This is a genomic window from Cloacibacterium rupense, from assembly GCF_014645495.1.
In the GTDB taxonomy this organism is placed as follows: Bacteria; Bacteroidota; Bacteroidia; order Flavobacteriales; family Weeksellaceae; genus Cloacibacterium; species Cloacibacterium rupense.
The window spans coordinates 57672-115342 of the sequence record NZ_BMLV01000007.1 but is presented as its reverse complement, the minus strand read 5'-3'; the positions used below and the strand labels follow the sequence as shown (position 1 = coordinate 115342).

Here is a 57671-nt window from a genome sequence, read left to right as displayed (position 1 = left end):
CAGGAGGTTCTGGATTTGATTTGAATGAAGATGATGATATGTGGATTATGCAGGGAGGTGTCTGGACAAATAGTACCTCTCATCATTCCACTTATTCAGGGAATGTATTGTATGGCTGGACTGAAAGTGGTTGGAATACTGCTCCAGGAGGAGCTTCTGAAACTCCAAAATGGTCAACCATTTTTCCTAATAGTAAATGCTTTACTACAGTTGCGCCTACAGGACCCGGTAAGGTGAAGTTCAATTTACAAGATTTTGTAACCAGTACTACCAATGACCAGTTAGATTGGATTGCTTTGATTAACCAAACTGCCAACTGGACTACTTTTAATGACAATACGTCAGGGACTAATGGTTACAATAATGCATCAAGTTATGATTATAGAGGAAACTCTGGTTGCCCGCAAATGACCATTGCAACGGATGTACATACCAAAGGGAAATGGAACGGAACCAATAATACCAATTGGTTTGATTGTTCGAATTGGGATACTTTAGTGGTACCAGACCAGAATACCAATGTTACTTTTAATAGTACGATTATAAATAATTCAACTATAGATGCTACCGCAGCAGATTCTGATTTGTATGGTGATATTGCCAAAGCATATAATTTAACTATTGATAAATCTCTTATTATTGAAGGAAGTTCTAATAATAAATTAGAAGTCTATGGGAATTTAACCATCAATACTGGTGGTGCTCTAGATATGGATGATGGTAGTGCTGCCACACAAGACGGACAGATTTATTTATACGGAAATTGGACAAACAATGCTGCAGAGGCCAACTTCTTACAAGGCCAAAGTACCGTTCACTTCCTTGGTTCTTCTCCTCAAATTATAAATGCTAATGACCATAACAAAGTGGAAGTTTTTGGAAATGTGGTCTTTGGGAATCATTTTGATACTTCTGTTTCTAATGATTTAATATTAGAAGGAAATCTAACCATTAACTCAGGGAAAATCATTGACATTAAAAGTGCAAATCATTATATAGACGTCTATGGAAATATTATCAATAATGGAATAGTGACGGTAGAAAATGATGCCAATCTTATTCAACGTTCTAATACATCCACTTACTCTGGGAACTCAATTACAGCTAAACGCAACGCCCTAATGAAGCGATTAGATTACACGTATTGGGGTTCACCGGTTATGGGGCAAAACCTTCGAGCATTTTCACCGGGCACCCACCCGAGCAGATACTACACGTATAATGAATCAACCGATGGTTTTACGTATATAGACCCTTATAGCAATAGCTTCAGTGCAGGTATTGGTTATGCCATCCGCGCTTACAATACGTATGATGCGAATACAAAAAGCCCGTTTTTAGGGAGCTTCTATGGCGTTCCTAATAATGGAACAGTATCTGTAAATCTATTGTACAGTGACCCTACCCGAGGTTACAACTTGGTTTCCAATCCCTATCCATCTAATCTAGACCTCGATAAACTCTATGCAGATAATATAACAGATATCACAGGCAGTTTCTATTTTTGGACGAACATCAATCCAAACCCACAGATGCAATACGAGAACTATCCTTTGCCAGGTTATTATAATAACTATGCCGTGTACAATCTATCAGGAGGTAATCCCGCAACAGGCCCCGCAAAATGTGAGTCAGGACCAGGCAATTGTACGGTAGATTCGCCGACACCAACCCATATCGTAAAACCAGGTCAAGGTTTTATAGTAAGAGCCAGTGGAGCTTCTAAAGTTTTAGACTTTAAGAATAGCCAAAGAGAAAGAGACCCTAACGGATATTTCTTTAACAATAGCCGTGTATCACAGAAAGGTAATGATAGGTTTTGGGTTCAACTCAAGACCCCGCTGGATTTGGTAAATACCATATTAGTAGCATACAAAAAAGGGTCAAGTCTAGAGTACGAAGAATCTTATGATGCCAAACTCTTGATGGTTACCCCAGATTCATTTTATAGCCAATTAGGAGAGAATAAAATGATGATTCAAGGTCGAGGATTGTTTAGTGAAACAGACAAAGTAGCGTTGGGATTTTCGGCATATAAGTCCGGTACCCATACCATCTCTATAGCAAAGAAAGAAGGATTGTTTGATAAGAACCAAGCGGTTTATCTGAAAGATAAAAAGATGAATACCATGGTGAACCTATTAGAAACCGAATACCGCTTCGAAGCGACTCCAGGTAATGATGCTGATAGATTCGAAATCGTGTACAGACCAGATTCAACGTTATCAACAGAAGACCATTCGCAGTCACAGTTGCAAGTTTACCAGACAGAAGGCTGGGTGGTGATAGAAAGTCCAGAAGGATTGAGCAGAGTTTGGGTAACTGATGCTACGGGAAAACAGCTTTATCAAAGTGAAGTCAATGGCAAAACGGCACGCATCCAAGCTAGTCATTACCCATCAGGACAGTACTACATCACCGTAGAAAAATCAAGTGGACAAAAACAGACGAAAAAGATTTTGAAGAAGTAGTGGGGCGTATTGAGAGATGGATGATAATTGATGATTGATAATTGATGATTGATTAATGATGGAAGATGAATGATTGGAGTGGTAGTGGTATAATGGGTTAGTGGTGAAGTGGTAAAATGTAAAGTTGTAAAGATGTAAAAATGTAAAGTTGTAAAGATGTATAATGTTTTGCGGTCAACAATTAGTCTCATCATTTATTGCCTGAAAGTCGAAAATCTGAATTTGAAAATTTAAGAAATATAAATATTAAAAGAAAATAAACCATGAAATTAAAGATTTTCTATATTTAGCATTATATTTGCAGATAAATCATCAATAAAAAAAGTAATTATAATCCAATGAGAAATATTTTTTTAGCTTTATTTCTTTTATCATCATACTTCTTGAATGCTCAACAAGAGGATGTTAATACATTTCAACAATCTGAAAATCAAGCCACAGGAACATCATCTAGTGCATTGAGCAGACAAGGAATTGAAAATCAAACAGAAGATGAATCTGGGCCTGGGAACCCTCCAGGAGATGATGAAATTCCAATTGATGATTATTTGCCAATATTAGCCATTGTAGGTACTGCTCTGGTGATTTATCAGTTCAAATCGAAAAAATCTTCCACTTTATAAATATTTATCCGAAAGAAAACTTTCGGATTTTTTGTAAATTGTTGGCCTCTTAATACGATTTAGATGCTACCCGAAAAAAAATCATTCACCTTTCAAGAAATGAAACAAAAATTGGTTAACTATTGTGTTTACCAAGACAGATGCCATACGGAAGTAGAACAAAAAATGAAAGAATTTTTACTCATCCCAGAAGCTAAGGATGAAATTTTATTATTCTTGATTAAAGAGAATTATTTAAATGAAGAACGTTTTGCCAAATCGTATGCTAGAGGAAAGTTCTACCTAAAAAAGTGGGGTAAAAACAAAATAAAACTCCATCTTTTACAAAAAGGAATTACAGAAAAATTAATTCTAAAATCCTTTCAAGAAATTGACCCAATAGATTATCAAAATACCATCGTAGACTTAATTAATAAATTGAAACCCACTTATAAAGGCTTGAAGCTTTATCAGAAAAACCAGAAAATGATTAAAGTTCTCCTCTCAAAAGGATATGAGTACGAAAGTATTTTAGAATGTCTAAATACCGAAGACTAACTCATCAATTACAACTTAGGGTTTAGCTTTGCACAATTCAGTTTTGCCTCATGTGAAATTTGAAATTTGAGATTCAATAGTCAGCTCTCATTATTCCACTTCGCCTTACCTCAGGTCCTTAATCGCTCAATCTGCAACCAATTCTTCATTTCCCCAAAAAAAATGGAATGAATTTTGAACATTGTTGAAAAAAAATGTTAAAAAAAACTTAATTATTTGCCGAAATAATTAAATTTGCCATGAGATTATATGTATAGAAATTATTTTAAACCATTAGCAGATAGATTGCTTGCTTTTATAGGAATAGTGGTGCTGAGTCCAATTTTAATTGGTGCAAGTATTGTTCTTTTTTTTAGCAATCGAGGAAAAGTCTTTTTTTTACAAGAAAGGCCAGGTAAAAATGGAAGAATTTTTAAAATCATCAAGTTCAGAACCATGAATGACGCTAGAGACCATCAGGGAATTCTCTTGTCTGATGAAGAGCGTACTACCACCATGGGCAAAATCATAAGAAGTTCTTCTATTGATGAATTACCTCAGTTGTTTAATGTGTTAATTGGCAATATGAGCCTTATAGGGCCAAGACCTTTACTCCCAGAATACTTAGAATTATATACCCCAAGACAACAAAAAAGACATCTAGTGAAACCTGGTATCACGGGTTGGGCACAAATCAATGGAAGAAATGCTGTTGAATGGGATAAAAAACTGGAATTTGATGTTTGGTATGTCGAAAATATCAATATCATACTTGACTTACAAATATTTTTCTTAACTTTCATCAAAGTATTTAAAATCGAAAATGTTCATGGAAAAGGAGTAGCCCATACTCCAAATATAGTTTTGGAAAATAATGAGTAGTCTTGTATTATATGGCGCCGGTGGTCATGCAAAAGTAATTTATGATATCATTCTTTCTAACAATTTATTGCTAGAATATCTTTTGGATGATAATCCCCCTTCTAGCTTTTTTCACCATTTAGAAGTTTTCAAGCCTGAGCATGATTTATTGAATCATAAAAAAGTGATTGTTGCAGTAGGAGATGCCAATGCCAGAGAAAAGATAGTTGCCAAAATTGAGAATCAATGTACTTTCGAAACATTGGTGCATCACAGTTCTTTTGTTTCTAGGTTCTCAGAATTGGGTGAAGGTACTGTGGTTATGCCACAGGTTTGCATCAATGCAGAAGTGAATATAGGGAAGCATTGCATCATCAATACTGCATGTGTGATAGAGCACGAATGCATCATTGAAGATTTTGTTCACCTTTCTCCTAGTGTTACCCTAGCTGGAAATATCACCATCAAAAAAAGAGCGCAAATAGGGATTGGTGCTAGAATAATTCCTGGTGTTACCATTGGTGAAGATGCGATTATTGGTGCTGGAACTGTAGTTATTAGAGATGTACCAGATGGAGCCACTGTTGTGGGAAATCCGGGTAAAATCATTAAAATCAAAGAGTAAATGTCTGATCAATCTAAAATATGGCTCTCATCCCCTCATATGAGTGGAAATGAAATGAAGTATGTACAACAAGCTTTCGATGGCAATTGGATTGCTCCATTGGGACCTAATGTAGATGGCTTTGAAAAAGATTTAGAAAAATTTTTAGGTCAAAATACCCACGTTGCAGCAGTCTCTTCGGGTACTGCCGCCATTCACCTTGCATTGGTGATGCTGGGGGTAGAAAAAGAAGATTTTGTCATTTGTCAGTCTCTTACTTTTTCGGCTTCGGCCAATCCTATCCTTTATGTAGGTGGTATTCCTATTTTCGTAGACAGCGAACCTGACACATGGAATATCTGCCCAAATGCCTTAGAAGATGCCATTAAATACTGCATTCAAAAAGGTAAAAAACCTAAAGCTATCATTACAGTGTGTCTTTACGGCATGCCATACAAAGTAGATGAAGTAAAGCAAGTAGCCGAAAAATATGGAGTGCCCATCATAGAAGATAGTGCCGAAGCATTGGGAAGTTCTTATAAAGGGCAAAAGTCAGGAACGTTTGGTGATATTTCAGTTCTGAGTTTTAACGGAAATAAAATCATTACTACATCTGGCGGTGGAGCATTGGTCTTGAAAGATGAAATTTATAAAAAGAAAGCAGTTTTCCTCTCTACTCAAGCTAAAGATGATGCGCCTCATTATCAGCATTCTATCATGGGGTACAACTATAGATTAAGTAACGTTTGTGCAGGAATTGGAAGAGGGCAGATGGAAGTTCTTGAGTTAAGAATACAACAAAGAAGAGAAAATCACACCTATTATAAAGAAATTTTTACTAAATTTGACAGCGCAAAATTGCTCACTGAGCCTAATGATGATTATTTTTCTAATCATTGGATCAATGCAGTAATTTTAAAACATGATGAAAAAACTGAAAGTTTAAGTGAAAAACTAAGAGACGCGTTTAAGCTAGAAAATATAGAATCAAGACCTCTATGGAAACCTATGCACCTACAGCCTCTTTTTGATAAAGCGCCGTATTTTGGTTCTAACTTTGCCGAAGATTTTTTCCATCATGGCTTATGTCTTCCTTCCGGTTCTAATCTCACTGAGAAAGACAAATCGAGAATAGAAAACGTAATAATTAATTTTTTTAAAAAAAACTAATAAAAACGCAAATAAATGTTTAGGGTAAACCGAGAAATGATTACCTCTGGAGATAATTATCTCAAGATTTCTAGTCTTAGATACTTGCCACGTTGGATGGTTTTATTGATGGATGTATCTATCCTTTTTATTTCTCTTTCTATTTCTTATTATATTCTTAGCAATATTACTACTTTACCTAGTGTACTTCCTGTTGTAGCTATGTATGCTATTGTGATTGGGATTACCGTAACTTTTATGTTGATTTTCAATACCTATTCTGGTATCATCAGGCATTCTTCCTTTGTAGATTTACAGAAAATATTTTGGTCTTTATTTTTAGCTATAGTGGTTATTCTTGGGGGTAAATATGCTATATTGTTGACCACCAAGATTAAAATATTCTACACGCCTCTTATCTTGTTGTATTTTGTAATTTCTTTTACTTTACTCTTGGTATTTAGAATTACCGTAAAACAAAGTTTTCTTTTTCTTAAAAAATTGAAGAAGTCTCAAGAAAAGAAAAGACTTTTAGTTCTTGGGATTTCTAATCATTCAGTAGCCATAGCAGGAGCGATTCTAGATAATGATAATTTACCTTATGAAATGAATGGTTTCTTAACCAAAAGAAATGATTCTAAATATGCTAGATTATTAGGCAAAAGAATCATTACGAGAGAGATGGTATTAAAAAAGACCAAAGAACAATTGGCTATCGATGGGGTGCTTTTACTCAGAGAATTGCTAGACAAAGACGAATTAGATGAGTGGGTGACTCTGCTTTTGGAAAAAGATATTGAAATTTTTCAAGCCCCAATTGTAGAAGAATTCAGCAACAATAGAATTGAAGCCAATATCCGAAACTTACAAATTGAAGACCTCTTAGAGAGAACTCCCATAAAAATTCAAAATGGCGAAATTATGAAAAGACATTTTGAAAAGGCAATATTGGTAACGGGTGGAGCTGGCTCTATAGGAAGTGAAATCGTAAGACAAGTAGCTCAGTTTAAACCTTCTCTTATTGTGGTTTTAGACCAAGCCGAAACTCCACTTTATGAAATTGAGATTGAGTTGAGAGAAAAGTTCCCAGATGTTAATTTCAAATTTATTTTAGCAGATATTTCTAACAATTTAAGACTAGAACCTATTTTTGAGAAATACAATTTCTCTATGGTCTATCACGCAGCTGCCTATAAGCATGTGCCTATGATAGAGCATAATCCTCATGAAGCGGTTTTGGTCAATGTTTTGGGAAGTAAAAATTTAGCGCTACTTGCTTCTAAATATAAGGTCAGTAGATTTGTAATGATATCTACCGACAAAGCGGTAAATCCTACCAATGTGATGGGCGCCTCTAAAAGGGTAGCCGAGCTTTTTGTGCAGTCTTTACAAGATATCGAAGGAAATACTACCAAATTTATTACCACCAGATTTGGTAATGTTTTAGGCTCTAATGGCTCAGTAATTCCTCATTTCAAAAGACAAATCCAAAATGGAGGACCAGTGACCATTACCCATCCAGATATTGTAAGATATTTTATGACCATTCCTGAGGCCTGTGAATTGGTTCTTCAGGCGGGCTCTATGGGGCAAGGGGGAGAAATTTATATGTTTGATATGGGAAAACCGATTAAGATTTTAGATTTAGCCCAAAAAATGATCAAACTTTCTGGTTTAGAAATCGATAAAGATATTAAAATTACCTTTACGGGTCTGAGACATGGAGAAAAACTCTATGAAGAGCTCTTAACTGATGGCTCCAAAACTTTGCCTACTCCTAATGAAAAAATTATGGTTTCTAAAGACCCTACTATGGAGTTTAATGAGATTAATACCCTTATTAAAAAAGTTATAAAAGCAGCCCTCAGAAGAGATAAAATAGAAGTCGTGATTTTTATGAAAAAAATAGTTCCCGAGTTCAAAAGCAATAATTCTATCTTTGAAAAGTTAGATAAATAATCATACTTAATTTTATATTTGTATCCATATTACATTCAATTTATATGTCAATGAAAAATTATATACCCCATTTTCTTATTATTTCTTTGTTTTTTGTTTTGTTTTCGTGTAAAACTCAACAAGATTTGAATTACATGAGAAATATTGAAGAAACGGCAATACAAGCAGCTACTCAAAACCAAAAAAACACCATTCAAGTGGGGGATCAGTTGGTCATTGTGATATCTGCTAAAGATATGGATGTGGTAAAACCATTTAACCAAAATTATTCTTCTTCAGAATTGGTGCAGCCCAATCTACCTGGAGGTAATACTGGAATGATGAGCACCCAGACCTCAGGCCCTATATACGTAGTAGATGATCATGGGGATATCGATTTTCCAGTGCTTGGTAAAATAAATACCATAGGAAAAACAACAACAGATGTTAAAGATATTTTAAGAGAAAAGCTATCTTATTATGTTATCAATCCATCCGTAAATATTAGACTTACCAATTTTAAAATTACTGTTTTGGGAGAAGTAAATAGGCAAGGGGATTATGTTATTCCCAATGGCAATGCAACTCTTTTTAATGCATTGGGATTGGCAGGTGACCTTACAATCTATGGTAAAAGAGATAATGTACTGGTGGTAAGAAACGAAGACGGAGTAATGACTAAACAAAGAATTGACCTTACTGATGCTAACTTTATCAATTCTCCTTATTATCACCTAAAACAAGGAGATGTAATATATGTTTCTTCTAATGAAACCAGACAAAAAACTTCTAGATTAGACCCTAATGCGGGTATTTATATTTCTGTTGCTTCTATAGTCGTTACAATTTTAGCATTAATTTTTAAAAATTAAAAATGAATAATAACAACAATCCAATCGAAGAAATCAATGTGAGTGAATTGATCAGACCCTATCTGAAACGATGGAAATGGTTTGTCGTAAGTGGTTTAATAGCGATAGTTGCTGCCTATTTTTTTCTTAAAACTCAAAACCCAATTTTTGAAACTTCTTCTACTGTACTCATCAAAGATTCTAAAAGATCTGGTGGAGGACAAGATTTTGAAATGCTAAGAGATTTATCAGGCCTTGGCAAAATGAATTCTGATGGGGTAGACAATGAAATAGAAGTCTTCAAATCTAAAAAATTAATAACCACTGTTATCAAAGATTTAGGATTAGAAACAGATATCCTTGTGCCTGGATTGTTTAGAGATACTGAGGTCTATGGAAGTTCATCTCCTATTGTTGTTAAAATTGTCAATGAAAAAAAGACTGACAAACCTGCGAAGCCTTTTCTCGTTCATATCAACGGGAATAACTTAAAATTGTCTTCAGATGAAATTCACCCTATCAATACACATTTCAATGAGTTGATTTCTTTGCCTAATGCCAATATTATTATTATAAAGAATAAAAATTATATCCCAAATCCTAAGATTAATATCAATGAACTTTTGATTAAAATTTCTTCTTTAGAAGATAAGACCAATAATTATCAAAATAGATTGAGCGCTTCTTTAGTCAACAAGGATGTAACGGTAATTAAATTGACTATGGAATATCCGAATGTGGATAAAGCCAAAAATATCATTAATCACTTGGTAGAAGTATACAATGCTGATGCCATTAATGACAAAAACCAAGAATCTAAAAAAACAGCTGAGTTTATAGAAGAAAGAATTGCTAATGTAGGGACCGATTTAGGGAATGTGGAAGCTAAAAAAGAACAATTTAAAAGAGCCAACCAAATTACAGATTTAGCTACTGAAGCTGAATTGGGATTGAAAACCTCTGCCGAAGCAAGAGCTAAACAACTAGAACTGGGTTCACAATTAGAATTGACAAACAGTTTAATCAGTTTTGTTGCTAAACAAGGAAACTACCAAGTTATTCCCAACAACATTGGCTTAGACAATCCTGGTGCAGTGGCTAATATAGCTTCTTACAATCAATTGATTTTAGAAAGAAACAGATTGCTAGAAAATGCTACCCCTCAAAACCCTTTGGTGGTAGACATCACCAAACAAATTAATAACTTGAGGCCTACTATTCTTCAAAATCTTCAAAAAAATAGAGAGGGACTACAATTAGCGGTTAGTAATTATACCAATGAACAGAATATAGTTTCTGGGAAGATTTCTAAAATACCATCCCAAGAAAAATTATTTAGAAGTATAGAAAGAGAACAACAAATTAAAGAAACTCTTTATCTTCTTTTGCTCCAAAAAAGAGAAGAAACACAAATTTCTTTGGCGGTTACTGCGCCCAAAGCTAGAATTATAGACAAAGCTTATAAAGGAAAACAAGTAGCTCCTAAAACTATAATTATTCTTTTAGTAGGATTTTTATTGGGACTTCTTTTACCATTTGCCATCATTTACTTCATTGAACTTTTTGATAATAAATTAAAATCTAAACACGATATCGAAAAATTGTCTCTTGGCAAGCCTGTAATAGGAGAAATTCCTCTTTTGGATAAAGGTGAAGATGATTTGGTGAAACAAAATGATAGATCTTCTCTTGCTGAAGCCTTTAGAATCTTAATCACCAATATGAATTTTATGGTGAAAAAGAAAAAAGGTAAAGTTGTCTTCGTAACTTCTACTGTTAAAGGGGAAGGTAAGACTTTTATAGCAGTCAACTTGGCTCTAACCCTCGCAAGTCCTTCGCGAAAAGTTTTACTGATAGGCGCAGACATTAGAAACCCTCAATTGCAGAGATACAATACGGAACGCAAAGGAGTGAAAGGATTGACAGAGTATCTGTATGAAGAAAAAATGGAAATTAATTCTATTGTTCATCAAAGCAATTTTAATGCTCATTTAGATGTTATCTATTCTGGTTCTATCCCTCCTAATCCTACCGACTTGTTATCTAATGGTAAGTTTGAAAGTCTCATTGAAACCTTTTCTCAAGAATATGATTATATTGTCTTAGATACCGCTCCATTAATGCTTGTCACAGACTCATTTTTAATATCGCATGTGGCAGACGTTACCCTTTATGTCACCCGCTCTAAGTATACTGAAAAATCACTCATCGATTTTGCGAATAAGGCGATTGATGCTCAGAAAATAAAAAATGTTGCTTTTGTTTTAAACGATGTAGACAAAGATTATTTCGGGTATGGTAATAAATATGGGTACGGTTATGGTGTGGACAATAGAAATTTTTTCCAAAAATTAATGGATAGATTTTTATAATTAAAACTTAAAAATTATGGCAAAAGTAGCTTTAATAATAGGGATTCAGGTCAAGACAGATAACTTCTATTAGAAAAGAATATATGAGCCAAGGAATTAAAAGAAGAGCATCTTCTTTCAATAATCAGAGGATTGATCACTTATATTCGGATTAGCATAAAAAACATGTGAATTTTAAATTGCATTATTGTGATGTTATAGATTTGATAGGTGATAAAAAAGAGATAAAAAATACATAAATATTGGTTGAAATAACCATTAAAGATTTATCTATTCTTATCTAAAAAATTATAAATTATAAAGGCACTATTTCTTTCGACTCTTCAAAACCTGATGTGATGATGAAAAAGTCAATAGATTCTTCTAAATTAAATAATCTTGGATGGAAACATTCTATGAAAATTTAAGAAGGTGTAAAAAAAATTTTTGAATGGTATGTCAATGAATAAATTCATACAATATAAGAGTAAGATTTTTTTTTTGGATAAGACACTAAGAAAAAATTTTTCATATTTGTTTATATTACAAATTGCCAATTATGTTATCCCATTGATTATAATTCCATATCTAGGAAATGTTTTAGGGGCTGAAAATTTTGGTAAAATAGTTTTTGCTCAGGCATTTGTCGGGTATTTTTTATTATTTACTGATTTTGGATTTAATGTTTCGGCTACAAAGGATATTGCAGATTGTTTAGGGGATAAACATAAAATTAGTGAATTTTTCTGGAATACCTTTATCGCTAAGGGTTTATTAATGTTTATAAGCCTTCTTTTTTTTGTAGTAATTCTTCTTTTTTTTGATAGATTTAAGGAAGACAAAATTTTATTTTTAATAAGTTTTATAAATGTTTTTTCATCTTTACTTTTTCCAGTTTGGTTATTTCAAGGTATGGAAAAGATGAAATTAATTACAATTATAAATACACTCCCCAAAATATTGATGATTTTTTTTATTTTTTATTTTGTAAAAGATGCATCTGATTATAGAATAGCGTTGTTAATTCAAGTTTTAGTAAATCTTTCTTCTGCAATACTCAGCTTATTTTTTGTTTTTTTTCAAAAACTTGTTTATTTAAATACTCCAACAGTCAAGGGAGTCTACAATCAAATAATTAAAAGTAGTCATATATTTTTATCAAGCCTATCTAGTAATTTATATACGACTACTAATACTGTAATCTTGGGGCTGGTTATCAATAATAATGCTGTCGGAATTTATTCTGCAGCAGACAAGTTAGTAAGAGCAATAGTAGGTTTGTTGTCATCTATTACTCAAGTGATTTTTCCTAGAATTAATATTTATTATCATGAATCTAAACAAAAATGTGTTAATTTCATAAAAAAAATTATCATAATAGTTGCTGTAATTTCAGTAATTTTAGGTTTAGGTATTTATTCTTTTTCAGAATTTATTATGAAAATAATGTTTAAGAATGGAGATTTTACTCAATCTGCTGCAGTTCTTCGTTATTGTTCAGCTTTACCCTTTTTTGCGGTTATTAATGGTCTAATTGCTGTCAATATCTTTATAACTTTTGGTTTAAAAAAAGAACTTTTAAAAATTGTTTTTATGGGATGTATTTTTAGTTTAATATTAATATATCCGCTTGTTTTCTTTTTTAAAGAAATTGGTCCCGCAATATGTTCTACTATCACTGAAATTTTCATAATGATTTTATTTTTAAAAGTCATCAAAACTAAAAATGTATTTTATGAAAAGAAGTAATAATGATTTTTTAATTTTATTAACTTGTTGTGTAAATCCTAAAGATATGGTTTATACAAAAATTAATGATCCAAAAATTAGAATTGAACAATATTATAAAGCTTTTGATTATTATTTATTTTGCACACCATATAAAATTTTAATTGTTGAGAATACATTATTTGATATAGATACAAAATATAAACAAAACGAAAGAATAGAATATTTAACTTTTGATGGTAATAATTTTGATAAATCTTTAGGAAAAGGCTATGGTGAGGCATTAATTATCAAATATGCTATAGAAAATTCTAATTATATCAAAGAAAATAAAAACATTAATATTATTAAAATAACTGGTAGATTAATTGTTCTAAATATTAATAAACACATACAACAGTTTAATGATAAGTATAGACAAAATCAAGTCTTAATAGATACTAATTTAAGATTTGATATTGTATATTCTTATTTTTTTATTGCAAATTTTTATTTTTTCACGAAATATTTTCTAAAAAATAAAGAAATGATTAATGATTCTCTAAAAATTTATTTTGAGCATGTTTTATTGTTATCTGTGAAAGAATATATTGATCAGGGAAATTTCTATGACTTTTTTAAGAGGCCAATAATAATAGATGGAGTTTCTGGCTCGACAGGAGAAAAATACACTGATGGGAGTCAATTTAAATTGATAGCAAGGCATTTCTTAAAAAGGTTCTTATTAAAATTTAAAAATAATAAACCTGTACGTTAGTTTATAAGTGAAACAAAGAAAATTTTAAATGGATTATAAAACAGTTTGTACATCCGTAATTAGCAATAAATTTTATATATTTGTTAAAAATCAAATTCTTGTGAAGAATTTATTCAGTTTTACTGCACATTTTGGGACAGAAGAAGATTGCAGAAACCACTTTAAAACAGAAATAGATAAGCAGGGAGTTTTTTGCGAATGTGAGAGCGAAGAACATTTTTGGATGAAGAGTATTTGGCAACATGAATGCAAAAAATGCAGAAGCAGAACCTCTCTTAGAAGTGGGATTATTATGCAGAATTCAAATTTGCCCTTTTTAATATGGTACAAGACAATGTTTTTGATGAGTGTAAGGAAGAAAGGATTTTTAGCTAAAGAAATACAAAATCAATTAGGCTTGAAGAGGTATGAACCAGTTTGTGGAATGGTTTATAAACTTCGTAAAGCGATGGGAAACCGTGATGCAAGATATACCTTGGAAGGAATGATAGAGTTTGATGAATTCTATTTCACAGTTGAACCCAGCGAAATAGAAAAAGAAAAAGGTTTCCGGGGAAAAGGAACGGTTGGAAAGCAAAATGTGGCAATCATGGTGGAATCAACACCTTTAGAAGATACAGATATTGTAAAAAAAGAAAAGCAAATTCGTTTCTTTAAAGCCAAAGTTTTAGATGTATATAATGGAGAATTGATCAGCAAAGCTATCAAAGAGTTGATTGATAATCAGAGTATTGTTTTTACAGATAGAACTATTTCTTATGTTGATATTGCAGACTTTGTAGAACTGCATATTATGGAAAAAAGTTCTAAAGAAACTACACAAGAAACTTTAAAATGGGTTCACATTGCAATTAGTAATGCTAAAAGAAATTTGCTTGGTAATTATCACAGAATTAAAAGAAAGTATCTTCAATTTTATCTTAATGAATTCATTTACAAACTAAACCGAAGATACTTAGGAGACAAACTATTTGAAAGGCTTGTTATTGCCAATATTACAGGATTATGATTAAAAACGGGTATTCAAATAAAACAGTTTTAATTTTTGATTTAAGTATAGATGGGCATCATCTAGAGTACATCCATCATCTTTATATTGAAGCATTGAAAAAAAGAGAGATTAATTTTCATTTTGTAGTCAATTCAAATTTCACAAAAGTCAATCATTTATTTGAATGGCCAAAAGCGGAAAATATTAATATATATTTTTTTCAAAATACAGATTTACCAGAAACTAATAATGCATTTCTAAAATGCTATTATAAAAATAAGTTACTTAAAAAATTTGTTAAAAAGACTAATGCAGATAAGTTAATTTTAATTTCTTTGATGGAATTTATGCCATTATTGCCGTTGTTTTTTATTAATAGTAAAGTGAAAATTTCAGGTATTATCTATTTGATTTATTTATATCGATATAAATTTTCAATTTTATTTCAAAAAATCTCAGACATTTCAAAATATTTAATGTTTTCATTTTTTAGTTCGTTTGAAAAATTATATATCCTCAATGATGAGGTTTCACCAAGAATATTAAATAAAAAATTTCATACAAGCAAATTTATATTTCTTCCTGACCCCTATATACCTTTGGATAATCATGTTCAATTGGAGCCTGTCAGAGAACAATATGGTATAAAAACTCCCTTTATATATCTACATTTTGGTGCTTTAGAAGATAGAAAAGGGACAATTGAAATTTTAGATGCTATTCATAGAACGCCATCAGAAAAAATTGAAAAAATCACTTTTGTTTTTCTTGGAAAAATAGGGAAATCTATAAAAAAAGATTTTATGGAGTTGCTCAATAAAATAGAAAGCCAAAAAAAAAATGTTATTGTAAAAGATCAATTTTGTTCTTATAATCTTATTTTATCATTTTGTAATGAATCAACTATTGTTTTAATGCCATATAAAGATCAAAACCAAAGTAGTGGGGTTTTAAATTATGCTTCTTTGTTTGGAATACCTGTTCTAGCAATCAATAATGGGCTAATTTGCAAAATTGTAAAAAGATATCGATTAGGTTATTTGATTGATGCTTGTAAACCAAATCTTCTGGCTGATTTTTTCAATCATATTTCGCCAGAAGAAATTATTAAAAATAGTTCTAAGCAAAACGTTAAATTATTTTTAAACAATCATACTATTGAAAAATTCTCAAAAACTATTTTATAATTGAAATGGAATACCACTATTCAATATTAGATTATTTTCCTTATGCAATTATTTTTATTTTAGTTTGTATTATGGAATTGAGTGCTTTTACATCTAAGTTTAAGAGTAGATTTATTTATTATGTATTATTATTGTTTACTGTTTTAAGATATAATGTGGGTTGGGATTATGAAATGTATAAAAATGCTATATTCTATAGAGATTTTGAAAGATTTGAACCTTTAAGTAAATTAATATTTAGTATATGTAGTATTTTTAATTTCTATCCATTAGTGTTTTTTGTTTTTGGTCTTTTGATTTTATATTTTACAAAAATTTCGATTGAAAAATATTCATCAAATTATGTAGTCTCTTGGGCGGTTTTTATCGCTTTTCCATTCTTTTTTTTAGCATCATTATCAACCTTGCGTCAATCTTTAACCAATGCTTTAATTTTATACTCATTTCATTTTGCTTTCCAAAAAAAGATTTATCCATTTATTGTAATCATTTTGATGTCTTCTTTGATACATAGTTCTGGTATATTTGGTTTTTTTCTCTATCCTATTGTTAATATTAAAATTAAAAGAAATATTTTATTTATTATTACAGTAATTTCATTTTTTATATCACCAATAATAGAAAATATAATCAAGCCATTACTTTTGAATTATGAATTTACACAACTCAATTTCTATTTGCAAAATAATGTCACTGAGAAGTCTACAATTCTTCAGTATATTGTTTACGCTGTTTCTTTTTTTAACTTAATTTTTTATAATAAACTAAATTCAATCGATGATAAAGCTAAAATTTTTATCAAATTATCAAGTTTTGGACTTATAGCATATAACATTTTATCTTTTGAGCCAAACAGTGCTTTTAGAATTGGAGCTTTCTTTTTCTCTTTTTGGTTTTATCTTTTTCCATTATATAGTAAAATTATCTCTTATAAGATTGAAAGATTCGTTAATTTTAATCTAGTTTTAATTTTATTTGTAATGTTTTTTTTATATTTAAATATTTTAGTTAGCGCTTATTTAAACGGGATTTTAGAAAAAGTTGGTTTATTACCCTATGATTTTTGGTTTAATAATTTATGATTAGATTATGAAAGGATATGTAGATAAAATATTTATAACAAATTTGCCAGCTTTTTATAAGATAAATTTATTTAACAAAATTGCTGAAAAAGAGAGAATAATTGTGATTTTTACTGGTAATACTGGTGAACTTAGAAATGCTGATTTTTTTAAAGAAGAATTAATCAAATTTGAGTTTTTTAATTTAAAAAATAGGTCAGTTTTATATAATTTTTTTTTTATTTTAAAACTTTTTTTTGATAACAACTTTTCTCAACTAATATTGGGAGGATGGGATGAGAGTATAATGTATTTTGCTAGCATTATAAGTAGAAAGAAAAAAAATGCTCTTATTGTAGAATCAAGTGTTCACGAGTCTAAGACAACTGGAATAAAAGGTGTTGTAAAAAAAATATTTCTTAATAGAATATCTAAAGCTTATGTGCCAGGAATTTCAAATATAGAATTATTAAAAAAATTAAATTTTGAAGGACAAATTATAAAAACAAAAGGGGTTGGTTTATTTAATATCATGGATCAACCAGCTTATGAAGAAAGAGACAAAGTTTTGAATTTTTTATATGTAGGAAGGCTTTCTAAAGAAAAAAATTTACCACTTTTGATAGAAACTTTTTCGTATTTACCCCATTTAAATTTAAATATTGTTGGGTTTGGTCCTGAAGAAAATTATTTAAAATCAATAGCATCACCAAATGTGAAATTTCATGGTGCGGTAGATAATTTAAAACTTTATAAATTCTATAGGATGTATGATGTTTTTATTTTGCCTTCTTTATCTGAAACTTGGGGATTGGTAGTAGAAGAAGCGCTTAATAACGGGATGCCAGTTATAGTTAGCAATAGAGTAGGTTGTGCTGAAGAAATTATAAAAAATAATGAAAATGGTTTAATTTTTAGTTTAGAAGAAGAGGATGGTCTTAGAAAAAGTATCAAAGAAATTTCAAATATTAGGTTTTATAACAAATTAAGAAAAACTGTTTCAGAAATCGATTTTCAGAAAATTTCTCAAGATCAGGTAAACGCTTTTTTAAGTTATTAAATCATGTTTTATTTTTGAATATAAACTAATTTTAAAATATAGTAAATAATAAAAAAAGTGCTAATGTTAAATCAGGTTTTTAATAATTATTTTAACCATTTGAAAGTATTTTTAAATGGTATGTTTTAGTTTATGAAAAAAAAAATAATAGCAGTTGGAACAACTACTCAAAATAATACATTAGTAAATGGACAGTCAATGATGTTTCAGCTTATTGTTGATAGTTTACAGAAAAGGGGCATCGAGATTATAATTATTGATTACGGATTATCAATATATAAAGACTTTAAAGATAAAAGAATTTCAGGTAATTTTAGCTTTATAAAGCTATTAGATAATTTTTTTCTTACATTTAAATATATTGGTGCACTTGTTGCAAACCCAGGGGCTAAAATTTATATAAATACAGCACAATCAAAAGTTGGTTTTATTAGAAATTCTATTTTTATTTATTTAGGAAAGCTTTTTAATAGAAAAGTTGTAGGACATCAATTTGGAGCAAATTATGAAAATTTTTATAATTCACAGCCTAGATGGTTTAAGAAAATAATAAAAAAAACATTAGATAAAACAGATGTATTTATTGTAGAGGGGGATTATACAAAAAATCAAATGTCTTTTGTTAAAAATTACCAAGAACATGTTGTAAGTATTCCAAATGGATTACCAGAAAAAATTGATGTTAGCAAAATATTACCTAAGAAAATTAATGAAAATGATGAAATTCGTTTATTATATCTGAGTAATTTAATAGAATCAAAAGGATATTGGGATGTTTTAGAAGCTGTGAAAATTCTTAATAGTCAATACAATATAAAACTTAAAGCAATATTTGCGGGCAAGTTTTTGGGAGATGTTGATGATACTATTGCTCAAAATGCTAATGAAGCCAAAAAGCTCTTTTTTTTAAAACTAAATGAATATGGTCTTCAAGATATCGTAGAATATTATGAAGGACTTTATTCAGTAAAGAAAGCAGAAGCTTTTATGCATTCACACTTTTTTATTTTACCAAGTTATTATTGTAATGAAGGACAACCAGTATCAGTCCTTGAAGCAATAGCTTATGGTTGTGTACCGATTGTTACAGAATATAGACTCATTCCTTTAATGGTAAATAAGAAAAACGGATTTTTTGTGCCTAAAAAATCTCCCAATGAAATAGCAAATAAAATATTCTGGTGCATAGAAAATACTGAGGAGTATAACAAGAAATCAAAAAACGGCATTGATTTTTTTAATAGTAATTTTACAGCAGAATTATATATTGATAAGATTTTTAATCTTATTAATTAGCAAAATAAATAAGCATGAAAATCTCCATTATCACAGTATGTTATAACAGTGGAAAAACTATAGAAGATACATTCAAATCTGTTCAATCTCAGTCTTATAAAGATATTGAGTATATAGTTATTGACGGTGGATCAAAAGATAATACATTACAATTAATCAATCAATACAAAGAGATTATAGATTATACAGTTTCTGAAAAAGACAAAGGGTTGTATGATGCAATGAACAAAGGAATAGAAAAAGCAACAGGTGATGTAATAGGTTTTTTAAATTCTGATGATTTGTTTTGTGATGATAAAGCAGTTGAAAAGGTAATGAATATTTTTAATGAAAATCCAAAACTAGATTCGGTTTATGCAGATTTATATTATGTAGACCAAAATAATGCTGATAAAATTGTTAGAAAATGGATTACAAGTAAACAAAAAAAATTCAAATATGGATGGCATCCCGCTCATCCTACATTTTATATAAAAAAAGAGGTTTACAATCAATTTGGTGGCTTTGATTTAAAGTTTAAATTAGCTTCTGATTTTGAAATAATGCTAAGGTTTTTAGAAAAATATAAAATTTCTACGTTATATCTTCCTCAGCCTTTGATCAAAATGAGATTGGGCGGAGAAACAAATAAAAGTTTGGGTAATATTTTCAAACAAAATAAAGAATGTATAGAAGCTTTTAAAGATAATGATTTGAGAGTAAATACTGTTTTATATCCTTTTTTTAGAATAATTCCAAAATTTTTTCAGTATTTAAAATAGTAAAATATGAGTATACTCTTCACTGGTTCCAATGGTTTTTTAGGGAAAAATGTGATTCCTCATTTGTCTAAAGATGATAAACTATATTCTTTAGATTTGTATAATGCAAATTTTAACTGTAATCTATCTAATCAAATTCCTGATTTTAAAGATGTTGAATTTAATGTGGTCTTTCACGCAGCGGGCAAAGCACACACTATCCCTAAAAATCTTGAAGAGGAAAAACTATTCTTTGATATTAATGAAAATGGAACTAAAAATCTATGTCTGGCACTAGAGAAAAACAAAGTACCAGATACATTCATTTTTATTAGTACTGTAGCGGTTTATGGATTATCAGTTGGAGAAAATATAAGTGAAAACTTTCCTTTACATGGAGAAACTCCCTACGCTAAAAGTAAAATTAATGCTGAGTTTTTTTTAAAAAATTGGTGCGAAAAAAATAATGTGAAACTCGTCATTCTTAGACCATCTCTTATTTCAGGGGAAAACCCTCCAGGAAATTTAGGTGATATGATTAATGGTATAAAATCAGGTAAATATCTTAATATTGGAAAAGGGAATGCCAAAAAGAGCGTTTTTTTTGTAAATGATTTTGCGTATATTATAAATAATGTTTCTAGAATAAGTGCTGGTGTATATAATGTTTGTGATTCTCATCACCCCACTTTTTTAGAATTATCAGAGAAAATTTCTAATCTTTTAGGGAAATCTAAACCTATATCAATCCCATTTTTTGTTGCTAAATTATTGGCTTTTATTGGAGATTTTTTAGGGGATAAAGCACCAATAAACACTCTTAAACTATCTAAAATTACAAAATCACTTACATTTTCTAATGATAAAATAAGAAAAGAATTAGAATGGGAACCTTCAGACGTCTTAAATAATTTCAAATTTTAGTTATGCATTATATTCTTGTAGCTTTAATCTTTTTCTTCTTACTGCATATTTATTTCAAAATAGCTGATAGATATAATATTATTGATAAGCCCAATCATAGAAGTGCTCATACAGAAATTACTCTGCGTGGTGGTGGAATTGTTTTTCCAATTGCTTTCTTACTTTTTTTAGGAAGCCAAATAATCCAACATAATCCAATAACAAATTCACAAAACTATTTGATTTTTGGAATTGGTTTATTAATCCTTTGCACCATTAGTTTTATTGATGATATTCTAGATTTGTCCACTAAGAGCAGACTGTTTTTTCATTTTATTTCTGTCTCTTTTTTATTATACTTTATTAATGTTTTTCAATGGCTTCCTATTTGGGCAATCCCCATTTTATTTCTTTTCATTATAGGTATTCTCAATGCTTATAATTTTATGGACGGAATTAATGGGATGACGGGATTGTATAGCTTAATTACTTTAGGTTCATTACTTTACATTAATCAGCAAATTGTCGTATTTACGGATGATCAATTTATAATTTATCCCATTATAGCAAGTTTGGTTTTTCTTTTTTTTAATTTTAGAAAAAAAGCAAAATGTTTTATGGGAGATGTAGGAAGCATGGGAATTGCTTTTTGGTTGCTTGCTTTATTAGGTCTTTTGATATTAAAAACTCAAGATATTAAATATATACTTTTTCTTACTATTTATGGGGTAGATGTAATGTTCACCATCTTAGAAAGATTGAAATTAAAAGAAAACATTTTCGAAGCTCACCGAAGACATTTGTACCAACTTTTTTCAAACGAAAAAAAAGTGTCTCATTTAATCATTAGCTCAGTCTATGCTTTTATCCAATTAGCAATCAATTTGTTTGTCATTTCATCAAATTTTCAGAAATTCATTATATTTGCTCTTATTATTTTTCCTGTATCACTAATTTATATTCTGACAAAAAACTATATTAAAAATACTATACCACTAAAATGAAAATCATAGAAACCTCTCTCAAAGACTGTTATCTTATAGAACCTACCATCTTCGAAGATGAAAGAGGATATTTCTATGAGAAATTCAATGAAAAAAAGTTTCATGAACTCACAGGTCTTGACACTCATTTTGTGCAAGACAACGTCTCTAAATCTTCTTATGGAGTTCTTAGAGGTCTACACTTACAAAAAGGTGAACATGCACAAGCCAAGTTGGTATCTTGTGCTGAAGGCAAAGTTTTTGATGTGGCGGTTGACCTTAGACCAGATTCATCTACCTTTGGGAAATGGTTTGGAGTAGAACTTTCAGATGAAAATAAATTACAACTTTTTATCCCTAGAGGCTTTGCACATGGCTTTTCTGTGCTAAGTCCTACCGCTATTTTTACTTATAAATGTGACAATTACTACAATAAAGAGTCTGAATCTGGCGTTATATGGAACGATAAAGACTTAGATATCGACTGGAAATTGCCGCTCTCAGATATTATTCTTTCTGAAAAAGATCAATTACTTAATACTATGAATCAAAATTTTTTATAATATGGAACATGATGTAAGACCTTGGGGTGAATATTGGGTGCTAGAAGACGCAGAAACCCACAAGGTAAAAAGAATTCTAGTAAATCCTGGACAAAGACTATCTCTGCAATACCACCACAAAAGAGCAGAAGTTTGGACCATAGTACAAGGCGTAGGCACTATTACCATTGATGAGGATATCAGAGAATATTCTGCAGGTCAAGTTGCCCAAATTCCTCTAGGAGCTCATCACAGAATTGAAAATAAAACCAATGAACCTGTTGTTTTTATAGAAGTTCAGCACGGTACTTACTTCGGCGAAGATGATATCGTAAGAGTAGAAGATGATTATGATAGAAAGTAGTATTCATCTGTCTTATCAATTTAAAATCAATGCAAACCGCATTGATTTTTTTATACCATAAAATCGTTATCGTGTTCTCACTCCACCCATAATTCAAATAAAAACTAATCACCCCAAAACTCCAACTCGTATCTCTTATCTCGTATCTCTTATCATGAAACGCCACCTTCTTCCTCCATATCAAAAATATAGCTGATGTATGGCTGATGTATAGCTGATGTATGGTTGATGTATGGTTGATGTATGAATAATGTATTAAATAATCACTCAAAATTCCTCCAATTTTCACTTATTTTTTATTTCATAAATTTGCAAACTTGTAATTGTTTTTATTGCAAGTTCAATTTTATTTATACCTTATATGAGAACAAAATCTGTAGGAAAGAAAAAAATAAACATCGTCACCCTTGGTTGTTCTAAGAATATCTATGATTCTGAAGTGCTTATGGGCCAACTAAAAGCCAATGGAAAAGAGGTGGTACACGAACAACACGGCGATATTGTAGTCATTAATACCTGCGGTTTTATAGACAATGCCAAAGAAGAGTCCATCAATACCATCCTCGATTATGTAGAGCTCAAAAATAGAGGTGAGGTTGAAAAAGTATTCGTTACGGGATGTCTATCAGAAAGATATAAACCTGATTTGGTAAGAGAAATCCCTGATGTAGACCAATATTTCGGTACCAGAGATTTACCAATCCTTCTGAAGCATCTTGGCGCTGACTACAAGCATGAATTGGTAGGAGAAAGATTAACTACCACTCCTAAACATTACGCCTATCTCAAAATAGCAGAAGGTTGTGATAGACCTTGTTCTTTCTGTGCCATTCCTCTTATGAGAGGAGGTAACGTTTCTACGCCAATAGAAAACCTTGTGATAGAAGCTCAAAAACTTGCTAAAAATGGGGTAAAAGAACTTATCCTTATCGCTCAAGATTTAACCTATTACGGCCTTGATTTATACAAAAAGAGAGCGCTAGGTGACTTGCTCAGAGAATTGGTAAAAGTAGAAGGCATAGAATGGATTAGATTGCATTATGCGTTCCCAACAGGTTTCCCTGAAGATGTTTTAGACTTAATCAAACAAGAACCGAAAATCTGTAATTATATCGATATTCCGCTTCAGCATATCAATTCTGATATCCTTAAAGCCATGAAACGTGGTACTACCCACGAGAAAACCAATGCTTTATTGGCGAAATTCAGAGAGAAAGTACCTGATATGGCCATTAGAACCACACTTATCGTTGGTTTCCCTGGCGAAACGGAAGAGAAATTCCAAGAAATGAAAAATTGGGTGAAAGAACAACGTTTTGATAGATTGGGTTGCTTCACTTATTCTCACGAAGAAAATACTACTGCTTATTTACTTGAAGATGATGTGCCTGAAGAAGTAAAACAAGCTAGAGTAGAGGAAATTATGGAGCTTCAATCTCAGATTTCTTGGGAAAAAAATCAAGAAAAAATAGGGAAGACCTTCAAATGTATTTTTGATAGAAAAGAAGGAAACTATTTCGTAGGCAGAACAGAATATGATTCGCCAGATGTAGATAATACGGTTTTGGTGCCTGCAGAAAATACCTATATCTCTGTTGGTGAATTTGTAGATGTAAAAATTACCTCGGCAGAAGAATATGATTTAATAGGAGAATTGGCTTAAAAATAAGAGTATTAAAATATTAATATATGAAGAAACTTTTTTTATTTTTCATGGTTATTTTTTCTGTTTTAGGAATATTTTCTTTCAAGAACGATGCAGAACTAAAAACAGGTGTGGCTTCTTGCTACCACGATAAATTCCACGGAAGAAGAACTGCAAGTGGTGAAATTTATGATAAGAATAAATTTACTACTGCTCACAGATCATTACCATTTGGGACTTTGGTTATGGTAAGAAACATCAAAACAGGAGACAGTGTCGTGGTGAAAGTAAATGATAGAGGTCCTTTCCATAAGACCAGAACCTTTGATCTCTCTAAAGCTGCTTTTATGAAAATTGGAGACCTTAGAACAGGACCTATTCCTGTAGAATATGAAATTTTGGATAAAGAAAATCCTCAAAATTAATTACAGAAAGAATACTCAGTGTAAGAAATTTTTAATCTTTAGATAAAAAACAAATAAAAAAATCGGTGAAAACTTCACCGATTTTTTTGTTATTCTATCTTGCCATAATTCTTTTTACCGCTTCTATTACCGCGAAAGAATCAATTTTGTACTTATGCATCAATTCTGCTGGTGTACCACTTTCCCCGAAAGTATCTTGTACCGCTACAAATTCTTGAGGAGTTGGTCTTTTTCTGGCGAGCATTCCTGCAACAGATTCCCCTAAACCACCCAAATAATTGTGCTCTTCCGCAGTCACAATTTTACCTGTTTTTTCTACAGATTTTAGGATGATTTCATCATCTAAAGGTTTGATGGTGTGTATGTTAATTACTTCACAAGAGATGCCTTCTTTTTCTAATTCTTCGGCAGCTAAAAGGGATTCCCAAACCAAATGTCCTGTTGCTACAATGGTTACATCTGTACCTTCTTGAAGTAAAATTCCTTTTCCTATTTCAAAAGGCATATCTTCAGGAATGAAAACTGGCACTACAGGTCTTCCGAATCTTAGGTAAACTGGTCCTTCATATTCTGCGGCTGCTAATGTAGCTTGTCTTGTTTGGTTATAATCACAAGGGTTGATGACTACCATTCCTGGCAACATTTTCATTTGGCCAATGTCTTCTAAAACTTGGTGAGTAGCACCATCTTCTCCTAAAGTTAAACCAGCATGCGAAGCAGCGATTTTCACGTTTTTATTAGAATAAGCAATAGACTGACGAACTTGGTCTAGCACTCTAGAAGTAGCAAAGTTGGCAAATGTACCCGCAAAAGGAATTTTACCAGCTGTTGCTAGACCTGCAGCAATCCCCATCATATTGGCTTCTGCAATCCCAGTTTGTACAAATCTTTCAGGAGCTTTTTCTATGAATTTCTCCATTTTAAGAGAACCGATTAAGTCTGCACAAAGTGCCATTACATTTGGGTTTTTATCAGCTAATTCAGCTAATCCGGCTCCGAAGCCGCTTCTTGTATCTTTTTTATCTAGAACTTGAAATTTCATTTTTTTTAGGATTTAGAAAATTAATAATCTGCTACTTCATCTAATGTTAACTGCGCTAATGCACTTTCTAGTTGAGCATCACTAGGAGCTTTACCGTGCCAAGCGTGAGTTCCCATCATAAAATCTACACCATTACCCATTTCTGTATGTAGCATAATAGCTACTGGTTTTCCGTTTCCAGTTTTTGATTTTGCAAATTCTAGTGCTGCAATTACAGCTTCTAGGTCGTTGCCATTTTTTTCTTCGATAACATCCCACCCAAAAGCTTCTAGTTTGGAGTGAAGATCTCCTAATGAAAGTACGTGTTCTGTGCTTCCGTCTATTTGTTGACCATTATAATCTATCGTAGCAATTAAGTTGTCTACTTTTTTTGCGGCAGCAAACATCAAGGCTTCCCAGATTTGTCCTTCTTGTAATTCTCCGTCACCATGAAGGGTATATACCAATGATTGGTCACCATCTAATTTTTTAGCCAAAGCGGTACCAATACCTACCGATAAACCTTGACCAAGAGAGCCAGAACTCATTCTGATGCCTTCTAAATGTTCGTGAGTGGTAGGATGTCCTTGTAATCTAGAATTTAGTTTTCTAAAAGTAGAAAGTTCTTCTACAGGGAAATATCCTACTCTAGCCAAAGTACTGTAAAATACTGGGGAAATGTGACCATTTGAAAGATAGAATACATCTTCTCCTTTACCTTCCATAGAAAAAGGGAGTTTGTAATTCATAACTTTACCATAAAGTGCTGTGAAGTATTCTACACAACCAAGACTTCCACCAGGATGCCCAGAGTTTACGGCATGAACCATTCTTAAAATGTCTCTTCTAATTTGCGTGGTGAGTGATTTTAACTCTTCAATTGATTTACTCATTGATATAGATTTATTCGTGGTGCAAAAATATAATTTTTATATGGGATTTTATAGTTTTAAGTCTTTAATATTTAGTGTTTTTTGTGTTTTATCAAAATAAAAAATCCAATCGAGTTTCTCAATTGGATTTTAGAATATTTTTCAAAATCTATTTTTTATCTTTCACCAGCCAAAGCCCAAAGAAAGTTAGCAATCCATTGAGAATAATCAATTCTACCCCGATTTTATAGTCGGTGAAATTGGTTACCAAATAATTGATGAGGTAAGTAACTATTGGTGCTAAAAGTGTAACAATAAGGATTGAATATTTTTTAGAAATATGGTATTTTGTGAAAATTCCGAAAGCAAACAAACCAAGAAGTGGCCCATAAGTATAACCAGCAATTTCCATAATGAGATAGACGATAGATTTATCATTGATGGCCTTAAAAATCATAATTAAAACAAAGAAAATAACTGTAAAAACCAAGTGGATTCTCATTCTTAGCGATTTTTTTTGTTTTTCGGTTCTGGTTTGGTCATCGTTTAGGTTTAATAAATCTACACAGTACGAACTGGTAACTGCTGTTAGAGCGCCATCTGCCGAAGGGAAAAGTGCAGAAATTAATCCGATGATAAAAATAATCGATATAAAAAACGGGAAATATCCTTGCAAAGAAAGCGCCGGAAATAAATCATCTCCCATGATGTTTTTAACGCTTCCAGCAGTGTCTTTAAAGCCGAAAACATTGGTAATGCTTTCTTTTCCGTTCACTACATCAACTAATTGAGCATATTCTGCACCGTTTTGCATGGCAAAAAGATAAAGTAAACCTCCTAAAAATAGAAATGCTAAATTCACCACCAACAATGTTCCTGCAAAAGTGAGCATATTCTTTTTGGAATTTTTCAGATTGTCTACAGAAATATTTTTTTGCATCATTTCTTGGTCTAAACCCGTCATGGCAATGGTGATGAACATTCCGCCCAAAATGGTTTTTAAGAAAAATGTTTTAGAATTAATATCGGTATTAATGAAATGGGTATAGTTTTTACTCGCCAAAATATCAAAAGCTTCTGGTGCAGAAAGATTTAGATTTGATAAAATATAAACAATACAACCTACCAAACTGATAATCATAAACGAGGTTTGTAGTGTATCTGTAATGACAATGGTTTTTACACCACCTTCGAAGGTGTAAAGCAATACCATTAAAAGTATCACCAAAGCAGTTAACCAAAACGGAACGCCCAATCCTTCTAATAGGAAAATTTGTAAAACATTGACCACCAAATACAATCTTGCAGTAGCGCCAATTGCTCTAGAAATAATGAAGAAAAGTGAACCTATTTTATGCGCTTCTACATTGAACCTTTTTCCTAAATAGGTATAAATAGAAGTGAGATTCATTTTGTAATAGAGCGGAAGCAAAATTCCTGCAACGATAAAATAGCCAATGAAAAAACCAATAACCATCATATAGTACTCGAAACCACCAAAAGGATAGTTACCGGCGGTCATTTTTCCTACAGTTCCGGGAACGGAAATAAATGTAACACCACTTAAGCTGGTGCCAATCATCCCGAAAGCTACCAACCACCATTTACTTTTTTTGTTCCCGATAAAAAAAGATTGATTGTCAGAATTTCTACTGGTAAAATAAGAAATAACGAGAAGTCCTATGAAATATACAAATACGAAAATAAGCAACACCTTTGCTGAATCCATTCTTCTTAAAATTTAAGTTTCACAAACATAATGAAAAATCATCAGTTTAGTAGAAATTAGAAAATCAAAATTTGAAATTTTAAAAAAATTATAGAGTCAAAACCTTCCAAGCTTCTTCTATTTTACTTTGAAGAAGAAATTGTTGAGCTTCTAGGTGTTTACTTTCTTCAGAATAGAAACTTCCCGCAGGTAAAACTTCTACATTGGCTAGCATTCCTAGGTCGTTTCCTGTAAAAATTTTACTGTTTTTAATTTCTGTAGGAAGTTGGTCATAGCCAATTCCTTTGTTTTGTAGGGGTTTCGGAACTTCAAAAAGAGTTTCTTCGGAAGTTTTCCCGTACCAATTGGCGCCCAATCTAGAAACTAAATTCAGTTTTTTTTGGTCTAAATTACCGTTTTCATCCAAAAATTGTTCTTGGATATGTATTTTCAATACTTCACAAATTACTAAATTTCCTGCACCTGCTTCAGTTCCTAATGTCTTAATTTCGAGAACTTTGCATTCAAAATTTACGGGTGATTCTGCAATAAGTGGTGGTTTTACCAAATCGGCAGGTTTCATTGTTAGACCAGATTTTACAAATTCATTCACGCCTTTTTCATATTCTGTACTAGAAAGTGATACTTGTTGCACCATATCAAAATTCACATTACCAATAACCACTTCGGGTATTTCTAGTACATTTTCTAGCGTATGTTTTATGGTGTTGCCTCTTACTCTTCGAGATGGTGAAAATATCAAAATAGGAGGATTGGTACTGAACATGTTGAAGAAACTAAACGGCGAAACGTTTACATTTCCGTCTTTATCAATGGTAGAAGCTAATGCAATAGGTCTTGGTGCAACAGAATGTTGTAAAACACTTTGCAATTCAAAAGGAGTGATATCTTTTGGTAATATTTGTTTCATCTTTAAATTTTAGATTCAAAATTAATTAAATTGAGGGTAAAATTTTTCCTTTTACTTCTCCAAAACCTACTCTTATTCCATTTTTTTCTGAAAAACCTCTCATAATGATGGTGTCATTATCTTCTATGAATTTTCGTTCTTCACCGTTAGATAGCTTCAAAGGTTCTGTTCCTCGCCAAGTAAGCTCTAGCATAGAGCCGAAAGATGTTTTTTCTGAGCCCGAAATGGTTCCACTGGCATAGATGTCGCCCACTTCTACATTGCAACCATTGATGGTATGATGGGCCAATTGTTGTGCCATATTCCAATACATAAATTTAAAATTGCTCTTAGAAATTAGATTTTCTTCGCTGTTTTCTGGTTGTAAAAACACTTCTAAATTGATGTCAAAATTTTTATTTCCTTCAAATTTTAGATAGTCTAAAACTTCTGGTTCTTGCATTGGAGATGCTGTTCTAAAAGGTTCTAAAGCTTCTAAAGTAACTACCCAAGGTGAAATAGAACTTCCGAAATTTTTCCCTAAAAATGGGCCTAGTGGTACATATTCCCAACTTTGGATGTCTCTTGCGCTCCAGTCATTGAAAATCACCATCCCAAAGATGGCGTCTTCTGCTTCGGCGGTAGAAATGCTTTCGCCAAGATTGGTGTTTTTATTGACAATAAAAGCCATTTCGAGCTCAAAATCTAGCTGTTTGGAAGCTCCAAAGATTGGTTTTTCAGCATCCGCAGGTTTCATTTGACCTTTCGGACGATGGATATTTACTCCAGAAACCACAATAGAAGACGCTCTACCGTGATAACCTACAGGTAAATGCTTCCAATTGGGGAGCAGTGCATTGGCTGGGTCGCGAAACATTTTCCCAACATTAGTAGCGTGTTCTATACTGCTGTAAAAATCGGTGTAGTTAGAAACGTGAATGGGCATCATCATTTCTACTTCTTCCACATCGAAAAAACAACTTTCTAGCGCTTCTTCGTCTTGAGAAAGTATAGAATTCTCCAATAATAATTCTTGAATTTTTAGACGAACAGCATTGGTTACCGATTTTCCTAATTCTATAAATTCATTTAAGGTATAGCCTTCGAAAACATTTTCGTCTAGTCCTTTAATTTCATCTAAAAATCCTAATTCATACAAACCAGCTAAATCTATAATTTTGTCTCCAATTCTAGTGGCACAGGCAATGTATTCTTTGCCAAAAACGCCCACACCAAAAGGAATATTGTAAATAGAAAAATCAGAATTTTCAGGATAGTTGATAAAAGATTTCATTGAGATTGTTTTTTAAATAGTAACCCTTTCAAAGTTACGAACTTTAAAAGGGTAAATTATATTATTTATTGAAGATGTTTATAAATTTCCTCTTCGGGCTTGTTCTCTTTCTAATGCTTCGAATAAAGCTTTGAAATTGCCTGCACCGAAACTCTGTGCACCGTGTCTTTCTATAATTTCGTAGAAAAGAGTAGGGCGGTCTTCTACTGGTTTGGTGAAAATTTGCAATAGATAACCTTCTTCGTCACGGTCAATTAGGATGCCTAATTCTTGCAATTTTTTAAGGTCTTCATTGATGGTTCCCACTCTTTCGGGAATCATTTCGTAGTAGGCATTTGGTGGTGCTGATAGAAATTCTACGCCACGTTTTTTAAGTTCAGTTACCGTATGGATGATGTCTTTGGTTGCCACTGCAATATGTTGTACGCCTTCACCTTCGTAAAAATCTAAATATTCTTCAATTTGAGATTTTTTCTTTCCTTCCGCGGGTTCATTAATTGGGAATTTGGCATAGCCATTTCCGTTGCTCATTACTTTGCTCATTAATGCAGAATATTCTGTGCTGATTTGTTTGTCATCAAAGGAAAGAATATTCACAAATCCCATTACTTCTTCGTACCACTTTACCACAGGTATCATTCTATCCCAGCCTACATTTCCTACGCAATGGTCAACATATAAAAGTCCTACCTCTGATGGTTGGTAATCTGTTTCCCATTTTTCGAAGCCTGGCATAAAAATTCCGTTGTAATTTTTACGTTCTATAAACATGTGCACTGTTTCTCCGTAAGTATAAATTCCAGACATTCTTACTTCTCCATTTTCATCTTTTAGGGTAATAGGTTCTTGGTAAGGTTTTCCGCCACGTTTGGTGGTTTCTTCAAAGGCTTTGTAGGCATCTTCTACCCAAAGTGCTAGAACTTTTACACCGTCTCCGTGTTTTTTTACGTGTTCAGAAATAGGGTGGTCTGATTTAAGCGCAGTAGTTAAAATTAATCTTATTTTACCTTGTTGTAAGACATAAGATACGCGGTCTTTAACGCCAGTTTCTGGCCCAGCATAAGCTAGACTTTGAAAACCAAAAGCGGTTTTATAATAATGGGCAGATTGTTTGGCATTTCCTACGTAGAATTCTATGTAATCTGTTCCATGAATGGGTAGAAAGTTTTCTGCTTGTGAAATTTTTTCTGCAAATGTTAATGTTGCCATATCTATTTGTTTATCAATTTATTAAATTATTCTAGCCAACTGGTTTTGTAACTAGGGTCTTCTATTTTAAGGGCTTCTTCGGTGATTTTTAGTGGTCTGAAAGGGTCAACCATTACGGCATATTCATCTGTAAATTTTTTGCCAATGCTTCTTTCCATAGCGCCAGGATGAGGTCCATGAACTATACCACCAGGATGAAGCGTAAAATCCATTAAATCAATATGATTTCTACTCATAAAATCTCCTTCGGTGTAAAATAAAACCTCGTCACTGTCAATATTGCTGTGGTTATAAGGTGCAGGAATGGACAAAGGATGATAATCATACATTCTGGCTACAAAGGAACAAACCACAAAATTATGCGCTTCGAAATTTTGATGCACTGGTGGTGGTTGGTGGATTCTTCCCGTAATAGGTTCGAAGTTTTTAATATTGAATTTAAAAGGATAAAAATAGCCATCCCAACCCACTACATCAAACGGATGGGTAGCATAAATAAAATCCCAAATTAGATTTTCTTTTTTTACTTTGATTAAAAAATCTCCCTTTTCGTTTTTGGGTTCAGTAAAAGTAGGCACTATGATGTCTCTTTCACAAAACGGAGAATGCTCTAAAAGTTGACCGAATTGGTTTCTATATCTTTTTGGGGTGTAAATTGGCGAATGACTTTCTATGAAAAATAGTACATTTTCTGACGATGAAAAATCAAATTGGTAAATGGTTCCTCTAGGAATGATTAAATAATCACCTACGCTAAATTCTAAATCTCCTATAAAAGTTTTTAGAATTCCAGAACCTTCGTGTACAAAAAAAAGTTCATCGCATTCTGCATTTTTGTAGAAATATTCTGGTGAAGTTTTCGGTTTTGCCAATCCCATTTTTAGGTCATTGTTCAGCATCAGTATTTTTCTACTTTCCAAAAAATCATCTTCTGGTGTTACATTTTTCCCTTTAAACATTCTTGGGATAATGTTTTTGTCGATAGCGATTTTTGGGGTTACATCTTTAAAGATGTTAGTTTTCTTAATTTGAGTAGGCCTATGGATATGATAAAGCAAAGAAGAAATTCCGCTAAAGCCTTCTGTACCAAAAAGTTGTTCATAGTAGAATTGGTCTTCTTTAGATTTAAAAATCGTGTGCCTTTTTTGCGGGATGTTCCCAAGTTGTATATATCTCATAATGAACTTGTGATTTTGACAAATATAAAAATTTCGGGCAAACAGCAAAGTTTTTGTTGTAAAACTTGTAACTGCTTTATTATGAGGGTAAAATGTGTTTTTTCGAGATGAAAAATAATCCCCAAAATGATGATAGGCATAAAAAAAATCTCCTATTTTTTAATTAAACAGGAGATTTATTATGAGAATTTCATCACTTAATTTATGATGAAAATTGTATGTTTTTTAGATAAATGGTTCTTGTTGGCTCAAGCAATGGAAGCTTCCCAATCCCCAAATAATTTCGGTAGAATCTATACCAACTACTTTTCTTTCTGGGAAACATTTTTGGATAATTTCTAAAGCAATTTCGTCTTTATCACATCTATAAGTTGGTACAATTACGTGCTTGTTCGAGATATAAAAATTTGCATAAGAAGCTGGTAATCTTTGATCTTCCCAAATAACTGGGTCTGGCATTGGTAATTCAATGATATTTAAAGGGGTACCGTCTAAAAGTTTCATTTCTTGCAATTCTCTAAGGTTGGTTTGCAAGATTTCGTAGTTTTCGTCTTCAGGATTGTCTTCTACTACGGTAAGGACTGTATTTTCGTTTACAAAACGAACAGTATCATCAATATGTCCATCGGTGTCATCGCCGATAATTCCATCACTTACCCAAAGAACTTGCTCTTGTCCGTAATAATTTTTTAGATATTCTTCAATTTCTTCTTTGGTAAGATGAGGGTTTCTGTTTTTGTTTAAGAGACAAGATTTAGAAGTCAGAATAGTACCTTTTCCGTTAAATTCTACGCTTCCGCCTTCCATTACAATTCCTGGATGAAAAACCGGAATATCGAATTCTTTTCCGATTTTTGTAGGAATTACATCGTCAAAATCAAACGGAGGATATTTATTTCCCCAAGCATTATAACCCCAATCTACGATTACTTTTTCGGGTTCTCCACCATTTTTATTAATCAAGAAAGCAGGGCCGTGGTCTCTGCACCAAGCGTCATTGGTTTCATGGAAATAGAATTCTATATTTTCGAGATTTGCACCAGATTGCATAATACAATCCATCGCGAATTTCCTCATTTCCTCATCTTTTACATTAATTCTCACGAATTCGTCTTCTGAAAGAATTTTGATAAATTTACAGTAAAATGGATAAATTTCTTCTAATTTACCTGGCCAAGATTCTTCCTTATGAGGCCAAGAAAGCCAAGTTGCTTCGTGTTCTTCCCATTCTGCAGGAAAAGTGTAGCCTAATTGTTTTGGGGTTTTATGTAAATCTATCATTTAATCTTCGTCTATAAATCTTTTAGTAATCGGTTGGTAAGAATCTATCCTTCTGTCTCTCAAGAAAGGCCAGTGTTTTCTGAAATAATCGCTTTCGGATAAATCTAATTCGGTAACTACCACTTCTTCTTGGTCGTGAGAAGCAAGATACAATAATTTCCCTTGACCGTTGGTTACAAAACTACCACCCCAGAATTTCATAGCGCCATCTTGCTCAAAACCAACTCTATTTACCGAAACTACAGGCACTCCGTTGGCAACTGCGTGACTTCTTTGGATGGTTTGCCAAGAATTGTATTGATCTTTGTTGGTTTCTTCGTCTTGGTCTGTTGCCCAACCAATGGCTGTAGGATAAAACATAATTTCTGCTCCCATTAATGCAGTGATTCTAGAAGCTTCAGGATACCACTGATCCCAACAAATCAGAACGCCAATTTTTGCAAATTTGGTCTGAAAAACTTTATAGCCTAAATCTCCCGGCGTGAAATAAAATTTTTCGTAAAAAGCAGGATCGTCTGGAATGTGCATTTTTCTGTATTTACCCAAATAAGTTCCGTCTGCGTCTAAAATTGCGGTAGTATTATGGTACAAACCTTGCGCTCTTTTCTCGAAAAGTGAAGCTATTATTACCACGCCTAATTCTTTGGCAACTTCGCTGAGAGCATTGGTAGAAGGACCAGGAATGGATTCTGCCAAATCAAAATTGTCATAATCTTCTACATCACAGAAATAAAGTGACGTAAAAAGTTCTTGCAAACATACAATTTGAGCACCTTTTGCAGCAGCTTCTCTCACTTTTTCGATGGCTTTTTGCAAGTTGGTTTCTTTATCTTTTACACAGGTCATTTGCACTGTGCCTACTTTTACTTTTGACATTTTTTGGAATTTTAAATTTCTAACTTTATACAAATTCTATGCAAAAATATGAATTTTTTTAATGCTTAATTCATCCTTGATTGTTAATGATTTTATACCGCTTTGGCTTTGAATTTACTTTAATAACATTTCGCCCTTTGACTACGTCGAATCTTCGATTTCAGGGCTTCACTTTTCTTATTTATTTTTTCATCGGGCTTCACCCGATGCTATTATATTTCGCCACTTCGTGGCCTCTTCCAGAAATTTTAAAGTTTAAATGGTATTATTCAATAAAAAAGCCTGCCCAAAATTTTGGACAGACTTCTCTTCATATCAAATATTAAATTTCTTAGTAAGAATCTTCGTGTACGCTTAGTACAGCTCTACCACTTGGGTCATTCATTTTTTTGAACGCTTCGTCCCATTCGAGAGCAATTGGTGTAGAACAAGCTACTGAAGGAACAGAAGGAACAGTAAGGGCAGCCGTTTCACTTGGGAAATGCTCCTCAAAAATAGTTCTGTATCTGTATTCTTCTTTGTTCTGTGGAGTATTTTGTGGGAATCTGAATTTCGCATTTGCCATCATTTCATCTGTCACTTCTTTTTCTGCAATTTCTTTTAAAGTGTCAATCCAGCTGTAACCAACACCGTCGCTAAATTGCTCTTTTTGTCTCCATGCGATGCTTTCTGGTAATAGATCTTCGAAGGCTTTTCTTAAAACCCATTTTTCGATTTTACCTTCGGCTTTGTTCACCATTTTATCTTTTGGATTTACATTCATGGCAATATCCATAAATTCTTTATCCAAGAAAGGAACTCTTCCTTCAATTCCCCAGCTCATCAATGCTTTGTTCGCTCTTAAACAATCATAAAGGTGAAGTTTTCCTAGTTTTCTCACCGTCTCATCATGGAATTCTTTTGCATTTGGCGCTTTGTGGAAATATAGATATCCTCCAAAAAGCTCATCACTTCCTTCACCAGAAAGTACCATCTTAATCCCCATAGATTTTATCACTCTAGACATCAAATACATTGGTGTAGAAGCTCTTACAGTGGTTACATCATACGTTTCTAGATGATAAATTACGTCTCGAACTGCATCTAAACCTTCTTGAACTGTGAAATGTATTTCGTGGTGTACAGAACCGATATGTTCTGCTGCTTTCTGAGCCGCTAATAAATCTGGCGAACCTTCTAAACCAACCGCAAAACTGTGTAATCTAGGATACCAAGCTTCTTGTTGGTCGCCGCTTTCAATTCTATTTCTTGCATATTTAGCTGCAACAGCAGAAATAATTGAAGAATCTAGACCTCCAGAAAGCAAAACTCCATAAGGAACATCACTCATCAATTGTCTGTGTACCGCTTCTTCTAGACCTTTTCTAATAGCAGCAATATCTGTTTCATTATCTTTTACCGCGTCATAACTTTCCCAATCTCTTTTGTACCATTGTTGTAATTCTTGTCCGTCTTTGCTATATACAAAGTGTCCTGGTAAAAAAGTTTCAATCTTATTACAAACACCTTCTAGTGCTTTTAGTTCAGAGCCAATGTAGTAGTTGCCATGTTTGTCCCAACCTTGATAAAGCGGACAAATTCCCATGTGGTCTCTTGCGATTAGATAAATATCGTTTTCTATATCATAAAGCGCAAAAGAAAAAATCCCATTCAGTTTTTCGATGAAATCTTTACCATCTCTTCTGTACAATGCCAAGATTACTTCGCAGTCAGATTGTGTAAGGAATTCATAATCAGGGAATTCTTTTCTCAGTTCTCTATGGTTATAGATTTCTCCGTTTACGGCTAAAACTACTTTTCCGTCTTTGGTATATAATGGTTGTTTACCAGAAGTTGGGTCTACAATCGCTAATCTTTCGTGTGAGAAAACAGTTTTTTCTGACTGAAAAATTCCGCTCCAATCTGGTCCTCTATGTCTTATTTTTTTAGACATTTCTAAGATTTGTGGTCTTAGTGTTTCTGTTTTTTGTTTTGCATCAAACAAGCATACAATTCCGCACATAATTTTATATTGGTTGAGTAATAATTAATAATTTGATTAAATTTCTGTTGCAAAAATATACTTTACATTTAAAAATAAAAACAAAAATTTTAAATTAGTTTAAATTTTTAATTAAATTAAAGTTTTTTAGAAATATTTTAATATCAAACGCTTATTTAAAGAAAGTTGGTTAATTTTTTTAAGTTAAAGTGATTGATTTTTATAATGAGAAACAGAAATAATTTTGCCGTTGTCTATAATTGAAACTGTTTTTTCATTTTCAGAACTTTTAATTTCGAAGTTTAAAGCCGAGGTTTCTATTTTTTCTTTAGAACATAATTCGCCAACAAAATGATTTTCTTCTACTGAAAACCGAAACTGAATAGGAAAATGATAAGGATTTCTGATGCGCAAATCTTTGTACCCAAAAACTACAGTAGCGTCTGTTCCTAGCGGTGTGTAGCGGTTTTCTTCAGTGTAAATATCTACAGAATGTTGATGTCTTTCTACAATTTCTAGTTGAGAAAGTAACGCCAAATGGAAAATAGCTCCCGAGATTTGACACAAACCACCACCAATTTGCTCTTGAAGTTTGCCCGCCACCAAACTTCTGCCAGATTTATAAACATTGGTATTGTTCGGATTTTTTACAATTTTCCAAAAAGAGAAAATTTCATTGGGATAAACTATAATTTGATTGATTTTTTCTGAGGCAACCTTTAGATTATGCTTTTTGTTTTCTAAAAATTCTTGAGAAATGAAAGGTTGCTGAATCGTAACTTTGTAAGGCAACTCTTCATCATTTTTTTTAATAGCAAACGGAATTCTATTGAAGGAATCTTCGATTTTCCTGAAAGTTAATTTTACAAAAACTTTAATTTGCTTTTTAAAACTCATATTTTTCTTAGTTCATAAATATGATAAGAAGAGAGGTTTTTCAGTAATCCAAAATTAGACAACAGAAAATCAAATGTAAGAAAATATTTTCTGAAACGCTTTGGGATTCTGTGAATAGGAATGATTAAAAGCCCGAATTTCTTTCGGATTTCGAATTTGTTTTTGATAAATTTTTCTATTTCATCTTGGTTGAAACTCAGTGCAGCGTGCCAATTTTCTTGATTTTGATTGAGGATTTTTCTTCTGTTTTTTACAGGAATATCAAAAACAAAAGTTCCATTTTTAGACAAAATTCGGTGAACTTCATCAATGGTTTTTGTAAAAATATCTTCATCAAGATGCATTATAAAGTGAAATGTAAGACAACCTTGAAAGTTTTCTTTTTCAAAAGGCAAATCATTTGATTTTGCTTGAAAAAACTCTTTTTCTGGGAATTTTTTGTGAGCAATTTTCAGCATTTCTTCACTTGCGTCTGCGCCAGAAGTTGCAAAATTGGTCAATCTTCCGCTTCCGCAAGCAATGTCTAAAATCTTACCAGATTGATTTTTAAAAATTTTATTTAATATTCTTCGCTCTTGAAAATCAATAAATTGACCGTAAGAATTCCCAAAACGATTTTCATCATATTCAGAAGCAAGTTGGTCGTAATATTCTATAATTTTTTCGGTGGACATTTTTTAGATTCTCTCAATCAGTGCCATATAAAAGCCATCAAAACCAGAACTTGGCATTACTTTTTCATCTTTTACCAATTTAAAATCTGGATTGTTTTTTAGAAATTCTGCTACTTGTTCGTTATTTTCACTTGGAAGAATAGAACACGTTGCATAGACCAATTTACCACCTTTTCTGATGATTTTAGAATAATCTTGCAGAATTTGTTGTTGTTCTTTTTTAATTCTATCAATAAAATCTTGATCAATTTTCCACTTAGAATCTGGGTTTCTTTTCAAAACACCAAGTCCAGAACAAGGTGCGTCTATCAATAGTCTATCTGCTTTTTCGTGCAATCTTTTGATGACTTTAGTATCGGTAATTTCTCTGGTTTCTATGTTGTGAGCGCCAGCTCTTTTTGCGCGGCGTTTCAGTTCAGTTAATTTCCAACCATGAATATCCATTGCAATAATTTGACCTTTATTTTCCATCATAGCAGCAAGGTGAAGTGTTTTTCCGCCTGCTCCTGCGCAAGCATCTACCACTCGCATTCCGGGTTTTACGTCTAGAAATTCTGCAATTTTTTGAGAGCCAGCATCTTGAACCTCGAAAAGTCCATCTTTAAAAGCTGAAGTCAAGAACACATTTTTCTTTTCTTCTAATTGTACTGCATCTTTGAAACCATTGATGGTAAAACTTTCTACGTTTTCGTGTTTTAGTTCTTCTATTAAATGTTTTGCAGAAGTTTTCAGAGAATTAGCTCTTAGGATAGTTGGCGCTTGTTCGTTCAAAGCTATCATTTCTCTTTCCCAATTAGCACCCAATTCTTTTTCTAAAGTTGCTGCCAACCATTCTGGAATAGAATGTTCAAAAGCTTTATTAGGAACAGTTCCTTTTTTTAGTTTGGTTAAAATATCTGCGATTTTAATTCCGTCAAATTCTTCAAATTTTTTGTAATGGGTTTTACTCCAAAGCAAATAAGCAAGGATGAGTTTATAGATATTTCCAGGTTTTGCACCTTCACCAATGTAATATTCTAGGCGTTTTTTCCAACGGATGATGTTGTAAAAAATCTCCGAAACTACGGCTCTGTCTTGGCTTCCCCATTTTCTGTGAGCTTTTAAAAGTCTTTCTATAACTTTATCTGCATATTTATTTTTTTCAAAAAAAGTTTCTTGAAGCGAGTCGTGTATTCCGATGAGGAGGTTTCTGTGAATTAGTTCCATTATATTGATTTTAACGCAAAGTGCGTAATGTTTTTTAATAATTTTGAAAATATTTTATGCTTCGCAAAGGCACTTCGCTTATCAAAAAGAATCAAAATTTTTGCAAAAATACGGATTTTTTTGTTGGAAGGCGGAAGAATGGAAGATGGAAGTTTTTAAAAAAGCTGATTGCTGATTGTTGAAACCTGAAAGCAAAATAATACCTTTGCAAAAATTAAAAAAATGAGCGAATTGATGCCTTGCCCAAAATGTGGCAGCGAATTTACCTACGAACAAGATAATCTTTTGGTTTGTAGTCAATGTTTCCACGAGTTTGATCCTGCGGAAGTAGGTGCAGAAGATAAAATTTTCGACAGCAACGGAAACGAATTACAAAATGGAGATTCTGTGGTAGTAATAAAAGATTTGCCAGTAAAAGGTGCACCAAAACCTGTAAAAGCAGGAACTAAAGTGATAAATATTAGATTAAGACCAGGTTCTGACCATAATATCGATTGTAAAATTGATGGTTTTGGAGCGATGGCTTTGAAGTCTGAATTTGTGAAGAAAGCGTAATAAGTTATTGGCTTTTGGTAATTGACTTCTAACAAAAAGCAAAATAAAAGGAAAAATTTGGACAGGGTTCTTTTCTAAGACTTTGATTGCAGAGATTGAACAATGCTAATTTCAGTCCATAAAGGCAGAAAGAGAATTAACCAAAAATTTCCTTATCTTTTTAGGGAAGACAAAATTAAGAAATTTTCTTTAAAAAGAGAATGGATTTTTGTAAAATGTTAATTTTTAGTATTTTAAGTGTTTTTTTAATGCTAAAAATTAAATTTTACTTTAATATTTCCTTCTAGTTTTTGAGAAGAATACATAACTAGAGGGATTCCATTCACAAAAATTCTGTTCCAATAGTGGTTTCCAGCAAATCTACTGTCTGAAACTTTGGCTTCTTTTCCGTTTTCATCTAGAATAATCTGATGCGGGAAAAAATGATTTCTAGAAATTTGAAGTTGGTGTTTTTGTTCGTCTGTTATGGTATTTACTTCGCCTAGAAGTTTGGCTACATAAGAATTGTAAGGGTTTTTGAAGGTTTCTTCTGCGCTATCATTTTGAATTAATCTTCCTTCTTGCAAGACCACAATTTGGTCTATCCAAGGTAAAATTTCCTGAATTTCGTGGGTAGAAATAATCACAGAAAGTTGATTTTCTTTCACGTAATTAAATAATCTCTCCCTTAGTTCCATTTTTCTAGAATAATCTAAATTGCTGAAAGGCTCATCTAGAAGAAGCAATTTCGGCATGATAGAAAGCGCTCTTGCAATGGCAACACGTTGTTGTTGTCCGCCACTTAAGTTTTTAGGAAGTACATTGGCGTAGTTTTCTAAGCCTACCACTTCTAAAAGTTCTTCTACTTTTTGCTTTTTTTCTATAAGATTGGTATTCGAAATAAATTTACCTACATTTTCTCTCACTGTGAGATAAGGCATTAAATCATAATGCTGAGAAACCAATTTTAGCCCTAGTTCGCCTGGGACTATGTTTCCTTTTGGGCCATAGAGTTTTTCGTTTTCTAGGAAAATCTCACCACTTTGCCAATCAATAAGACCATAGATAATATTGAGCAATGTAGATTTACCACAACCGCTTTCACCAGCTAGTGCGATAATTTTTCCTTTTTCTACAGAAAGATTTAAGTTTCTAAAAAGTGGATTTACAGAGGTGTATCCGAAATATAAGTTTCTTACAGTCAAAAGCATATACAAAAGTAAGCATTCTGCAATAAATTTTAAAAAAATGATGATAAATTTCTTATTTTAGCCAAAGAAAAAAAATTATAAAACAACAAGATGAAAAAGAAAATTATAGTGGTAACAGCAGTTTTAGGGATTGCTGCATTTTTAATATCCTGTGGTAAAGACAAACCAGTAAGTAGTGAAACGAATGAAGTTCTTACCCAAAATGACGGTGTACAATACAAAGTAGATACCATGAATAGTAGAGTAGAGTGGAAAGGGTATAAGGTTTTGAAATCTGACCAGACCACACACTTTGGTATCATAAGATTTGAAAGTGGAGATGTTACCGTGAAGGATGGGAAATTGCAGTCTGGTAAATTTGTTGCTGATATTAATACATTAGAAAATATTGATTTGAAAGATAATCAAGAAATGAAAACCAAACTGGAAGGTCATCTAAAAAGTGCAGATTTCTTTGAGGTGGAAAAATTTCCGACGGCTTCTTACGAAATTACTAAAGTTACAGAGACTACAAGTGGTGATTACAATACCATTTTAGATGGAAATCTGACCATAAAAGGTATTACAAAACCTGTTCAATTCAAAGCGAATGTTACGGTACAAAACGGAAATGTAAGCGTTGCAACGGAACCAACTGACATTAACAGAGAAGATTATGGTTTGAAATTTGAAATTCCTTTTGAAAATGGATTGTTGAACAAAGAAATTAATCTTCAGGTTTTGATTAAGGCAATGGAGAGTAAGTAATTTATAGTATCAAAGGCAAAAAAAATCTATAGGAACTCGCAGTTTTGTGAGTTCTTTTTTTCTGTTTTAAGAATAAATTATTCTTTTGTTTGTTCTGTGGTTTTTAAAAAATAAAAAATCGTATTTTTGCAAATCAATATATTTCATAATGATGATAGAGAAAATAGAACAACTTTTGGTTGAAGTAAATGCATTTAGATCTCACAATAAAGAAGAAATAGAGCAATTTCGTATTAAATACAATGGTAAAAAAGGAATTTTAAAAGATTTTTTTGAAAAATTTAAAGAAGTTCCTAATGAGCAGAAGAAAGATTTTGGACAAAAAATTAATTCTTTAAGACAAGCTGTTGAAGCAAAATTAGAAGCACTAAAAGAAGCGACTTCAAGTCAAATTATTATTGAAAAAGAAGATCTTACAAAACCAGCTTTTCCATTGGAACTAGGTTCTAGACATCCTATCAGTTTAGTGAAAAACAGAATTATAGAAATTTTTAAATCTATAGGTTTTGCGGTGGCTGATGGGCCAGAGATTGAAGATGATTGGCACAACTTTACCGCGCTTAATTTACCAGAATATCACCCAGCAAGAGATATGCAAGATACGTTCTTTATAGAAACCAATCCTGATGTTTTATTGAGAACACATACTTCTTCTGTGCAAATTAGATATATGGAAGAGAACCAGCCACCAATTAGAATTCTTTCTCCAGGAAGAGTTTTCCGTAATGAGGCTATTTCTTCTCGTTCGCATTGTATTTTCCATCAGATTGAAGGTTTGTATATTGATGAAAATGTGAGTTTTGCAGACCTTAAACAAACTTTGCAGTTTTTCACCACAGAGCTTTTTGGGAAGTCTAAAATCAGAATGAGACCTTCATATTTCCCTTTTACAGAGCCAAGTGCTGAGGTAGATGTTTATTGGGGGTTGAACTCTGAAACAGATTACAGAATTACTAAAGGAACAGGTTGGCTAGAAATTATGGGTTGCGGAATGGTAGATCCTGCGGTTCTTAAAAATGTAAATATAGATGCTGATAAGTATTCTGGTTATGCCTTCGGAATGGGAATTGAGAGAATTGTGATGTTGCTTTATCAATTGGGAGATATCAGAATGTTCTTCGAAAATGATAAGAGAATGTTGCAACAATTCGGGCATCTTTAAGAGTGGGAGAATTGTAGAGTGATAGAAATGATAGCATTAAAGACTTTAAATTAAATCAAAATAGAGTAGAGCCACGAAGTAGCGACTTAATAAAGGATAGGATAAAATCCTATCAAGACAATACATAAAAATCAAACCGCTTCAGAAATCCTGAAGCGGTTTTTACATAATAAAGATCTAGATTATGAGAAGCTAATGTGCGCCGAATTTGAATTTTTTAAGATTTTCTGAACCAATTTTTGGCTCTGTTGTAATCTAAAAAGTAAGTTAATCTTAACGAAATATTATTGGTCATAGGTTCATTAAAAAGGGTGTCAAAATTTTTACCAAAAGTTAATCTCGAAACATCTTGATAATTACTTACTGCATTTCTGTACAATAGCGTAAGCTGTGAACCTGGCGCAAACCACCAAGTGTATCTAAGATCCACATTCCAAGAGTTATATGTTCCGTTTAGGTTATTAGAAAAATTATTGGTATTTGCTAAATTTCCGTCTTGATTTAGGGTGTAGAATTGATGGTAAGTAACGTCTGAAAAATAATGACGGAATGCCAACGAAAGGGTCATTTTTTCATTAAAACTATATTGTGAGGTAAGTGAATTTTCGTAGGTGTTTCTCTGTCTTCTTCCCATAAAAATGTCAGTTCCGTTATTACCAGCATATCCTATTTCATTGTTACTAAATACAGGATTGAATTGCCAAATCGCATTAAATTTATCAGAAAATCTGTATCTAATGTATGCCGAAGGAATTACTTTGTTTCTCCCTTTTTCGTTATATGCATAGTAATCTATGTTTACATTAAATTGTAGTTTTTTTCTAGAATCACTTTCGTACCAAATCCAGCTATCAAAATATCCTGGAACATTAAGGTGTCTCCCGAATTTTCTAGGCTCGAAGATGTCTTTTTCACCAAATGGTGTAAATTCTACGCCGCCACCAAAACTGCGAAAGTTTTTGTCGGTAAACTGATTATTGTGATTAAATCTAAATGTAGAAAACAAAAATGGGTCTAATCTGTGAGAGTAAGTAATGTTATTGTTTAAATAAATATTATTGAATCTTTTGGTAGGTTGTAGAATTCTATATCCATACCAAGCATTATAATTGGCAATATTGGTAGTTGTAGAAAATCCTAAATCATTGATGTCCCAATTTTTAGTTGTAAAATTTGCATTAACATCAAATCTGTGTTTGCCAGATACTTTTCCGAAACCGAACTGACTTTTGTTTCCAAATTTAGTACCGTCATCCATTACCCAACTTCCTTTTACATTTCCGTAGTATTGATAAGTGTTTTTCTTATTTCTGATATTCCATAATAAGCCAGTAGAATTAGCATCTCTGAAACTGCCACTTCTCATGGTATTGGTATTAACGAAGGTAACAGACGAATTTTCGTTGAATCTCTGATCTAGAACCAGAACATTATAATTAGCCCAAGGTTCTAGAATTTCTTTTCTGGTTTCGCCTGTAATATTGTTTTTAATAATAGCTTCTGCTTTTTCTGTAATCCCGTTGAAAAATCCTATTCCCAGACCTTTACTTGTTCTTCCAGAAATTTTAAAAGCATTAAATAATTTTACTTTTGAAGGTTCTTCTACCAAAGTTTCGTCAGCAGAAACGTTTGCAGATTTTGAAGGATAACCACCCACTCTTCTAGAATAGAACATATTTCCTTTTTCGAAAAGTTCTGTACCTTCGGTAAAGAATGAACGTTGCTCTGTAAATTGCTGTTCGAATGGTGTTAAATTTAAAATAGAATTATCAAAATTAGCTTGTCCGAAATCAGGAATTAAAGTCATATCAAAGGTGAAAGCATCATTTATTCCGTATTTTACATCCATTCCTCCATTGAAATTGGTTGTAGTTTGCCCATCATAATTATTGATATAAGTAGAAAAATAAGGCATAAAAGATAATCGAATTGGCGGATCAATATTTTTGATGTTTTCCAAAACTCCGTCATATAGTAAGAAACCACCTTTTTGGTTATTGATGTAATTCCAGGTGTAGGCTGTTTTGGTTCTGTTTATTTGTCTGAAAAAATTTAAACCCCAATTTTGGACTTCACTTTTAGGAAATCTAAGTTCAGAAAAAGGAATTTTCATTTCTACAGTCCATCCATTTTCTACAATTTTTGCAGCAGAATACCAGATTCCGTTCCAAGAAAAATCTTCGCCATTTTCGTTGGTTATTTTACTGTCTGCTTGTACACCAGCTGCTGTCACAAAAAGTTCTAAACTCTGTTGTTTATCATTATAACCATTGAGAAAAAGCACAAAAAAATCGTCATTGCCTATATTATCTCTTTCGGTAAGTTCTTTAGAAATTTTAGAAGGTTCTTTGTCATATAACATAGCAGAGACATAGATTCCGGTGTCATCATAGGCAATTTTTACTTCTGATTTGAAATCTGCATCTTCTGCTTTCCCATTGTTTGGTCTAAATTCTATAAAATCCTTCGCAATAGGAATGTTTTTCCAAGCGTCATCATCTAGATTACCATCTATTTTAGGGGCTTTTTCTAATTTTACCGCGGTTATTTTTTTTCGGGTAATGCTGTCTTGAACCTTTTCTTGTGCAAAAGATAAAACTGAAAATATTGTAAATAAAAATAAAATCCGAATTCTCATAGTTTTTAATTTTGAAGATTAGTTGTAAAATTTTTTCATTTGTTTCAAGTAAGACAACTAATATTTTAGTTTTATTACATCAATTCACAAAAAAAATCCGAAAAAATTCGGATTTTATATGATATTCAGTGATTTAAATGTTTTATCTATTTAAAATTCAAAGGGTATTTTACATTATGATAATTGTCTAGACTGGCTTTCAGAGAGCCTACTAAAAGTTCTGCTTTTATTTCTACAGGGATGAGATTCGCATCATTGGTTACATACATGGTAACACCTTCAGTAGATTTAAAAATTCTACCACTCATTACATAAGGTACAATTTTAAGACAAGAAATTTTTCCAAATTTGGTGTTTTTCATTTCTGTACCCGTTACTTTCAACATAAAAGGATAAATTTCATCATCAATCCAAATATTAATTTTAAGAGAACTTCCTACTTTAAACGTATTAGTGTCCATACTTCTAAGGTAGTAAAAAGCAGAAATCATATCTTGAATTCCTTTTACTGTTTTGAAATTTTTAGAAGTTTTGTCTAATTTATTGGTTAATACTAAGGTTTGGTTGTCATGATTAAAATCTGTTTCGAAATATCTTCTGTATCCACCTTCCGAAACGTTTCTTACATAATGACTTGGGAGACCTGTTGCGATATTGATATAACTTTCATATACATCATCTACCTTGAAGAAAGCTCTTACAGCTCCTGTACTTTTACCAATTCCAGTAACTCTATAGTGTGGTGCGTTTCTGTAATTAACTTGGTTGGCAGAAAGAGTGGCATAACCAGCATTTAAAATACCATAATGAATTCTAAAACTTAGTTTTTCGCCGTTTTTGATGTTTCCAATCTGTGAAAACATCAATAAAAATGAGAATGAAAATAATAAAGAAATGTATTTTTTCATTATTTAATAAATTTATTTTCTTTTCTTTTCAAAAAACTTGCCAAAATAAAAAGACCTTGTCTATGGTCATAACAGATGACAAATGTCACTTTAGTTGCAGGGCTAGGTCATAAAAATTCTTATATTTGCACAATATGAAAAGTTTTTATTAGTAATTGACAAATTTACAATAAAAAATACTTATAGAATGATTACAACAGATTTATTGATTATAGGAGCCGGCCCAACCGGACTTTTTGCTGTTTTTGAAGCAGGTTTATTAAAATTAAAATGCCACCTTATAGATGCACTTCCGCAGCCTGGTGGTCAACTTACTGAATTATACCCTAAAAAGCCCATTTTTGATATCCCAGGTTATCCTTCTGTTTTAGCAGGTGAATTGGTAGATAATTTGATGGAGCAGATTAAGCAATTTCAACCTGGTTTTACATTGGGTGAAACTGCTGTTACACTTAATAAATTAGAAGACGGTAGCTTCGAGGTGATTACCAATAAGGGAACTGTACATCATGCAAAAGCGGTAGCCATTGCTGGTGGTTTAGGAACTTTCGAACCTAGAAAACCTTTGATAGATAATATTGCAGACTACGAAGAAAAAGGGGTAGATTATTTTGTGAAAAATCCTGAAGTTTACAGAGATAAAAATATTGTAATTGCAGGTGGAGGTGATTCTGCTTTGGATTGGAGTATTTTCTTGGCCAATGTGGCTAAATCTGTGACTTTAATTCACCGTAGAAATGAATTTAGAGGCGCTTTAGATTCTGTAGAAAAAGTACAAGAACTTAAAAACGCAGGTAAAATAAATTTAGTGACTCCTGCAGAAGTTGTCGGGTTAAAAGGCGATGGGCATATAGAAGCCATCACCGTAGAACAAGAAGGTAATGTATATGACCTTGAAACAGATTATTTCATTCCGCTTTTTGGACTTACTCCGAAATTAGGAGCAATCGCAGATTGGGGATTAGAAATTGAGAAAAATGCTATTGTAGTGAATAATGCTTTGGATTATCAAACTAATATTGAAGGCGTTTATGCAATTGGTGATGTAAATACTTATCCTGGAAAACTAAAATTGATTTTATGTGGTTTTCACGAGGCTACATTGATGTGTCAAAGTGTTTATAATAGATTAAATCCGGGTAGAAAATATGTCTTAAAATATACTACTGTAAGTGGAGTAGATGGTTTTGATGGTTCTAGAAAAGAAGCTGAAAAAGCTGTAGTAAAGAAGATTGATTAAAATTCAGAATAGAGAATTTAATCAAAAAAAAATAAACAACCTCAAATTTTAAAAATTGTGGCTTTAGACGTAAACATAAAAATTACAGATAGAAATGGAGTAACTCACGAAGTGGCTGCACCCACAGATATGGCTCTTAATCTGATGGAAGTAGTAAAACTCTACGAGCTAGCAGAAGAAGGAACTATAGGTGTTTGTGGTGGTATGGCCATGTGTGCTTCTTGCCAATGCTACGTAAAAAGTGACACCGCGCTCCCAGAAAAATCTGATGAAGAAGATGCTATGCTTTCAGAAGCGTATAATGTGAAAGAAAACTCTAGATTGGGTTGCCAAATTCACATTACCGAAGATTTAGAAGGATTGGAAGTAGAATTAGCACCTTATGAATAAAAAATAAAAACGCCCTGAATAATTATTCGGGGCATTTTTTATCAATTACTTTATTGAAATTATTTTTTAGGAGCAGGTTCATTGGTTGTTTTATAAGCCATGTCAATTTTGCTTTCCATCGGCATTTTGGTTCCGTTGATATCAGCATCTATTTCCATATTTAGACTTCCTGAATTGTCACTATTTTTCACCCAAGATGATTTTTTGTCTAGTTGTAAAGTTCCGCTCATTTTACCATCCATTTTTTTTACATTCATTTTCATTCCTTCTCTTTCCATAGAAGTTCCTTCCTTGGCAATTAAATCACCAACATAAGAGATTTTATAAACATCTCCTTCTACTGCTTCTAGTTTACAAGTCATGTTGTTAGAGATATCAATATCATTATTTTTGCTTACAAAAACAGCGTTCCAAGTTTCACCTATTTTTACAGGTTTTGGAGGAATAGCAAAGAAAGTCGATTTAAAATTTTGAGAAATTTGTTCTTTAGAATAAGACTTTTCAAATTCTTTAGCAGAAGGAGAATCAGGCAAAGCATTTTTCATCGCTTCTAGAACTTTTTCATAGCCCACAACTTCTAGTACATCTCCATTAGATTTCACTTTCATAGTAAAAGGCACGTTTACCATAGCAGCCATTAATTTATTTGGTGGAATACTAAGATCAGCATCAGAAGCCATCATGTAATCTTGTCCCATCATAGAAACATTGGTTCCCAGATAGCTATATTTAGCCTCAAGATTACAAACGTCTTTTTGTGAATCTAAAACATTAAAAGAAAGGCCAAGCATCATATTCATTTTCATAGGTATTTCTTGTCCCATAACTTTTTGTAACATATTCATTTTTATGTCATTAAGTGTGTGGTATGTTTCTCCCTTTTTAAGATTCAATGAAATATTGTAAGTCTGTGAAAAAGTTACAATGGCCAAGAAAAGCACTGTAAAAGTTGATAGTTTTTTCATTTTTAAGTTGTTTTTTGTAAAAATATGAAATTTTATGGTAATTTCAGATTAATTATTTTTTATTTTTTTTGCTTTTCAATTCTTTTTATTTCTTTTAAAAGCAAAGGAAAAGCAGGTTCAGCCATTCCTCCGTGGTCGTAACCTTGTAATTCATATAAAGTAGTTTGTTTATGACCTGCCAATTTCATCATTCTGAGCATGTAGGCATTTTCTTCGTATCTGCCGAGAAGTTCTAATTCTCTATCACCTGTAATTAATAACATTGGTGGCGCATCTGCTCTCACGAAATAAATAGGTGCAAATTCATCTATCTGAGGTTTATAATCTGGGAAACCTCTTTCTTTCCTGATGGTAAAATGCGTAATAGCGTGTCCACTAAAAGGAATAATCGCAGCCAGCTGATTAGCATCTATATTATATTTAGCCAAATAATCTTTGTTGAGAGCCACCATACTTGCCAAATAACCGCCAGCTGAATGTCCTGAAATAAAAATTAAATTTTCGTTACCTCCATAATTCTTAATATTTTTGAAAACCCAAGCTGTAGCTGCTGCTGCATCGTCTATCGCTTTGGCAGCATTTACTTTGGGAGAAAGTCTGTAATTAACACCAATTACTGCAATTCCTTTTTCTTGCAAATATTTCGGAATTTCTTTGTTTCCGCCAGTTAATCCACCACCGTGAAACCAAATCACTGTAGAAAAATTCTTCACATTTTTTGGAATATAAATATCTAAAACACAACGTTCATTAATGTAAATGTCAGATTTATTGGTAGTTTCATCATAATAATGAATATTCGCAATTGTTTGATAATCTTTATTTTGTGCAAAAATTTGCATCGAAATAAACAATAAAATTAAAAAGGCAAAAAACTTTTTCATAGTAAATAAGATATATTAAAAAAACGTGCTTTTACACACGTTTTCAGTTTATATTTTCGTCAGTTTTGCAAATTTCAGGATTAGATTTTTTTCTCCTTCTGTGGCAAATTTCACTTTTGCTTTAATATTTTCTGGGTCAGTTCCGTCTAAGAAAATCACTTCGCCTACGCCAAATCTATCATGGCGAACTCTGTCTCCTACTTCAATATCCTGAGAAGAACCTCCGCTCGGATTAATGATTCTGGCAGAAGCTACCGGTTTTAAATTCTTTGGCTGAATGGTAGATTCTGGAGCATTGAACGTTTTCTTTGGTTCTTTTTTTACAAATTTCGGTTCAGAAAAATCTCCAAAAATATCCGAAGTTAAGCCAGAACGATTAAACACTTTTTTCTCTGTAACTGCAGGATTTACAAATTCTAAATATTCTGCATCTATTTCGCTCAAGAATCTAGAAGGTTCTGCATCGGTAATTTTTCCCCATTGAAATCTAGAAATGGCGTAAGAGAAAAACACTTGTTTTTCTGCTCTTGTTAATGCTACATAGAATAATCTTCGCTCTTCTTCTAGCTCTTCACGTGTGGAAGAACTCATAAAACTTGGGAAAAGATTTTCTTCTAAACCTACCAAATGCACCACAGGAAACTCTAAACCTTTAGACAAGTGAATCGTCATTAGAGAAACTTGGTCTTCGTTTTCAGATTTTTTGTCTTGGTCTGTAGAAAGGGCGATATTTTCTAAAAAACTTGATAAACTTGGGTCACCGTCTTCTAATTGTTTTTGCTCGTCTATGAAACCTTGCATAGAATTCATGAGTTCTTGCACGTTTTCTACCCTAGAAATTCCTTCTGGTGTTTGGTCGTCTTTTAGAAATTTAATTAATCCACTTCTTTGGGCAACTTCCATCGCTACGGTGTAGGCATTTTCGGTTTTTAGCATCACTTGGAAGGCTTTAATCATGCTCCAAAAATCTGCCAATTTAGCAATTACCCCATTATTTAAACCCAATTGAGGCGCGTATTGCCCTAGATTATTCAAAACATCTACTACTCTCACGTTCTGAGAATCTGCAAAAACTATCAATTTATTTTGAGTAGTTTCGCCGATGGAACGAGCCGGATAATTGATGATTCTCATCAAAGCTTCATTGTCATTTTCATTGACCAAAATTCTGAGATAGGCCACCAAATCTTTGATTTCTTTTCTTTGGTAAAAACTTAAACCTCCATAAACTCTGTACGGAATGTTTTTACGTCTCAGCGCATCTTCGAAAGCTCTGGTTTGTGAATTGGTTCTGTATAAAATGGCAAAATCTGTAAATTTTCTTTGATGAGTATTGTGTTGTTCCCAAATATTATTCGCCACAAAATTGGCTTCATCTGCATCTGAAAGTGAACGGTAAACTTTTATTTTATCACCAATTTCATTATCACTAAAAACGTTTTTCGGGAATTGTGCTTTATTCTTGGCAATTACCACATTGGCCGCATTTACGATATTCTGTGTAGAACGGTAATTTTGTTCTAGTGAGACTGTTTTGGCATCAGGATAATCTTTTTTAAAATTCAAAATATTGTAAATATTGGCACCTCGGAAAGAGTAAATCGATTGTGCATCATCACCTACCACACAAATATTCTCAAACTTAGAAGAAAGCGCCTTCACAATCAAGTATTGAGAATGATTGGTATCTTGGTACTCATCAACCAAAATATATCGAAATCTATCTTGGTATTTTGCTAAAACTTCAGGGAATCTGGTTAATAACTCATTGGTTCTTAGCAATAAATCATCAAAATCCATTGCACCATTTTTGAAGCATTGTTCTACATATTTCTGATAAATTTGCCCCATATGTTTCATGTTGGCACGTTCATCAGCTTCCATTACTTCAGGATTATTGTAATAAGCATTTACCGTAATCAGGTTATTTTTATACGCCGAAATTCTAGATTGAACTTTCTTTGGTTTGTATAAATCTGAATCTATGTTTAATTCTTTTAAAACTTTCTTCAGAACATTCAAAGAATCTTGGGTATCATAAATGGTGAAATTAGAAGGGTAGCCCAAATAATGTGCTTCGCTTCTTAGAATTCTGGCAAAAACAGAGTGAAAAGTTCCCATCCAAAGGCTTCTGGCATTGCTGTTTCCTACTACTTTTGCGATACGTTCTTTCATTTCTTTGGCTGCTTTATTGGTAAAAGTAAGCGCCAAAATCTGAAACGGATCTACACCATTGGTAATAAGGTGTGCAATTCTCATCGTAAGAACTCTCGTTTTACCAGAGCCAGCTCCTGCCAAAACCATTAAAGGCCCTTGTAAAGTGGTAACTGCTTCGTACTGAGGTTCGTTTAATCCATTCAAATAATCCATTTCTCCTAATAAAATTTAAGCCTCAAAAATAAATAAAAACCATGAATTTCTAGGCTTGATTTTAAAAATAGAATCAAATATTGAAGAATTGTTGTAACGTTATTTCACTTATTATTACTAATTTTAGAAAAAATATCATTATCAATGAAAAAAAGTTTAGTATCATTTGCTGTAGCAGTATTTTTAGGAGTTGCTATGAACGCTCAGCAAATAAAATTCGAGGAGTATGACCTTCCGAATGGTCTTCATGTAATTCTCCATCAAGACAATACAGCGCCAGTAGTAACTACCGGTGTAATGTATCATGTAGGTTCTAAAGATGAAGTAAAAGGAAGAAGTGGATTTGCCCACTTTTTTGAACATTTACTTTTTGAAGGAACTCCTAATATTAAAAGAGGTGAGTGGTTCAAGATTGTATCTTCTAATGGAGGACAAAATAATGCCAACACTACTAGTGACAGAACTTATTATTATGAGACTTTCCCTTCTAATAATGAGCAACTTGGTCTTTGGATGGAAGCAGAAAGAATGCGCCATGCTGTTATTAATCAGATTGGGGTAGATACCCAAAGAGAAGTGGTGAAGGAAGAAAAAAGAATGAGAATGGATAACCAACCTTACGGAAATCTATTGCCCGCTATTCTTAATAATGTATTTACAAAGCATCCTTATCATTGGCCTACCATTGGCTCTATGGAGGATTTGAATGCTGCCAAACTAGATGAGTTTTTAGAGTTTTATAAAAAATATTATGTTCCAAATAATGCAACATTAGTAGTAGCAGGTGACATAAAGCCAGAGCAAACTAAAAAATGGATTGAGGATTATTATGGAGGAATACCTAAAGGTGTAAAATATGATAAATCATTTCCAAAAGATGACCCTATAACTCAAGAAAAAGAAGTAACAGTTACCGACCCTAATATTCAAATGCCGGCTTATCTTTTTGCTTACAGAACACCTTCTAATAAAGAAAAAGACGGATATGTTCTACAGATGCTTTCTTCTTATCTTAGTAATGGTAAATCTTCTGTTCTTTATAAAAAATTGATTGACCAAGAGAAAAAGGCACTAGCTGTACAAGCTGTGAATTTAGGGATGGAAGACGCAAGTATTTTTGCTTTTTTTGCCATTCCTATGGGAGCAACTTCTAAAGATACTTTAAAAGCAGATATAGATGCAGAAGTTAAGAAAATTCAAACAGAATTGATCTCTGAGGAGGATTATCAAAAGCTTCAAAATCAATTTGAAAATCAGTTTGTTAACTCTAATTCTAGCATACAAGGAATTGCTGCTTCGCTAGCCACTTATAATGTATTGATGGGGGATACTAATCTTATCAACAAAGAAATAGAAATTTATAGATCTATCACTAGAGAAGATTTAAGAAAAGCCGCTCAAAAATATTTGAACACCAACCAAAGAGTCATCATCAATTACGTTCCTGAAAAAAAATAAGCAGAAATCAGGATTAAGATAATGTTTATTAAAATTTAAAAATTAAACAATGAAAAAATTATCATATATCGCTGCAGCATTTTTGATTTCAGGAATGTTGTCAGCTCAAAAACTAGACCTTAATGCAATGCCAAAACCTGGTCCTACGCCTACCATTAACATTGCAAAACCTAAGACTTTTACACTTCCAAACGGATTGCAAGTTTTAGTAGTAGAAAATAATAAATTGCCAAGAGTAAGCGCTACATTGTCTATTGATAGACCGCCAATTTACGAGGGAGCAATAGCTGGAGTAAACTCTATAATGGCAGATCAACTAGGAAAAGGAACTAAAACTATTTCTAAGGATGATTTTAATAAAAAAATAGATTTTTTAGGCGCTAGCTTAAATTTTTCTGAAAAAGGAGCTTTTGCCAACTCACTTTCTAAGTATTTTCCACAAGTTTTAAACTTAATGGCAGATGCTATTATCAATCCTAACTTCAATGCCAAAGAACTTCAAGATGATAAAGAAAGAACTCTAGAGAGTATGAAAGCGGATGAGAAAAATGCTAAATCAATTGCTGCTAGAGTAAACAATTCCTTAATTTATGGTAAAAATACAGCAAGAGGTGAGTTTGAAACCGAGGAAAGCATTAAAAAAATATCATTAGAAGATGTAGAAAATGCTTACAAAAAACACTATGCTCCTGATAACGCTTACCTTGTAATTGTAGGTGATGTGAAATTTAATGATGTTAAATCACTCATAACAAAGGCGTTTTCTAGTTGGAAAAAATCAAACACCAAATATGCTTCACTAGAGCCAGTGTCTAATGTAGCAAATACAGAAATTAATGTAGTAGATGTTCCTACAGCAGTACAATCTATTGTAAACGTGGGAAATGTGAACAGCTTAAAAATGACAGATGCTAATTATTTTCCAGCCATGATTGCCAATTTCATTCTTGGAGGAGGTGCTGAAGCGAGATTATTTATGAATCTTAGAGAAAAAAATGGTTTTACTTATGGTGCATATTCTGATATGAATGCTACTAAGTACTCTTCAGAATTCTCAGCTGACGCTAGTGTAAGAAATGAAGTTACCGATAAGTCAGTAAAAGAGTTTATGACAGAGATTAATGGGATTTCTAAAGTAAAACCTGAAGAACTAGCCAATGCAAAAGCAAAAATGAAAGGTGAATTTATTATGGCTCTTGAAAGACCGGAGAATATCGCAAGATTCTCTCTTAACCAAAAAGTAAATAGTCTTCCAGCAGATTTTTATAACAATTATCTTAAATCGATTGATAAAGTGACAGAAGCAGATGTAGCAAAAGCAGTTTCTGCGACTATTTTCCCGAAACAAAGTAGAATTTTTGTAGCTGGTAAAGCATCTGATATTTCAGAAGGACTAGAAAAGTTAGGTTATCCAGTAAAATATTTTGATAAATACGCTAATCCAGTAGAAAAACCAGCGGTAAAACAAGTAGATGCTAATGTAAACATCAATACAGTGGTAGATAAGTATATAGCTGCTATTGGAGGTAAAGATAATGTAGCAAAATTCAATTCTTTGTCTTATGATGCCAATGCAAAAATTCAAGGGATGGAGTTGAATTTCAAAAATGTACAAGCCAAAGGAGGAAAGATTTTTGTAGATGTAAGTATGATGGGGAATAGCATGCAAAAAATAGTTTTTGACGGAACTAAAGGATATATGGTGGCGCAAGGACAAAAAATGGATTTGCCGGCAGATATGGCTTCGAAATTCGCCAAAAACACAGAAATTTTCCCTGAATTAAATTTTGCTAAATCGACAGATTACAAATTAGTAGGTTCTGAGAAAGTAAACGGAGAAGATGTTTATGTGATTAAAAGTAATGATGCTACTTATTATTACAGTATGAAAACAGGTTTGAAAGTGGGCGAAATTCAGAAGCAAAAAATGGGAACTCAGGAAATGGAAATCCCTACCTTCTATTCTGATTATAAGGATGTAAACGGTGTGAAATTGCCTTATGTCATGAAACAAACTATGATGGGGCAAGAATTAGAAATGAAAGTAAATTCATATAATGTGAATCAAGCTAAAGAAGAGGATTTTAAATAAAATTCTATAGATATATCTCAAAGAAAGCGACATTTATTTGTCGCTTTTTTTATTCTTTCCAACTTATTGAAAATAAATTTTATAATTCATTTAAATTACTTATATTTGCCACTCAAAATTTAAAAGGAAAATGGGCACTATATTTAATCTTTTCATGGTGTTAATCATCATAGCATCGGTTTTATTAATCATCATCATTATGGCACAGAACCCAAAAGGTGGAGGTCTTTCTTCTACATTTGGTGGCTCTACAGCTCAGTTTGGTGTACAGAGAACCAATGATTTTATGGAAAAAGCAACTTGGGTTTTAGCAAGTATTATTATTGTTTTAATTTTCTTGAGTGTAATTCTTACAGCAAAACCTGCTGCTAATTATGATAGCGCTCCAGTGAAGAAAGAAAAGGCAACTTCAGCGCCACAAGCGCCAGCTCAGAAAGCAACCAATCTTCCTACTTCTAAGTAATAAGATATCAAAGTATAAAATAGCGGTTTAGAAAATTTCTAGACCGCTTTTTTATTAGAGTTGAATTCTTGCCATAAAATGCCTAACCTTTAATCCTATTTTTAAAACCTGGTATTGAATTGGTGACTGTTTTTTATAATATTTTTCTATAAATATTAGCATTGCTCCGTAGAAATTTTTTAGGTATTTCTTGTCTTTTATGGTACTCTCTCCTTTGATATGAAGTACAGAATGTTTGCCATAATACCAATTTTTGTAATCTCTTTTAAGCAATGTATAGCAAAGGTCTATGTCTTCTCCGTACATAAAATAAGTTTCGTCTAAACCGCCAATTTCTAGAAATAAATTTCTTTTAATCAATAAAAAAGCACCCGTAATCACATCTACTTCAGCGATGCTTTTATCGGATATATCATTTCTATAATATCCTTTTTTTTGCAATTTTTTGGAAGCAAA

General features: G+C 32.4%; 51 protein-coding genes (2 of these 51 cut by a window edge). 31 read left to right on the top strand and 20 right to left on the bottom strand.

The window, feature by feature from the left end; translation table 11 throughout:
* From IEW40_RS13660 to IEW40_RS13550, 23 genes are all read left to right on the top strand, one after another.
* Positions 1 to 2471, top strand: the 3' portion of a protein-coding gene (locus tag IEW40_RS13660) for a RemA C-terminal-like gliding motility protein (protein WP_188618675.1). The gene continues 4993 nt to the left of window position 1, outside the view; 2471 of the gene's 7464 nt are visible here — the last part of the coding sequence; the start codon falls outside the window, past its left edge; it ends in the stop codon at positions 2469 to 2471.
* A 338-nt stretch (positions 2472 to 2809) separates the two neighbouring features.
* Positions 2810 to 3094, top strand: coding sequence for a hypothetical protein (locus tag IEW40_RS13655; RefSeq protein WP_188618674.1), 285 nt, complete (start codon positions 2810 to 2812; stop codon positions 3092 to 3094).
* A 63-nt stretch (positions 3095 to 3157) separates the two neighbouring features.
* Complete coding sequence (locus IEW40_RS13650) at positions 3158 to 3631, top strand: regulatory protein RecX (protein WP_188618673.1); 474 nt, start codon at positions 3158 to 3160, stop codon at positions 3629 to 3631.
* Positions 3632 to 3880: 249 nt separating this feature from the next.
* On the top strand, positions 3881 to 4492 hold the full coding sequence (locus IEW40_RS13645; RefSeq protein ID WP_188618672.1) for a sugar transferase: 612 nt from the start codon (positions 3881 to 3883) through the stop codon (positions 4490 to 4492).
* Complete coding sequence (locus tag IEW40_RS13640; RefSeq protein ID WP_188618671.1) at positions 4485 to 5096, top strand: acetyltransferase; 612 nt, start codon at positions 4485 to 4487, stop codon at positions 5094 to 5096. The genes IEW40_RS13645 and IEW40_RS13640 overlap by 8 nt, the downstream gene beginning before the upstream one ends.
* Complete coding sequence (locus tag IEW40_RS13635) at positions 5097 to 6245, top strand: DegT/DnrJ/EryC1/StrS family aminotransferase (RefSeq protein WP_188618670.1); 1149 nt, start codon at positions 5097 to 5099, stop codon at positions 6243 to 6245. It abuts the gene before it with no gap.
* 15 nt (positions 6246 to 6260) lie between these two features.
* Complete coding sequence (locus tag IEW40_RS13630; protein ID WP_188618669.1) at positions 6261 to 8183, top strand: polysaccharide biosynthesis protein; 1923 nt, start codon at positions 6261 to 6263, stop codon at positions 8181 to 8183.
* A 134-nt stretch (positions 8184 to 8317) separates the two neighbouring features.
* A complete protein-coding gene (locus IEW40_RS13625; RefSeq protein ID WP_308421306.1) occupies positions 8318 to 9034 on the top strand; it encodes a polysaccharide biosynthesis/export family protein in 717 nt (238 codons plus the stop codon).
* Between the two features lie 2 nt (positions 9035 to 9036).
* Positions 9037 to 11385, top strand: coding sequence for a GumC family protein (locus tag IEW40_RS13620; protein WP_188618667.1), 2349 nt, complete (start codon positions 9037 to 9039; stop codon positions 11383 to 11385).
* Between the two features lie 441 nt (positions 11386 to 11826).
* Positions 11827 to 13113, top strand: coding sequence for a flippase (locus tag IEW40_RS13615; RefSeq protein ID WP_188618666.1), 1287 nt, complete (start codon positions 11827 to 11829; stop codon positions 13111 to 13113).
* Positions 13100 to 13849 (top strand): hypothetical protein, encoded by a 750-nt coding sequence (locus IEW40_RS13610; protein ID WP_188618665.1) that lies wholly within the window; start codon positions 13100 to 13102, stop codon positions 13847 to 13849. Before IEW40_RS13615 ends, IEW40_RS13610 begins: the two co-directional genes overlap by 14 nt.
* Before the next feature lie 100 nt (positions 13850 to 13949).
* The gene (locus IEW40_RS13605) at positions 13950 to 14858 is read left to right on the top strand and encodes an IS1595 family transposase (RefSeq protein ID WP_188618701.1); all 909 of its coding nucleotides are present in this window, start codon (positions 13950 to 13952) and stop codon (positions 14856 to 14858) included.
* Complete coding sequence (locus IEW40_RS13600) at positions 14855 to 16027, top strand: glycosyltransferase (RefSeq protein ID WP_188618664.1); 1173 nt, start codon at positions 14855 to 14857, stop codon at positions 16025 to 16027. Before IEW40_RS13605 ends, IEW40_RS13600 begins: the two co-directional genes overlap by 4 nt.
* 5 nt (positions 16028 to 16032) lie before the next feature.
* Complete coding sequence (locus IEW40_RS13595) at positions 16033 to 17109, top strand: EpsG family protein (protein ID WP_188618663.1); 1077 nt, start codon at positions 16033 to 16035, stop codon at positions 17107 to 17109.
* 7 nt (positions 17110 to 17116) lie between these two features.
* Positions 17117 to 18148, top strand: coding sequence for a glycosyltransferase (locus IEW40_RS13590; protein WP_188618662.1), 1032 nt, complete (start codon positions 17117 to 17119; stop codon positions 18146 to 18148).
* Between the two features lie 132 nt (positions 18149 to 18280).
* Complete coding sequence (locus IEW40_RS13585; protein WP_188618661.1) at positions 18281 to 19444, top strand: glycosyltransferase family 4 protein; 1164 nt, start codon at positions 18281 to 18283, stop codon at positions 19442 to 19444.
* A 14-nt stretch (positions 19445 to 19458) separates the two neighbouring features.
* Positions 19459 to 20205, top strand: coding sequence for a glycosyltransferase family 2 protein (locus IEW40_RS13580; protein WP_188618660.1), 747 nt, complete (start codon positions 19459 to 19461; stop codon positions 20203 to 20205).
* A 6-nt stretch (positions 20206 to 20211) separates the two neighbouring features.
* Entirely contained in the window at positions 20212 to 21108 is an 897-nt protein-coding gene (locus tag IEW40_RS13575) for an NAD-dependent epimerase/dehydratase family protein (RefSeq protein ID WP_188618659.1), read from the top strand.
* Positions 21109 to 21110: 2 nt separating this feature from the next.
* Positions 21111 to 22091, top strand: coding sequence for an MraY family glycosyltransferase (locus IEW40_RS13570; RefSeq protein ID WP_188618658.1), 981 nt, complete (start codon positions 21111 to 21113; stop codon positions 22089 to 22091).
* The gene (gene rfbC / locus IEW40_RS13565) at positions 22088 to 22633 is read left to right on the top strand and encodes a dTDP-4-dehydrorhamnose 3,5-epimerase (RefSeq protein WP_188618657.1); all 546 of its coding nucleotides are present in this window, start codon (positions 22088 to 22090) and stop codon (positions 22631 to 22633) included. The genes IEW40_RS13570 and rfbC overlap by 4 nt, the downstream gene beginning before the upstream one ends.
* A gap of 1 nt (position 22634) precedes the next feature.
* Positions 22635 to 22976 (top strand): phosphomannose isomerase type II C-terminal cupin domain, encoded by a 342-nt coding sequence (locus tag IEW40_RS13560; RefSeq protein WP_188618656.1) that lies wholly within the window; start codon positions 22635 to 22637, stop codon positions 22974 to 22976.
* A gap of 361 nt (positions 22977 to 23337) precedes the next feature.
* Entirely contained in the window at positions 23338 to 24639 is a 1302-nt protein-coding gene (rimO, locus tag IEW40_RS13555; RefSeq protein WP_188618655.1) for a 30S ribosomal protein S12 methylthiotransferase RimO, read from the top strand.
* Between the two features lie 26 nt (positions 24640 to 24665).
* Positions 24666 to 25046, top strand: a complete 381-nt coding sequence (locus IEW40_RS13550; RefSeq protein ID WP_188618654.1) for a septal ring lytic transglycosylase RlpA family protein — start codon at positions 24666 to 24668, stop codon at positions 25044 to 25046.
* Between the two features lie 94 nt (positions 25047 to 25140).
* Here IEW40_RS13550 and IEW40_RS13545 read toward each other — a convergent pair whose 3' ends face one another.
* The 13 genes from IEW40_RS13545 to IEW40_RS13485 all read right to left on the bottom strand — a co-directional run bounded on the left by IEW40_RS13545 (position 25141) and on the right by IEW40_RS13485 (position 40153).
* Entirely contained in the window at positions 25141 to 26088 is a 948-nt protein-coding gene (locus IEW40_RS13545; RefSeq protein ID WP_188618653.1) for a transketolase family protein, read from the bottom strand.
* 20 nt (positions 26089 to 26108) lie between these two features.
* On the bottom strand, positions 26109 to 26960 hold the full coding sequence (locus tag IEW40_RS13540; protein ID WP_188618652.1) for a transketolase: 852 nt from the start codon (positions 26958 to 26960) through the stop codon (positions 26109 to 26111).
* Positions 26961 to 27108: 148 nt separating this feature from the next.
* Positions 27109 to 28668, bottom strand: a complete 1560-nt coding sequence (locus tag IEW40_RS13535; protein WP_188618651.1) for a sodium:solute symporter — start codon at positions 28666 to 28668, stop codon at positions 27109 to 27111.
* Between the two features lie 88 nt (positions 28669 to 28756).
* A complete protein-coding gene (locus tag IEW40_RS13530) occupies positions 28757 to 29578 on the bottom strand; it encodes a flavin reductase family protein (RefSeq protein WP_188618650.1) in 822 nt (273 codons plus the stop codon).
* A 25-nt stretch (positions 29579 to 29603) separates the two neighbouring features.
* A complete protein-coding gene (gene fahA, locus IEW40_RS13525) occupies positions 29604 to 30851 on the bottom strand; it encodes a fumarylacetoacetase (RefSeq protein WP_188618649.1) in 1248 nt (415 codons plus the stop codon).
* 78 nt (positions 30852 to 30929) lie between these two features.
* Positions 30930 to 32060, bottom strand: a complete 1131-nt coding sequence (hppD, locus tag IEW40_RS13520; protein ID WP_188618648.1) for a 4-hydroxyphenylpyruvate dioxygenase — start codon at positions 32058 to 32060, stop codon at positions 30930 to 30932.
* A 26-nt stretch (positions 32061 to 32086) separates the two neighbouring features.
* The gene (locus tag IEW40_RS13515; RefSeq protein ID WP_188618647.1) at positions 32087 to 33238 is read right to left on the bottom strand and encodes a homogentisate 1,2-dioxygenase; all 1152 of its coding nucleotides are present in this window, start codon (positions 33236 to 33238) and stop codon (positions 32087 to 32089) included.
* Between the two features lie 225 nt (positions 33239 to 33463).
* Positions 33464 to 34519 (bottom strand): agmatine deiminase family protein, encoded by a 1056-nt coding sequence (locus tag IEW40_RS13510; protein ID WP_188618646.1) that lies wholly within the window; start codon positions 34517 to 34519, stop codon positions 33464 to 33466.
* On the bottom strand, positions 34520 to 35395 hold the full coding sequence (locus IEW40_RS13505) for a carbon-nitrogen hydrolase (protein ID WP_188618645.1): 876 nt from the start codon (positions 35393 to 35395) through the stop codon (positions 34520 to 34522).
* 331 nt (positions 35396 to 35726) lie between these two features.
* Positions 35727 to 37397 carry an asparagine synthase B gene (asnB, locus tag IEW40_RS13500; protein ID WP_188618644.1) on the bottom strand — a complete coding sequence of 557 codons (1671 nt, stop codon included), beginning with the start codon at positions 37395 to 37397 and terminating at the stop codon, positions 35727 to 35729.
* Positions 37398 to 37580: 183 nt separating this feature from the next.
* Positions 37581 to 38273, bottom strand: a complete 693-nt coding sequence (locus IEW40_RS13495; RefSeq protein ID WP_188618643.1) for a VanW family protein — start codon at positions 38271 to 38273, stop codon at positions 37581 to 37583.
* Positions 38270 to 38947, bottom strand: coding sequence for a class I SAM-dependent methyltransferase (locus IEW40_RS13490; RefSeq protein ID WP_188618642.1), 678 nt, complete (start codon positions 38945 to 38947; stop codon positions 38270 to 38272). The genes IEW40_RS13495 and IEW40_RS13490 overlap by 4 nt, the downstream gene beginning before the upstream one ends.
* A gap of 3 nt (positions 38948 to 38950) precedes the next feature.
* A complete protein-coding gene (locus IEW40_RS13485) occupies positions 38951 to 40153 on the bottom strand; it encodes an RsmB/NOP family class I SAM-dependent RNA methyltransferase (RefSeq protein WP_188618641.1) in 1203 nt (400 codons plus the stop codon).
* A 222-nt stretch (positions 40154 to 40375) separates the two neighbouring features.
* On the opposite strand from IEW40_RS13485, the gene IEW40_RS13480 reads away from it, so the two are divergent.
* Positions 40376 to 40708, top strand: coding sequence for a zinc ribbon domain-containing protein YjdM (locus tag IEW40_RS13480; RefSeq protein WP_188618640.1), 333 nt, complete (start codon positions 40376 to 40378; stop codon positions 40706 to 40708).
* A gap of 251 nt (positions 40709 to 40959) precedes the next feature.
* Here IEW40_RS13480 and IEW40_RS13475 read toward each other — a convergent pair whose 3' ends face one another.
* The gene (locus IEW40_RS13475) at positions 40960 to 41898 is read right to left on the bottom strand and encodes a sulfate/molybdate ABC transporter ATP-binding protein (protein WP_188618639.1); all 939 of its coding nucleotides are present in this window, start codon (positions 41896 to 41898) and stop codon (positions 40960 to 40962) included.
* A 90-nt stretch (positions 41899 to 41988) separates the two neighbouring features.
* On the opposite strand from IEW40_RS13475, the gene IEW40_RS13470 reads away from it, so the two are divergent.
* A complete protein-coding gene (locus IEW40_RS13470; RefSeq protein ID WP_188618638.1) occupies positions 41989 to 42645 on the top strand; it encodes a YceI family protein in 657 nt (218 codons plus the stop codon).
* Between the two features lie 151 nt (positions 42646 to 42796).
* Positions 42797 to 43807 (top strand): phenylalanine--tRNA ligase subunit alpha, encoded by a 1011-nt coding sequence (gene pheS, locus IEW40_RS13465; protein ID WP_188618700.1) that lies wholly within the window; start codon positions 42797 to 42799, stop codon positions 43805 to 43807.
* Positions 43808 to 44024: 217 nt separating this feature from the next.
* On the opposite strand, the gene IEW40_RS13460 is transcribed toward pheS, so the two are convergent.
* Both IEW40_RS13460 and IEW40_RS13455 read right to left on the bottom strand, forming a co-directional pair.
* On the bottom strand, positions 44025 to 46445 hold the full coding sequence (locus IEW40_RS13460) for a DUF5916 domain-containing protein (RefSeq protein WP_188618637.1): 2421 nt from the start codon (positions 46443 to 46445) through the stop codon (positions 44025 to 44027).
* 146 nt (positions 46446 to 46591) lie between these two features.
* Positions 46592 to 47353: a DUF3108 domain-containing protein gene (locus tag IEW40_RS13455; RefSeq protein ID WP_188618636.1), complete on the bottom strand. Its 762-nt coding sequence runs from the start codon at positions 47351 to 47353 to the stop codon at positions 46592 to 46594.
* Positions 47354 to 47540: 187 nt separating this feature from the next.
* On the opposite strand from IEW40_RS13455, the gene IEW40_RS13450 reads away from it, so the two are divergent.
* Positions 47541 to 48593: an NAD(P)/FAD-dependent oxidoreductase gene (locus IEW40_RS13450; RefSeq protein WP_188618635.1), complete on the top strand. Its 1053-nt coding sequence runs from the start codon at positions 47541 to 47543 to the stop codon at positions 48591 to 48593.
* A 57-nt stretch (positions 48594 to 48650) separates the two neighbouring features.
* Positions 48651 to 48983: a 2Fe-2S iron-sulfur cluster-binding protein gene (locus tag IEW40_RS13445; RefSeq protein WP_188618634.1), complete on the top strand. Its 333-nt coding sequence runs from the start codon at positions 48651 to 48653 to the stop codon at positions 48981 to 48983.
* A 59-nt stretch (positions 48984 to 49042) separates the two neighbouring features.
* Here the strand turns inward: IEW40_RS13445 and IEW40_RS13440 are convergent, their stop codons facing one another.
* Genes IEW40_RS13440 through IEW40_RS13430 form a run of 3 tightly spaced genes read right to left on the bottom strand, consistent with a single transcriptional unit; the run spans position 49043 to position 53202 of the window.
* The gene (locus IEW40_RS13440; RefSeq protein ID WP_188618633.1) at positions 49043 to 49948 is read right to left on the bottom strand and encodes a DUF6263 family protein; all 906 of its coding nucleotides are present in this window, start codon (positions 49946 to 49948) and stop codon (positions 49043 to 49045) included.
* A 59-nt stretch (positions 49949 to 50007) separates the two neighbouring features.
* Positions 50008 to 50832 carry an alpha/beta hydrolase gene (locus IEW40_RS13435; protein WP_188618632.1) on the bottom strand — a complete coding sequence of 275 codons (825 nt, stop codon included), beginning with the start codon at positions 50830 to 50832 and terminating at the stop codon, positions 50008 to 50010.
* 48 nt (positions 50833 to 50880) lie between these two features.
* A complete protein-coding gene (locus tag IEW40_RS13430; protein WP_188618631.1) occupies positions 50881 to 53202 on the bottom strand; it encodes an ATP-dependent helicase in 2322 nt (773 codons plus the stop codon).
* A 144-nt stretch (positions 53203 to 53346) separates the two neighbouring features.
* Here IEW40_RS13430 and IEW40_RS13425 point away from each other — a divergent pair, with 144 nt between their 5' ends.
* The 3 genes from IEW40_RS13425 to secG all read left to right on the top strand — a co-directional run bounded on the left by IEW40_RS13425 (position 53347) and on the right by secG (position 57215).
* A complete protein-coding gene (locus tag IEW40_RS13425; RefSeq protein WP_188618630.1) occupies positions 53347 to 54660 on the top strand; it encodes a M16 family metallopeptidase in 1314 nt (437 codons plus the stop codon).
* A gap of 49 nt (positions 54661 to 54709) precedes the next feature.
* Positions 54710 to 56752 carry a M16 family metallopeptidase gene (locus IEW40_RS13420; protein ID WP_188618629.1) on the top strand — a complete coding sequence of 681 codons (2043 nt, stop codon included), beginning with the start codon at positions 54710 to 54712 and terminating at the stop codon, positions 56750 to 56752.
* 130 nt (positions 56753 to 56882) lie between these two features.
* Positions 56883 to 57215 carry a preprotein translocase subunit SecG gene (secG, locus tag IEW40_RS13415; RefSeq protein ID WP_188618628.1) on the top strand — a complete coding sequence of 111 codons (333 nt, stop codon included), beginning with the start codon at positions 56883 to 56885 and terminating at the stop codon, positions 57213 to 57215.
* Between the two features lie 54 nt (positions 57216 to 57269).
* Here secG and IEW40_RS13410 read toward each other — a convergent pair whose 3' ends face one another.
* Positions 57270 to 57671 carry the final stretch of a glycosyltransferase family 2 protein gene (locus IEW40_RS13410; protein ID WP_229663460.1) on the bottom strand. Its footprint extends 435 nt past the window's final position, so only the last 402 of its 837 coding nucleotides appear in the window; its start codon lies off the right edge, out of view; it ends in the stop codon at positions 57270 to 57272.

What these genes read in the sequence shown, in the direction of transcription:
- IEW40_RS13640 (WP_188618671.1), top strand. Translation starts at nt 4,485, where the DNA reads ATGAGTAGTCTTGTATTATATGGCGCCGGTGGTCATGCAAAAGTAATT.
- IEW40_RS13580 (WP_188618660.1), top strand. Translation starts at nt 19,459, where the DNA reads ATGAAAATCTCCATTATCACAGTATGTTATAACAGTGGAAAAACTATA.
- rfbC (WP_188618657.1), top strand. Translation starts at nt 22,088, where the DNA reads ATGAAAATCATAGAAACCTCTCTCAAAGACTGTTATCTTATAGAACCT.
- IEW40_RS13480 (WP_188618640.1), top strand. Translation starts at nt 40,376, where the DNA reads ATGAGCGAATTGATGCCTTGCCCAAAATGTGGCAGCGAATTTACCTAC.
- IEW40_RS13610 (WP_188618665.1), top strand. Translation starts at nt 13,100, where the DNA reads ATGAAAAGAAGTAATAATGATTTTTTAATTTTATTAACTTGTTGTGTA.
- IEW40_RS13470 (WP_188618638.1), top strand. Translation starts at nt 41,989, where the DNA reads ATGAAAAAGAAAATTATAGTGGTAACAGCAGTTTTAGGGATTGCTGCA.
- IEW40_RS13515 (WP_188618647.1), bottom strand. Translation starts at nt 33,238, where the DNA reads ATGAGATATATACAACTTGGGAACATCCCGCAAAAAAGGCACACGATT.
- IEW40_RS13545 (WP_188618653.1), bottom strand. Translation starts at nt 26,088, where the DNA reads ATGAAATTTCAAGTTCTAGATAAAAAAGATACAAGAAGCGGCTTCGGA.
- IEW40_RS13450 (WP_188618635.1), top strand. Translation starts at nt 47,541, where the DNA reads ATGATTACAACAGATTTATTGATTATAGGAGCCGGCCCAACCGGACTT.
- IEW40_RS13420 (WP_188618629.1), top strand. Translation starts at nt 54,710, where the DNA reads ATGAAAAAATTATCATATATCGCTGCAGCATTTTTGATTTCAGGAATG.
- IEW40_RS13485 (WP_188618641.1), bottom strand. Translation starts at nt 40,153, where the DNA reads ATGGAACTAATTCACAGAAACCTCCTCATCGGAATACACGACTCGCTT.
- asnB (WP_188618644.1), bottom strand. Translation starts at nt 37,397, where the DNA reads ATGTGCGGAATTGTATGCTTGTTTGATGCAAAACAAAAAACAGAAACA.
- IEW40_RS13425 (WP_188618630.1), top strand. Translation starts at nt 53,347, where the DNA reads ATGAAAAAAAGTTTAGTATCATTTGCTGTAGCAGTATTTTTAGGAGTT.
- IEW40_RS13600 (WP_188618664.1), top strand. Translation starts at nt 14,855, where the DNA reads ATGATTAAAAACGGGTATTCAAATAAAACAGTTTTAATTTTTGATTTA.
- IEW40_RS13620 (WP_188618667.1), top strand. Translation starts at nt 9,037, where the DNA reads ATGAATAATAACAACAATCCAATCGAAGAAATCAATGTGAGTGAATTG.
- rimO (WP_188618655.1), top strand. Translation starts at nt 23,338, where the DNA reads ATGAGAACAAAATCTGTAGGAAAGAAAAAAATAAACATCGTCACCCTT.
- IEW40_RS13490 (WP_188618642.1), bottom strand. Translation starts at nt 38,947, where the DNA reads ATGTCCACCGAAAAAATTATAGAATATTACGACCAACTTGCTTCTGAA.
- IEW40_RS13535 (WP_188618651.1), bottom strand. Translation starts at nt 28,668, where the DNA reads ATGGATTCAGCAAAGGTGTTGCTTATTTTCGTATTTGTATATTTCATA.
- IEW40_RS13560 (WP_188618656.1), top strand. Translation starts at nt 22,635, where the DNA reads ATGGAACATGATGTAAGACCTTGGGGTGAATATTGGGTGCTAGAAGAC.
- IEW40_RS13575 (WP_188618659.1), top strand. Translation starts at nt 20,212, where the DNA reads ATGAGTATACTCTTCACTGGTTCCAATGGTTTTTTAGGGAAAAATGTG.
- IEW40_RS13455 (WP_188618636.1), bottom strand. Translation starts at nt 47,353, where the DNA reads ATGAAAAAATACATTTCTTTATTATTTTCATTCTCATTTTTATTGATG.
- IEW40_RS13585 (WP_188618661.1), top strand. Translation starts at nt 18,281, where the DNA reads ATGAAAAAAAAAATAATAGCAGTTGGAACAACTACTCAAAATAATACA.
- hppD (WP_188618648.1), bottom strand. Translation starts at nt 32,060, where the DNA reads ATGGCAACATTAACATTTGCAGAAAAAATTTCACAAGCAGAAAACTTT.
- IEW40_RS13595 (WP_188618663.1), top strand. Translation starts at nt 16,033, where the DNA reads ATGGAATACCACTATTCAATATTAGATTATTTTCCTTATGCAATTATT.
- IEW40_RS13495 (WP_188618643.1), bottom strand. Translation starts at nt 38,273, where the DNA reads ATGAGTTTTAAAAAGCAAATTAAAGTTTTTGTAAAATTAACTTTCAGG.
- IEW40_RS13590 (WP_188618662.1), top strand. Translation starts at nt 17,117, where the DNA reads ATGAAAGGATATGTAGATAAAATATTTATAACAAATTTGCCAGCTTTT.
- IEW40_RS13430 (WP_188618631.1), bottom strand. Translation starts at nt 53,202, where the DNA reads ATGGATTATTTGAATGGATTAAACGAACCTCAGTACGAAGCAGTTACC.
- IEW40_RS13625 (WP_308421306.1), top strand. Translation starts at nt 8,318, where the DNA reads ATGAGAAATATTGAAGAAACGGCAATACAAGCAGCTACTCAAAACCAA.
- secG (WP_188618628.1), top strand. Translation starts at nt 56,883, where the DNA reads ATGGGCACTATATTTAATCTTTTCATGGTGTTAATCATCATAGCATCG.
- IEW40_RS13570 (WP_188618658.1), top strand. Translation starts at nt 21,111, where the DNA reads ATGCATTATATTCTTGTAGCTTTAATCTTTTTCTTCTTACTGCATATT.
- IEW40_RS13530 (WP_188618650.1), bottom strand. Translation starts at nt 29,578, where the DNA reads ATGAAACAAATATTACCAAAAGATATCACTCCTTTTGAATTGCAAAGT.
- IEW40_RS13645 (WP_188618672.1), top strand. Translation starts at nt 3,881, where the DNA reads ATGTATAGAAATTATTTTAAACCATTAGCAGATAGATTGCTTGCTTTT.
- IEW40_RS13615 (WP_188618666.1), top strand. Translation starts at nt 11,827, where the DNA reads ATGAATAAATTCATACAATATAAGAGTAAGATTTTTTTTTTGGATAAG.
- IEW40_RS13475 (WP_188618639.1), bottom strand. Translation starts at nt 41,898, where the DNA reads ATGCTTTTGACTGTAAGAAACTTATATTTCGGATACACCTCTGTAAAT.
- IEW40_RS13550 (WP_188618654.1), top strand. Translation starts at nt 24,666, where the DNA reads ATGAAGAAACTTTTTTTATTTTTCATGGTTATTTTTTCTGTTTTAGGA.
- IEW40_RS13510 (WP_188618646.1), bottom strand. Translation starts at nt 34,519, where the DNA reads ATGATAGATTTACATAAAACCCCAAAACAATTAGGCTACACTTTTCCT.
- IEW40_RS13630 (WP_188618669.1), top strand. Translation starts at nt 6,261, where the DNA reads ATGTTTAGGGTAAACCGAGAAATGATTACCTCTGGAGATAATTATCTC.
- IEW40_RS13505 (WP_188618645.1), bottom strand. Translation starts at nt 35,395, where the DNA reads ATGTCAAAAGTAAAAGTAGGCACAGTGCAAATGACCTGTGTAAAAGAT.
- IEW40_RS13655 (WP_188618674.1), top strand. Translation starts at nt 2,810, where the DNA reads ATGAGAAATATTTTTTTAGCTTTATTTCTTTTATCATCATACTTCTTG.
- pheS (WP_188618700.1), top strand. Translation starts at nt 42,797, where the DNA reads ATGATAGAGAAAATAGAACAACTTTTGGTTGAAGTAAATGCATTTAGA.
- IEW40_RS13650 (WP_188618673.1), top strand. Translation starts at nt 3,158, where the DNA reads ATGCTACCCGAAAAAAAATCATTCACCTTTCAAGAAATGAAACAAAAA.
- IEW40_RS13540 (WP_188618652.1), bottom strand. Translation starts at nt 26,960, where the DNA reads ATGAGTAAATCAATTGAAGAGTTAAAATCACTCACCACGCAAATTAGA.
- IEW40_RS13460 (WP_188618637.1), bottom strand. Translation starts at nt 46,445, where the DNA reads ATGAGAATTCGGATTTTATTTTTATTTACAATATTTTCAGTTTTATCT.
- fahA (WP_188618649.1), bottom strand. Translation starts at nt 30,851, where the DNA reads ATGAAATCTTTTATCAACTATCCTGAAAATTCTGATTTTTCTATTTAC.
- IEW40_RS13440 (WP_188618633.1), bottom strand. Translation starts at nt 49,948, where the DNA reads ATGAAAAAACTATCAACTTTTACAGTGCTTTTCTTGGCCATTGTAACT.
- IEW40_RS13635 (WP_188618670.1), top strand. Translation starts at nt 5,097, where the DNA reads ATGTCTGATCAATCTAAAATATGGCTCTCATCCCCTCATATGAGTGGA.
- IEW40_RS13435 (WP_188618632.1), bottom strand. Translation starts at nt 50,832, where the DNA reads ATGAAAAAGTTTTTTGCCTTTTTAATTTTATTGTTTATTTCGATGCAA.